Source organism: Microcystis wesenbergii FACHB-1317, from assembly GCF_014696875.1.
GTDB lineage: Bacteria > Cyanobacteriota > Cyanobacteriia > Cyanobacteriales > Microcystaceae > Microcystis > Microcystis wesenbergii_A.
The window spans coordinates 1-42,726 of record NZ_JACJQV010000204.1 but is presented as its reverse complement, the minus strand read 5'-3'; the positions used below and the strand labels follow the sequence as shown (position 1 = coordinate 42,726).

At 41.4% G+C, this 42,726-nt stretch carries 43 protein-coding genes and 8 pseudogenes; 25 read left to right on the top strand and 26 right to left on the bottom strand.

Annotated elements, in window-relative coordinates:
* Window positions 1-20 precede the first annotated feature (20 nt).
* Window positions 21-173, bottom strand: a complete 153-nt coding sequence (locus tag H6F92_RS21290) for a hypothetical protein (protein ID WP_190359387.1) — start codon at window positions 171-173, stop codon at window positions 21-23.
* On the opposite strand from H6F92_RS21290, the pseudogene H6F92_RS21285 reads away from it, so the two are divergent.
* Window positions 126-368 (top strand): annotated as a pseudogene (locus H6F92_RS21285) (IS1/IS1595 family N-terminal zinc-binding domain-containing protein); the annotation flags it as partial. The gene H6F92_RS21290 and the pseudogene H6F92_RS21285 sit on opposite strands and share 48 nt — an antisense overlap.
* A 2-nt stretch (window positions 369-370) precedes the next feature.
* Here H6F92_RS21285 and H6F92_RS26860 read toward each other — a convergent pair.
* Together H6F92_RS26860 and H6F92_RS21275 are read right to left on the bottom strand one after the other, a co-directional pair.
* Window positions 371-1,304, bottom strand: a pseudogene (locus H6F92_RS26860) (DUF4351 domain-containing protein); the annotation flags it as partial.
* Window positions 1,305-1,361: 57 nt separating this feature from the next.
* Window positions 1,362-2,228, bottom strand: a complete 867-nt coding sequence (locus tag H6F92_RS21275; protein ID WP_190359384.1) for a DUF4351 domain-containing protein — start codon at window positions 2,226-2,228, stop codon at window positions 1,362-1,364.
* A gap of 150 nt (window positions 2,229-2,378) precedes the next feature.
* On the opposite strand from H6F92_RS21275, the gene H6F92_RS21270 reads away from it, so the two are divergent.
* Both H6F92_RS21270 and H6F92_RS21265 read left to right on the top strand, forming a co-directional pair.
* Entirely contained in the window at window positions 2,379-4,085 is a 1,707-nt protein-coding gene (locus H6F92_RS21270) for a potassium channel family protein (RefSeq protein ID WP_190359383.1), read from the top strand.
* The gene (locus H6F92_RS21265) at window positions 4,082-4,336 is read left to right on the top strand and encodes a hypothetical protein (protein ID WP_190359382.1); all 255 of its coding nucleotides are present in this window, start codon (window positions 4,082-4,084) and stop codon (window positions 4,334-4,336) included. Before H6F92_RS21270 ends, H6F92_RS21265 begins: the two co-directional genes overlap by 4 nt.
* Window positions 4,337-4,443: 107 nt before the next feature.
* On the opposite strand, the pseudogene H6F92_RS21260 reads toward H6F92_RS21265, so the two are convergent.
* Window positions 4,444-4,533: pseudogene (locus tag H6F92_RS21260) on the bottom strand (IS200/IS605 family transposase); the annotation flags it as partial.
* A 129-nt stretch (window positions 4,534-4,662) separates the two neighbouring features.
* On the opposite strand from H6F92_RS21260, the pseudogene H6F92_RS26290 reads away from it, so the two are divergent.
* Window positions 4,663-5,247 (top strand): annotated as a pseudogene (locus tag H6F92_RS26290) (DUF4351 domain-containing protein); the annotation flags it as partial.
* 78 nt (window positions 5,248-5,325) lie between these two features.
* Window positions 5,326-5,523 (top strand): annotated as a pseudogene (locus H6F92_RS26285) (hypothetical protein); the annotation flags it as partial.
* A 55-nt stretch (window positions 5,524-5,578) separates the two neighbouring features.
* Here the strand turns inward: H6F92_RS26285 and H6F92_RS21250 are convergent.
* Window positions 5,579-7,630 (bottom strand): NAD(P)H-quinone oxidoreductase subunit 5, encoded by a 2,052-nt coding sequence (locus H6F92_RS21250; RefSeq protein ID WP_190359381.1) that lies wholly within the window; start codon window positions 7,628-7,630, stop codon window positions 5,579-5,581.
* 454 nt (window positions 7,631-8,084) lie between these two features.
* Here H6F92_RS21250 and H6F92_RS21245 point away from each other — a divergent pair, with 454 nt between their 5' ends.
* From H6F92_RS21245 to H6F92_RS21235, 4 genes are all read left to right on the top strand, one after another.
* On the top strand, window positions 8,085-8,987 hold the full coding sequence (locus H6F92_RS21245) for an AAA family ATPase (RefSeq protein ID WP_242030223.1): 903 nt from the start codon (window positions 8,085-8,087) through the stop codon (window positions 8,985-8,987).
* A gap of 14 nt (window positions 8,988-9,001) precedes the next feature.
* Entirely contained in the window at window positions 9,002-9,727 is a 726-nt protein-coding gene (locus H6F92_RS25480) for a hypothetical protein (RefSeq protein ID WP_199308286.1), read from the top strand.
* A 33-nt stretch (window positions 9,728-9,760) separates the two neighbouring features.
* Complete coding sequence (locus H6F92_RS21240; RefSeq protein ID WP_199308285.1) at window positions 9,761-11,494, top strand: S8 family peptidase; 1,734 nt, start codon at window positions 9,761-9,763, stop codon at window positions 11,492-11,494.
* Window positions 11,495-11,794: 300 nt separating this feature from the next.
* Window positions 11,795-12,004 (top strand): hypothetical protein, encoded by a 210-nt coding sequence (locus H6F92_RS21235; protein WP_002761322.1) that lies wholly within the window; start codon window positions 11,795-11,797, stop codon window positions 12,002-12,004.
* Between the two features lie 261 nt (window positions 12,005-12,265).
* Here H6F92_RS21235 and H6F92_RS21230 read toward each other — a convergent pair whose 3' ends face one another.
* The 3 genes from H6F92_RS21230 to gpmI form a co-directional block, all read right to left on the bottom strand.
* A complete protein-coding gene (locus H6F92_RS21230) occupies window positions 12,266-12,982 on the bottom strand; it encodes a peptidase (RefSeq protein WP_190359379.1) in 717 nt (238 codons plus the stop codon).
* Window positions 12,983-13,216: a preprotein translocase subunit SecG gene (secG, locus tag H6F92_RS21225; RefSeq protein WP_002736485.1), complete on the bottom strand. Its 234-nt coding sequence runs from the start codon at window positions 13,214-13,216 to the stop codon at window positions 12,983-12,985.
* A 285-nt stretch (window positions 13,217-13,501) separates the two neighbouring features.
* Complete coding sequence (gene gpmI / locus H6F92_RS21220; RefSeq protein WP_103112002.1) at window positions 13,502-15,100, bottom strand: 2,3-bisphosphoglycerate-independent phosphoglycerate mutase; 1,599 nt, start codon at window positions 15,098-15,100, stop codon at window positions 13,502-13,504.
* 106 nt (window positions 15,101-15,206) lie between these two features.
* Here gpmI and H6F92_RS21215 point away from each other — a divergent pair, with 106 nt between their 5' ends.
* From H6F92_RS21215 to H6F92_RS21190, 6 genes are all read left to right on the top strand, one after another.
* Window positions 15,207-16,184, top strand: a complete 978-nt coding sequence (locus H6F92_RS21215) for a phosphate ABC transporter substrate-binding protein (protein ID WP_190359378.1) — start codon at window positions 15,207-15,209, stop codon at window positions 16,182-16,184.
* 392 nt (window positions 16,185-16,576) lie between these two features.
* Complete coding sequence (locus H6F92_RS21210; RefSeq protein WP_190359377.1) at window positions 16,577-17,056, top strand: hypothetical protein; 480 nt, start codon at window positions 16,577-16,579, stop codon at window positions 17,054-17,056.
* Window positions 17,056-17,697 (top strand): GUN4 domain-containing protein, encoded by a 642-nt coding sequence (locus H6F92_RS21205; RefSeq protein ID WP_322874225.1) that lies wholly within the window; start codon window positions 17,056-17,058, stop codon window positions 17,695-17,697. Before H6F92_RS21210 ends, H6F92_RS21205 begins: the two co-directional genes overlap by 1 nt.
* 243 nt (window positions 17,698-17,940) lie before the next feature.
* Window positions 17,941-20,493: an SPFH domain-containing protein gene (locus H6F92_RS21200; protein WP_190359376.1), complete on the top strand. Its 2,553-nt coding sequence runs from the start codon at window positions 17,941-17,943 to the stop codon at window positions 20,491-20,493.
* 70 nt (window positions 20,494-20,563) lie between these two features.
* A complete protein-coding gene (locus H6F92_RS21195) occupies window positions 20,564-21,775 on the top strand; it encodes a DUF4407 domain-containing protein (RefSeq protein WP_190359375.1) in 1,212 nt (403 codons plus the stop codon).
* Between the two features lie 229 nt (window positions 21,776-22,004).
* Complete coding sequence (locus tag H6F92_RS21190; RefSeq protein ID WP_012266176.1) at window positions 22,005-22,223, top strand: hypothetical protein; 219 nt, start codon at window positions 22,005-22,007, stop codon at window positions 22,221-22,223.
* Window positions 22,224-22,504: 281 nt separating this feature from the next.
* On the opposite strand, the gene H6F92_RS21185 is transcribed toward H6F92_RS21190, so the two are convergent.
* Together H6F92_RS21185 and H6F92_RS21180 are read right to left on the bottom strand one after the other, a co-directional pair.
* Window positions 22,505-22,786 carry a BrnA antitoxin family protein gene (locus tag H6F92_RS21185; RefSeq protein WP_002798057.1) on the bottom strand — a complete coding sequence of 94 codons (282 nt, stop codon included), beginning with the start codon at window positions 22,784-22,786 and terminating at the stop codon, window positions 22,505-22,507.
* Window positions 22,773-23,060: a BrnT family toxin gene (locus H6F92_RS21180; protein WP_149986751.1), complete on the bottom strand. Its 288-nt coding sequence runs from the start codon at window positions 23,058-23,060 to the stop codon at window positions 22,773-22,775. Before H6F92_RS21180 ends, H6F92_RS21185 begins: the two co-directional genes overlap by 14 nt.
* Before the next feature lie 408 nt (window positions 23,061-23,468).
* Here H6F92_RS21180 and H6F92_RS21175 point away from each other — a divergent pair, with 408 nt between their 5' ends.
* Window positions 23,469-24,275: an MlaE family lipid ABC transporter permease subunit gene (locus tag H6F92_RS21175; protein ID WP_002798033.1), complete on the top strand. Its 807-nt coding sequence runs from the start codon at window positions 23,469-23,471 to the stop codon at window positions 24,273-24,275.
* 6 nt (window positions 24,276-24,281) lie between these two features.
* On the opposite strand, the pseudogene H6F92_RS21170 reads toward H6F92_RS21175, so the two are convergent.
* The 9 genes and pseudogenes from H6F92_RS21170 to H6F92_RS21130 form a co-directional block, all read right to left on the bottom strand.
* Window positions 24,282-24,536 (bottom strand): annotated as a pseudogene (locus H6F92_RS21170) (DUF4351 domain-containing protein); the annotation flags it as partial.
* A 33-nt stretch (window positions 24,537-24,569) separates the two neighbouring features.
* Window positions 24,570-24,911: a hypothetical protein gene (locus H6F92_RS21165; RefSeq protein WP_002748850.1), complete on the bottom strand. Its 342-nt coding sequence runs from the start codon at window positions 24,909-24,911 to the stop codon at window positions 24,570-24,572.
* Between the two features lie 49 nt (window positions 24,912-24,960).
* Window positions 24,961-25,776, bottom strand: a complete 816-nt coding sequence (locus H6F92_RS21160) for a DUF4351 domain-containing protein (protein WP_190359373.1) — start codon at window positions 25,774-25,776, stop codon at window positions 24,961-24,963.
* A gap of 16 nt (window positions 25,777-25,792) precedes the next feature.
* Complete coding sequence (locus H6F92_RS21155) at window positions 25,793-26,365, bottom strand: Uma2 family endonuclease (protein ID WP_190359372.1); 573 nt, start codon at window positions 26,363-26,365, stop codon at window positions 25,793-25,795.
* Window positions 26,366-26,498: 133 nt separating this feature from the next.
* Window positions 26,499-26,687: pseudogene (locus H6F92_RS21150) on the bottom strand (hypothetical protein); the annotation flags it as partial.
* A gap of 16 nt (window positions 26,688-26,703) precedes the next feature.
* Window positions 26,704-27,276 carry a Uma2 family endonuclease gene (locus H6F92_RS21145; protein WP_190359371.1) on the bottom strand — a complete coding sequence of 191 codons (573 nt, stop codon included), beginning with the start codon at window positions 27,274-27,276 and terminating at the stop codon, window positions 26,704-26,706.
* 166 nt (window positions 27,277-27,442) lie between these two features.
* Entirely contained in the window at window positions 27,443-28,456 is a 1,014-nt protein-coding gene (locus H6F92_RS21140) for a WD40 repeat domain-containing protein (RefSeq protein ID WP_190359370.1), read from the bottom strand.
* Window positions 28,457-28,492: 36 nt separating this feature from the next.
* Window positions 28,493-28,735, bottom strand: coding sequence for a DUF5678 domain-containing protein (locus tag H6F92_RS21135; protein WP_190359369.1), 243 nt, complete (start codon window positions 28,733-28,735; stop codon window positions 28,493-28,495).
* Between the two features lie 7 nt (window positions 28,736-28,742).
* Window positions 28,743-29,195, bottom strand: coding sequence for a DUF29 family protein (locus tag H6F92_RS21130; protein ID WP_190359385.1), 453 nt, complete (start codon window positions 29,193-29,195; stop codon window positions 28,743-28,745).
* Between the two features lie 237 nt (window positions 29,196-29,432).
* Here H6F92_RS21130 and H6F92_RS21125 point away from each other — a divergent pair, with 237 nt between their 5' ends.
* The 3 genes from H6F92_RS21125 to H6F92_RS21115 all read left to right on the top strand — a co-directional run bounded on the left by H6F92_RS21125 (window position 29,433) and on the right by H6F92_RS21115 (window position 30,883).
* Window positions 29,433-30,047: a choice-of-anchor C family PEP-CTERM protein gene (locus tag H6F92_RS21125; RefSeq protein WP_265795686.1), complete on the top strand. Its 615-nt coding sequence runs from the start codon at window positions 29,433-29,435 to the stop codon at window positions 30,045-30,047.
* 147 nt (window positions 30,048-30,194) lie between these two features.
* Window positions 30,195-30,527, top strand: coding sequence for a DUF433 domain-containing protein (locus H6F92_RS21120; protein ID WP_002750711.1), 333 nt, complete (start codon window positions 30,195-30,197; stop codon window positions 30,525-30,527).
* Window positions 30,524-30,883, top strand: coding sequence for a DUF5615 family PIN-like protein (locus H6F92_RS21115; protein WP_002763705.1), 360 nt, complete (start codon window positions 30,524-30,526; stop codon window positions 30,881-30,883). Before H6F92_RS21120 ends, H6F92_RS21115 begins: the two co-directional genes overlap by 4 nt.
* 27 nt (window positions 30,884-30,910) lie before the next feature.
* Here the strand turns inward: H6F92_RS21115 and H6F92_RS21110 are convergent, their stop codons facing one another.
* From H6F92_RS21110 to H6F92_RS21100, 3 genes are all read right to left on the bottom strand, one after another.
* Complete coding sequence (locus tag H6F92_RS21110) at window positions 30,911-32,302, bottom strand: MlaD family protein (RefSeq protein ID WP_190359367.1); 1,392 nt, start codon at window positions 32,300-32,302, stop codon at window positions 30,911-30,913.
* Between the two features lie 375 nt (window positions 32,303-32,677).
* Window positions 32,678-33,457, bottom strand: a complete 780-nt coding sequence (locus H6F92_RS21105; RefSeq protein WP_190359366.1) for an ABC transporter ATP-binding protein — start codon at window positions 33,455-33,457, stop codon at window positions 32,678-32,680.
* A gap of 27 nt (window positions 33,458-33,484) precedes the next feature.
* Window positions 33,485-34,117 carry a 2OG-Fe(II) oxygenase gene (locus H6F92_RS21100; RefSeq protein WP_052277982.1) on the bottom strand — a complete coding sequence of 211 codons (633 nt, stop codon included), beginning with the start codon at window positions 34,115-34,117 and terminating at the stop codon, window positions 33,485-33,487.
* A 191-nt stretch (window positions 34,118-34,308) separates the two neighbouring features.
* Between H6F92_RS21100 and H6F92_RS21095 the strand changes: the two genes are divergently transcribed.
* A complete protein-coding gene (locus tag H6F92_RS21095) occupies window positions 34,309-34,554 on the top strand; it encodes a helix-turn-helix domain-containing protein (protein ID WP_002749478.1) in 246 nt (81 codons plus the stop codon).
* Window positions 34,535-35,305, top strand: coding sequence for a hypothetical protein (locus H6F92_RS26280; protein ID WP_242030221.1), 771 nt, complete (start codon window positions 34,535-34,537; stop codon window positions 35,303-35,305). The genes H6F92_RS21095 and H6F92_RS26280 overlap by 20 nt, the downstream gene beginning before the upstream one ends.
* Here the strand turns inward: H6F92_RS26280 and H6F92_RS21085 are convergent.
* Window positions 35,297-36,637 carry a DNA cytosine methyltransferase gene (locus H6F92_RS21085; protein ID WP_190359365.1) on the bottom strand — a complete coding sequence of 447 codons (1,341 nt, stop codon included), beginning with the start codon at window positions 36,635-36,637 and terminating at the stop codon, window positions 35,297-35,299. The two genes, H6F92_RS26280 and H6F92_RS21085, sit on opposite strands and share 9 nt — an antisense overlap.
* Window positions 36,638-36,827: 190 nt before the next feature.
* Here H6F92_RS21085 and H6F92_RS21080 point away from each other — a divergent pair.
* A pseudogene (locus tag H6F92_RS21080) lies at window positions 36,828-37,067 on the top strand (phenylalanine--tRNA ligase beta subunit-related protein); the annotation flags it as partial.
* 70 nt (window positions 37,068-37,137) lie between these two features.
* On the opposite strand, the gene H6F92_RS21075 reads toward H6F92_RS21080, so the two are convergent.
* Together H6F92_RS21075 and H6F92_RS21070 are read right to left on the bottom strand one after the other, a co-directional pair.
* Complete coding sequence (locus H6F92_RS21075; RefSeq protein WP_190359363.1) at window positions 37,138-38,076, bottom strand: DNA-methyltransferase; 939 nt, start codon at window positions 38,074-38,076, stop codon at window positions 37,138-37,140.
* Window positions 38,073-38,639, bottom strand: a complete 567-nt coding sequence (locus H6F92_RS21070; RefSeq protein WP_190359362.1) for a restriction endonuclease — start codon at window positions 38,637-38,639, stop codon at window positions 38,073-38,075. Before H6F92_RS21070 ends, H6F92_RS21075 begins: the two co-directional genes overlap by 4 nt.
* Window positions 38,640-38,864: 225 nt before the next feature.
* Between H6F92_RS21070 and pheT the strand changes: the two genes are divergently transcribed.
* From pheT to H6F92_RS21055, 3 genes are all read left to right on the top strand, one after another.
* Window positions 38,865-41,300: a phenylalanine--tRNA ligase subunit beta gene (gene pheT / locus H6F92_RS21065; protein ID WP_190359361.1), complete on the top strand. Its 2,436-nt coding sequence runs from the start codon at window positions 38,865-38,867 to the stop codon at window positions 41,298-41,300.
* A 222-nt stretch (window positions 41,301-41,522) separates the two neighbouring features.
* Complete coding sequence (locus H6F92_RS21060) at window positions 41,523-41,864, top strand: type II toxin-antitoxin system RelE/ParE family toxin (protein WP_190359360.1); 342 nt, start codon at window positions 41,523-41,525, stop codon at window positions 41,862-41,864.
* A gap of 4 nt (window positions 41,865-41,868) precedes the next feature.
* Window positions 41,869-42,210, top strand: coding sequence for a helix-turn-helix domain-containing protein (locus H6F92_RS21055; RefSeq protein WP_052277985.1), 342 nt, complete (start codon window positions 41,869-41,871; stop codon window positions 42,208-42,210).
* An 11-nt stretch (window positions 42,211-42,221) separates the two neighbouring features.
* Here the strand turns inward: H6F92_RS21055 and H6F92_RS21050 are convergent, their stop codons facing one another.
* Window positions 42,222-42,374: a PIN domain-containing protein gene (locus H6F92_RS21050; protein ID WP_190359359.1), complete on the bottom strand. Its 153-nt coding sequence runs from the start codon at window positions 42,372-42,374 to the stop codon at window positions 42,222-42,224.
* Window positions 42,375-42,726 lie beyond the last annotated feature (352 nt).

Below are 42,726 nucleotides of genomic sequence, written 5' to 3'. Positions count from 1 at the left end.
GAATAGGCTTTTTCCATACCTCACATTTTAGCATATATTTCGTAAACGATGCTCATATTTAACGGTAAAGCCGTCGTAGAACGACGGGGTTTCAGACCCAAATTTTCGATGAAGGAAAAAAAACGATGAAATGTCCAGAATGTCAAAGTGACCACATCAATAAAAATGGTCATCGTGGTCAAAAACAAAACTATATATGTGTAAACTGTGGTCGTCAGTTAATCCACAGCTATGAAACAAAGGGCTATAGCGATGATGTTAAGCGTATCTGTCTGAAAATGTAGGTAAATGGCCTGGGATTTCGAGGCATTGAGAGAGTGACAGGAGTGTCACGAACAACCATTATGGATTGGGTCAAACAAGTGGGGGTCAGCCAATTGATTAAGTCAGCTTGAGTCTCAAAGTCTAGTAATGCTTCTCCTAAGTCTTCTAATTTTTCTACTGAGAGTTTTTGGATAGTTTCGGTGATATGCGGGGGAAGTTCACCAAAACGTCGCTTTAGTTGACGTAGCACTAACTTGGATGCTTCTTTTTGAAGTCCGATGGCTTCTCCTTGTTGAATCCCTTCGATTCTACCTTTTTGAAGTCCGATAGCTTCTCCTTTTTGAATCGCTGCTTCTCTATCTTGTTCGTATAAAGGGGCTAAACGCATAATAAATTTCCTTTCCTCCTGGGTTCTTTTGGGTAAGGTTTGCAAGTTCCTACTCAAATTGTATAATAATTTTAAGGAAGCTGATTTAAAGGGATGACTAGGAGACAAGGCCTCTAATTCATCAATTGCTCTGGTTCTGGTTCCTCCTCTACCTAATAATCTTAACCAAAGGGTTTTAGGGGTTTCAGGTAATTGATGCAGGACAATAATGGCTGTGGTTAATGCTGGAGGTAAAAAGTAAATTCCTTCTCCCCAATCTGGATGATTGAGAGCGGAAAAAGCAGTTATAATTCTTTGACTGGCCGTAGGAGTTAGTATCCATAGTCTAGGGATATTTTCTGCTAATAAGGGTTGTTGATGACGGTGAGCTTCTCTTTGTAATTGTTCCCGCACAGTCAACAGTTGAGATAAACAAGCGAGAATTCCCTCAATCGTGACAGGATTGCGATGGGGTTCCAATAGACAAGGGGTTTGAGCTAATCGGCCCAATAAACCTAATTCGGGCGGCATTTCTGGGGAAGTCGGTCGAAAATAGACATCGATTTCTTGAGTTTTTGCCGTCACAGCAAGGCTAGTTTTCACGTCACCGGAAGAAGAGAGAAAGGTTTCGAGGTAGTCTTTCACTAAATTTATCCCAAAGAAAGCGAGTCAAGACCTAAGTGATTAAATCAATGATGATGATTATTTTATCATCTTCAAAGCCTATTTATTAGGTCAGCCAATTAATTAAGTCAGCTTGAGTCTCAAAGTCTAGCAATGCTTCTCCTAAGTCTTCTAATTTTTCTACTGAGAGTTTTTGGATAGTTTCGGTAATATGCGGGGGAAGTTCACCAAAACGTCGCTTTAGTTGACGTAGCACTACCTTGGCTTCTCCTTGTTGAATCGCTGCTTCTCTATCTTGTTCGTATAAAGGGGCTAAACGCATAATAAATTTCCTCTCCTCCTGGGTTCTTTTGGGTAAGGCTTGCAAGTTCCTACTCAAATTGTATAATAATTTTAAGGAAGCTGATTTTAAGGGATTATGGGGAGATAATGCCTCTAATTCATCAATCGCTCTGGTTCTGGTTCCTCCTCTACCTAATAATCTTAACCAAAGGGTTTCAGGGGTTTCGGGTAATTGATGCAGTACAATAAGGGATGTGGTTAATGCTGGAGGTAAAAAATAAATTCCTTCTCCCCAATCTGGATGATTGAGAGCGGAAAAAGCAGTTATAATTCTTTGACTGGCCGTAGGAGTTAGTATCCATAGTCTAGGGATATTTTCTGCTAATAAGGGTTGTTGATGACGGTGAGCTTCTCTTTGTAATTGTTCCCGCACAGTCAACAGTTTAGATAAACAGGCAATAATGCCATCAATCGTGACCGGATTGCGATAGGGTTCCAATAGACAAGGGGTTTGAGCTAATCGGCCCAATAAACCTAATTCGGGCGGCATTTCTGGGGAAGTCGGTCGAAAATAGACATCAATTTCTTGAGTTTCTGCCGTCACATCAAGGCTAGTTTTCACGTCACCGGAAGAAGAGAGAAAGGTTTCGAGGTAATCTTTACTAAATTTATCCCAAAGAAAGCGAGTCAAGGCTTAAGTGATCAAATCAATGATGATGGTTATTTTATCATCTTCAAAGCCTGATTGGGAAAATTGGCAATATTGCAGCTTTAGTTACAGATTTTTCCTAGTTTTTGCGCTAGAAATGAAAGGTTAATCAGCAAAAAACGCGCTCGACGAATGAAACCGCAAATCATCGTCTGTGGATTAGGTCGCACGGGTTATAAAATCTTTTGTTTACTCAAACAACAATCTGCGGCAGTGGTAGCGATTAGCGATCGCCAAATGGTCTGTGAATACCAGTCTGATATTATTATCGGCGATCCCTGCTCTCCTAAAACTCTCCTGCAAGCTGGCCTTCCGGATGCAGAAACCCTAGTTTTGGCCATCGATAACGACGCACTCAATCTGGAAATTCTCACCCGCGCAAGAATAATTAACCCGAAAATTCGGATAGTTAACCGACTATTTAACGAAACTTTGGGAGAAAGACTTGATCAAACCCTCCCTGCTCACGTTAGCATGAGCGTTGCTTCCCTAGCAGCCCCGATCTTTTCCTTTGCTGCCCTTGGTAATAAAGCTATCGGTCAATTACAGCTATTCGATCGCCTTTGGCCGATTCAAGAGATAATTATCGATGAAAATCATCCTTGGTGGGGATTACCTCTCTACGAACTTTGGGACGATCCGGCCCGGATGTTAATCTATTATCTCCCCGCTCACGACGAAATCGATCTGGTTTCCGCAGTTCTTTTAGGCAAAAAACTCCAAACTGGCGATCATCTCATTATCGGCAATAAACCGACAATTAAGGCAAAACAGCGTTTTAAACTGCAAAAGTGGCTGAGAAATCTGCTCAATCTCCGTCCCTATCAGCACTATGTCCAACCGGTAATTCTTGTCACCCTTTCTCTCCTGGGGATGATTTCCCTTGCTACCATTACCTATCTCAGCGTTAATCAAAAAATTTCCCTCGTCGATTCCCTCTATTTCTCCGTCGGGATGATTACCGGCGCCGGAGGTAACGAAAAAGTGGCCGAATCTACCCCTGATAGTATCAAAATTTTTACCGTGGTCATGATGATTGTCGGTGCGGGGGTTATCGGTATCTGTTATGCTCTCCTCAACGATTTTATCCTCGGTAGTCGCTTTAAGCAGTTTTGGGATGCTACCCGCATTCCCGTCCGCAATCATCACATTATCTGTGGTTTAGGAGGTATCGGCACCCGGATCGTGCGACAATTACACGAGCAAGGCTGTGAAGTGGTGGTGATTGAATCAGACCACAATAATAGATTTTTGCATTCCGTGCGCTCCTGGGGAATCCCCGTTATTATCGAGGATGCGCGTCTAGTGGCTACCCTAGAAACGGCTAATATTAACAACGCTGAATCTTTGATCGTGGTGACTTACGAGGATATGATTAATGTGGAGATTGCCCTCACTGCTAAAGCGATCGCTCCTAAAATTAATCTAGTTTTACGCTGCTCTCAGGAACAATTCGGGCGATCGATTCAAGAGGTTTTTGATTTTGATACGGTATTATGTCCCCGGGATCTGGCTACCTATTCCTTCGCTGCGGCCGCTTTGGGCGGTAGAATTCTCGGTAATGGCATGACCGATGATCTCCTCTGGGTTGCTTTGGCTACATTAATCACACCTAATCATCCTTTTATGGGGCAAATTATCAAGGAAGCGGCGATGAATGCGGATTTTGTGCCACTTTACTTAGAAAAACAAGGTCAAACTATCCACGGTTGGCAATTACTGGAAATCACTCTCGATCAAGGTGATATTCTTTATCTAACTATGCCGGCTATGCGTTTACAACAGGTTTGGCAAAATACTTCCCTAACTATTCCGCAATCTTTCCCCGACTTAAAATGATTTCTGGTCTTAATTATCTGAGCAAAGCTAGTTATCGCTGTATCTTGAGTTTAGGCAGTGCTGGCAGTATTTTAAGTCTCGCTAGTGCCGGCAGCATTTTAAGTCTGGTTAGTATCGGCAGTATGCTCAGTATTGGCAGTGTCGGCAGTATGCTCAGTATTGGCAGTGTCGGCAGTATTCTTAGTATTGGCAGTGTCGGCAGTATCTTTGGCATCTTTCAATATCATTCTCTGCCTAACCATCCTGGATAGGTCTAATGAACTACTCCTCACCGCTTCTTTGTCGATGGCGGTTTTATAAGTTTAAACTGTGGAGCGATCGCTTTTTATCGAAAATTTGGGTTTAAAACCCCGTCGTTCTACGACGGCTTTTCTTGATCCCTAATAGAGCATCTGAGAACTTCCAAGGGCGCACCTCCCACAGAAGAAACAAAATAACTAGGAGACCATTCAGTTATCAGTTATCAGTTATCAGTGGGTAAGTTATCAGTGGGTAAGTTATCAGTTATCAGATGTGAGTTTTTAAGTGTGCAGTATTAAATAGAAGTTTCCTACTGTCTTTTGGCGTTGTCAGATGTAAAAATATTCCTAGACTATGGATACTAACTCCTACGGCCAGTCAAAGAATTATAACTGCTTTTTCCGCTCTCAATCATCCAGATTGGGGAGAAGGAATTTATTTTTTACCTCCAGCATTAACCACATCCCTTATTGTACTGCATCAATTACCCGAAACCCCTGAAACCCTTTGGTTAAGATTATTAGGTAGAGGAGGAACCAGAACCAGAGCGATTGATGAATTAGAGGCATTATCTCCCCATAATCCCTTAAAATCAGCTTCCTTAAAATTATTATACAATTTGAGTAGGAACTTGCAAGCCTTACCAAAAAGAACCCAAGAGGAGAGGAAATTTATTATGCGTTTAGCCCCTTTATACGAACAAGATAGAGAAAAAGCGATTCAACAAGGAGAAGCCATCGGACTTCAAAAAGGAGAAGCCAAGCTAGTGCTACGCTTGCTTAACCGACGTTTTGGTCAACTGCCCCCGAATATTACCGAAACTATCGAAAAACTAGCCGTTGAACAATTAGAAGACTGAGGAGAAGCATTACTAGACTTTGAGAGTCAAGCTGACTTAATCAATTGGCTTAATCAAGCCTAAAATCTTCGGGAAAGGCAATTTTAAACTCATCTGATTGTTTTCTTGCTCTCTCAGTAAATTGTAATTACTGGACTTCCACCTTTATCTAGAGAGGAGTTAAAAAATAACCTAGATTTATCTGCCAGTGATTTAATCAATGGTTTACAATCCTTGCAACAACGTTATTTAATTCAAAGGGAGCAAAACCTATTTCAATTATCATCTATTTTTAAAGAGTATATCAAAAGCTATCGCTTTTCCCAAACCCCTAAATTCCCCTTAAAAAGGGGTACTTAAAGCCGAAAAAAGGGGCTTTGCGCCCCTAAAAATCTTTAGTCAACGGCTTAAAAATCTACACCAGACTATAGACAATTACTAAAACCAAAACTGCGGCAAAGACAATTAAAGCGTAGAATTGGGCGCGACCATTTTCGAGGTATTTAAGACCTTCACCACTGACAAGAGTAGCTAAACCGGTTAAATTCACCGCCCCATCGATAACGCGATAATCCACTTCCATAATTTGCCGTGCGAGACGACGACAACCCTGGACAAAAACTCGATCATAGAGATTATCAATGTACCATTTGTTCAGGGAAAAACGATACAAAACGGGGAATTTTTCGGCAATAGTTGCGGGGTCAATTTTCTTCTGGAGATACATCAAAGAAGCGACAGTAATCCCGATTAAAGCAATCCCTACCGAATTACCCGCCATAATCAGAAACTCCGTCCAATCAAAAGCATGAACTTCTTCCACTACTTCGTTGGGAACATGAATAAAACCCTCGAAGAAATTCTGCCAAGGTTTACCCACCAAACCGATTAACAAAGAAGGAACCGCTAAAATCATGAGAGGTAAAGTCATAGTAATTGGCGATTCGTGGGGTTCATGGGCATGATGGCCGTGGTTGTCTTCTTCCTGCGCTTCCGAGTCCAATTGCTTAACATTCATTGCCCCCGGTCCAAAAGCCGGAATCGCGCCCGCGTTGGCTAACAGTCGGCGTTTAATCTCCTTATTAGTACCTCTAAACTCCCCTTCAAAGGTGTTAAAGTACATCCGGAACATATAAAAAGCTGTTAAACCCGCAGTCCCCCAACCGATTAACCATAAGGACGGGTTCGCCTCAAAAGCTAAACCGAGAATTTCATCCTTCGACCAGAAACCAGCGAAGGGAGGAATCCCACAGATGGCCAGAGTTCCCACCAGGAAAGTTAGGGCGGTAATGGGCATATACTTGCGTAAACCGCCCATCATCCGCATATCTTGCGCTAAAACCGGCTCATGACCGACCACATCCTCCATACCGTGGATGACCGAACCGGAACCGAGGAACAACATCGCTTTAAAATAAGCGTGGGTCATCAGGTGGAATAACCCCGCACTATAAGCGCCGATACCCATAGCCATAACCATATAACCCAATTGGGAGATGGTGGAATAGGCTAAACCCTTTTTGATATCATTCTGGGTGAGGGCGATACTTGCCCCTAGAAAGGCAGTAAAGGCCCCCGTCCAAGCAATTACCGTCATCGCCGTGGGAATTGGCTCAAAAACGGGATACATCCGAGCAATCAGGAAAACTCCGGCGGCCACCATCGTGGCGGCGTGAATCAGGGCCGAAATCGGGGTCGGACCTTCCATGGCATCCGGTAGCCAGACATGAAGGGGAAATTGGGCTGATTTGGCCACCGGTCCAAGGAAGACTAAAACGGCGAATAATGCCGCTAAACTGCCGGCAATGGCTCCAGAAGAGACTAATTCCTCTAGACGTTCACCCATGATATCAAACTCGAAGCTACCGGTGGCCCAGAAAAGCCCCAGCATTCCCAGTAATAAGCCAAAATCGCCGACGCGGTTGGTAACAAAGGCTTTTTGACAGGCCTCGGCAGCCGCCGGACGAGTGAACCAGAAACCTACTAGCAGATAGGAACACATCCCCACCAATTCCCAGAAAACGTAGATTTGGACGAGGTTGGGACTGATGACCAAACCGAGCATAGAACTGCTAAAAATGCTGAGATAGGCGTAAAAACGCACATAACCGGGGTCATGGGCCATGTAACCATCGGTATAAATCATCACCAAAAAGGCCACGGTGGTGACGATAACCGACATTAAAGCGCTGAGATGATCGATCGTATAACCCATTTTCAGGTGAAAGTTACCCGCCGATGCCCAATCGATCATTTGGTTGTAGGGAGCGTGTCCATTGATTTGACTCCACAGCAGCGCAAAAGACAGCACCATCGACGCACCGAGGGTAGAAATGATTAATACAGCATTCACCTGTCGCAGACGATTGGTGACTTCATTAAAGGAAATTAAGCCCGCACCGACTAGGGTAGCGCCTACCAAGGGTAGGACGGGAACTAGCCATGCGTACTGATAAAGCGGTTCCATTCAGTAATACCTAGTTTACAACTTCACACTATTTGGTTTATCTTCATCTATTGTGACATAGGTTAATTCTTAAGAAAGTGTTTATACCTAGTTTTGCTCAATAGGGCGGCGAAAGGTCAAAGGATCTTATCAATTTGGCAGTTTAGCGAGCGGGACGGTAATTTTTAGGGAGAAGCAGGAAAATTATCGAATAACCACGAAAGCAAGAGAAAGACCAAATACGGGTTTCCCCTAGCTAATACGACAATTTATTTAGTACAATTTAACTATACCGATCAAAATTAGTCCAAAAGGGAAATTATTCTTTGTATAGTGCCTGTCACAGTTAAAATCATTGAGTATGATGGGGAGTTTAACTTAACGAGGTATCATGTCCACCGCTCGCCATATCCTAGCACTTCTAAAAAGTCATCTAGAAGGAGAAGAGCAGCAATTTTATTCTGCTGCCCTACAGATGGCTGCACACGAAGCAAGACAAGGACATGGTAAGTTAGCCCAAGAAATTCGCGAATTAATTGACCAAGCAAAGGCTAGTAAATCGGTTATTGAAAAAAAATCTGATCCAATTCCTTTAGTACAACCAAAAGGAGATTTAGCCAATCTGGTTTCGGTCAGATATCCCGATACTCGATTATCGGATATGATTTTAACCTCTGACCTTGAATTTAGACTTAAACGAGTATTAACTGAACAAAGACAAGGAAAAAGACTCAGAGAACATAATCTTACGCCTCGTCGAAAGCTGTTGTTAGTAGGTCCACCGGGTTCTGGTAAAACAATGACGGCTGAAGCTTTAGCAGGAGAGCTTAAATTACCTTTGTTTACGACTTTATACGATAGTCTAATGGGCAAGTATATGGGAGAAACGGCTAGTCGTTTAAAAGTGATTTTTGAGGCAATGACAATAACAAAAGGGGTCTATTTTTTTGATGAATTTGATGCGATTGGGACTCAACGTCACAATTCTAACGACGTGGGAGAAATTCGTCGCATTCTCAATTCTTTTTTGATGTTTTTAGAACAAGAGCAAGGGGATAGTTTGATTTTGGCAGCAACTAATCATCCTCAGTTACTAGACAAAGCTCTTTTTAGGCGTTTTGATGATGTAATTGAATATCAGCTTCCTGATGCCGCAATTATTCGTGAATTGATTGAATCTCGTCTTATTTCTTTTGAAATTGACTGGAAAGATTGGTCAAACATTCTTAATCAAGCCAATGGACTCGCTCAAGCTGAAATTGTCAGAGCGACAGATGACGCAGCCAAGCAAGCTGTTTTGTCAAATAGTCAGAAGGTGAGCGAAGATTCTCTGATTTCAGCTATTATGGAACGTAAAGACCTAAACTTCAATGAATAAAACCTAATCCCATAATGTCGCAACGTTCTCGCCGTCTTCCTCACTTGTATCTACGGAATAACGATAAATTTCGTAAAAGCGCCGATTATACTTCACCGCGCTCAGTTAATGCTCCACCACCACCCGATCGGAACAGAATAGAACACGCTGCAAAATTAGAACTTGCTATTGGTGAAGCGATTACGAAAGCTCGTCAACAATTAGAATCCCGTTTATCGGCAATTGCCGTCGGACAACCCGGATTCTATTTAGAATTTCAGGTAACAAAAGATCAAGCGAATGCTTTTGAAAATTTAGGAGATAAACGCAAAAAAATTGAATTAGTTGCTGTTAAGCCTTCTCCTGAACAAGAAAATATAGTTAAGGCTACTGTTTTTGTACCAGAGTCAGCGACAGAATTTTTTGAGAACAAAGTAGAAGAATATCGTGATGAAGAAACAACAAAAGGAAACCCAAAAAATGCAGCCCTAATAACACGACTAGAAAACGTTGAAATTGGTACAGTTCAATCATTATTTACTGATGATCCTGCTTTATTTCCTCAGAATGGACAATCAATATGGTGGGAAGTATGGTTACGTCGTGGACAACTTGAAGACTTCCAAACCATTGCTCAAAGACTCGATATTATGACTAAATTTCATATACATTTTCCCGAAAGAACTGTTACTTTAGCTATGGCTAATGTAGAAAAAATACAGCAAGTTCTTCAAAATTCTGATACGGTTGCAGAATTTTGAATTGCTAAAGATACGCCTTCCTTTTTTCTTGATATGAAATTAATTGAAAAGGAGGAATGGGTCGAGGATTTATGGAATCGAACTTTACCTCCTAGAGATAATGCTGTTGCTGTCTGTCTTCTTGATTATGGAGTTAATAGACGACATAAACTGATTGAAAAAGGTCTTGATAGTAGTGATTTATATACTTGTGATCCTAATTGGGGAACTCATGATCCTCATAATACACATGGTACAGAAATGGCGGGTTTAATTCTTTATGATGATTTATATGAGGCTTTACAAACACAAGGATATATAACGCTTATTCACCGTTTAGAATCAGTTAAAATTCTCCCTCCTGTCGGACAAAATGATCCTGAACTTTATGGCGCAATTACAGAGCAAGCAGTCTCTCGTCCAGAAATACAAAATCCCAAGCGAAAACGTATTTTCTGTATGGCTGTAACTAGCGAGCAGCCATCACCAAATTATGGAACTCCCTCCTCATGGTCAGCAGCAATAGATCAACTATCTTTTGGTGAAGATAATTTTAAGCGATTAATCATTATTTCAGCAGGAAATATCAGAGAAGAAATATCTTTATCTGATTATTTAACCCGCAATGATGTGGCAACAATTGAAAACCCAGCACAAGCTTGGAATGCTCTTGTTGTGGGAGCTTACACTGAAAAAGTTAATATCAGTCATCCCGACTTTCACGGTTGGCAACCTGTAGCTCCTTGGGGTGATTTATCTCCTAAAAGTTGTACTTCTGTTTCTTGGGAAAATCAATGGCCAATTCGTCCTGATATTGTTTGTGAAGGGGGAAATTATGCCTCAGATGGGGAAAATTATGCACAAATGATTGACGATTTATGCTTATTAACAACTGCTCATAGTCATAACTATAAATTGTTTACTTATATGTGTGATACCAGTTGTGCAACTGCACTCGCTAGTTATATGGCTGCTCGAATTCTTTCAGAAAATCCCAAATATTGGCCAGAAACAATACGCGCTTTAATCGTTCATTCAGCCGAATGGACTGTTAGGATGATAGCTAATTTTCCAAAGAAATTGAAGCAGCAAGATAAAAAAAATTTGATTCGTCGCTATGGATATGGTGTTCCTGATTTAGACAGAGCTTTAAAAAGTTCAAATAGTGACTTAACAATGGTTATTGAAGATCAATTGACACCTTTTAAAAAAGATGGTAGTGTCATTAAAACAGACAAAATGAATCTTCATAGCTTACCCTGGCCAAAAGAAAAGCTAGAACAATTAGGAGAAGCCAAGGTAGAACTGAGAGTAACTTTATCGTATTTTATAGAACCTAATCCAGGGGAGCGAGGTTATAAAAGAAAACACCATTATGCCTCTTATGGACTCAGATTTCAAGTAAAAAAACCTTTAGAGACCCATGACCAATTTCGACATAGAATTAATAAAGCTACCAGAAAAGAAGAAAAAAATATTTCTGGCAGTAAAGAGGAAGATAACTGGTTTTTGGGTCCTCATTTAAGGAGTCAAGGTTCACTTCATTCTGATATATGGACAGGAACGGCCGTCGATTTAGCAAGTAGAGGAATGATAGGCGTTTATCCTGTTGGTGGATGGTGGAAAGAACAAACACAAGAGGAACGCCATGATCAACCTGTTCGCTATACATTAATTGTAACGATTCGAGTACCAGAAATTGAGTGTGATATTTACACCCCTGTATCTAATTTAATTTTAATCAGTCAAGATACACCCACTAACATACCAATAGAAACAGAGATTTAATCTTTACATCGAACTTCATCCATTAAATATATCTCAGGAATTGAGAAAATTGGTAACGATTCTCTGTCAGTTTCCCTACCAACTTTTTCACCTTCCCTCCCCAACAACCCAACTTAATCAGCGCGATTTAGACATGGCTAGAGGAAATAGAGGTTTAGATGAACTAAAGAGTTGGTCAATAATGGGTAAAATGTTTGTGCATAGGACATTTTGAAACCCGCGGATTTGCCTCCCGATGGCAAACCATTCCCACTTCCATGGCGCGTTACGTCCCATAAATTCCCAACTCATTTTTTCCCCATGACTAAACCCTTAGACTCCCTGAAACAGCCCAATCCCTCGGAAAAAACAGCCCCTAGAGATGATTGGTTAGATAGCGAACTATCTCGTTTAGAAGATTATGAACCTTACGATTGGGGAGAAATAGATCCCTTAATGTTAGGCAAACCCGTACAATATGTTTCTAGTATTGGCTTAGTTGTAGAGGGTGGCAAAGATTGGGGTTGCTGATTTGCAATAGGAATCTTCTTGTGTGGGGTTTTTAAAACCTAGAGCCAAACTAACTTTTGGATAGGATGCACAGTTGGCATTCATAGCTTGAGTCAGCAACACCCCTCCCCAACAACCCAAGTTAATCAGTGCGATTAAAACATGGCTAGAGGAAATAGAGGTTTAAGCGATGGTTAACCTTCTGGATCTTAGTCAGTTATACTAAGTATATCCATAACTTATACTTTTTAATAGCAGAACCGACTGAAGAGCAATATTTACCTATTCAGGCATTAGATACCCTAGCTGATCCATCTGCCAACCTAACTGAGTTGGCTGCTGATAAACCTTTTTTAAAGTGTTAATATCCCGGCTAGAAATCGGGGCAATATCTCTAGTTTGAGCGAAATACATTACATCCGTCTCTAGGGGACTATGACCCCAAATTCCCAAAGCGTGACCTAATTCGTGCCGCGCTGCCGCTAAGGCCGACCGATCGGCTAAATTAGGACTAATCTGGATACTCATCCGATGAGTTAGGCGATTTTCCTTGACAAAAATCTCGTATTGTGTTATGGCAGAACGCACCCGGGGCAGTTCTAACTTACCCGTTTCGGCATTAAAACGGACTCCCGACGGCGGTAACTCCCGTTTAATGAGGATATCGGCCAATTCTGCCCGATTTACCAACTCCATCGGCAAATACTGCCCCCATTCAGCGATCGCCTGTTGTACCAAACTCAGCCAAGAACTGCGATCGCTGTGAACATAAATCTTCACGGGAAATTGCGACCAAATCAACGCCCCCACGGGACTGATTTCCACGGCATCAAAATAATCCCCGGACTGGTTTTGCTCTTGCCATTGGGCTAAATTAGCGGGTAAAGGATGGGTTTTTAACTCCGGTAGCGATCGACTGTCGGCGATCAAAGAATAGGAAAACAGCAAAAAACTCGCCAAGGCTGCGAGTCCTAGAAAAGAGAACCGACCTCTTAGCATTTAGCGATTTAACCAGCCGGCGCTCAGTACAATAGTTAGGGTGATAAATACCGTCCCCAACGCCCAAGTCACCTGATTTAAGGTTTTTTCCGCCGTTTTTGCGCTGGTAAAAATCTGTGATTGGCCGCCAATACCGCCAATACCATCCCCTTTGGGACTGTGTAATAACACCAAAATCGCCAGAAAGGCCGCCGCCAGCGCCCAAATAATCTGTACTACCAGCACCACTGTCATGATTATTACTCTCTATTTTCCATTACAAAGTATAGCAGTTATCATCAGTTATCAGTTATCAGTTATCAGTTATCAGATGTAAGTTTTAAATTTTTATGGCTCTCTCGGAAATTGGCTGAAAAATGTTCATTATCTTACATTCAAAGATGCCCTACGCCCTTTCTTCGATAAGATTTGCTGATCACCATAACTACAAGAGAGCGGCTTTTATCGGTCATTTTTCTGCTAATTAGCCAATTTTTTAATTATTTCCACTGATTACTGATTACTGATTACTGATCACTGTTAAAGCGAGATGCGGACGGGAGTGCGACTGGCTTTAATTTCCACTTCGGCCGGTTTAATCAGCGATCGCCCAGTCATTTCCACCGGGACGGGAATAGAGAGAATTTCCAGGATAGTGGGGGCAATATCAGCTAAACGACCATCATCCCGCAGCTGCACATCGCCACCGTGGCCAGGTATTTTTCTTCCTTCCCCTTCAATTAAAATTAAAGGAACGGGATTAGTCGTGTGGGCCGTCCAAGGATTACCCGACTCATCCACCATCGTTTCCGCGTTACCGTGGTCGGCAGTGATTAACACTGTTCCCCCCAATTTATTGATGCTACTTAACAACTTAGCCAAGCATAGATCCACCGTTTCCACTGCTTTCATGGCCGCGTCTAAAATGCCCGTATGACCCACCATATCGGGGTTAGCGTAATTGACTACCACGAGACTATAGATCCCCTGTTCAATCGCCGCAGAGACCGCTGCTGTCACTGCGGCCGCCGACATAGCCGGTGCTTGGTCATAGGTGGCGACTTTCGGACTAGGAATTAATTCGCGCACTTCTCCCTCAAAGGGTTTTTCTAATCCCCCATTAAAAAAGTAGGTGACGTGGGGATACTTTTCGGTTTCCGCACAACGAAACTGTTTTAATCCCTGTTGAGCGATCACCTGTCCTAAAATATTATTTAAATTCTGGGGAGCAAAGGCCACATCTACCGGTAATTTCGGATCGTATTGGGTGAAAGTGACAAAACTGAGGGGAGAAATTAAATCTCGATCGAAATCTTCAAAATCGGGCATAGTCAGGGCATAACATAACTGTCTAGCTCGATCGGGACGGAAATTATAGAATATCACCCCATCGCCTGCTTCGATCGCCCCCGGTGCAATTCTGGTGGGGGGAATAAATTCATCGGTAATATTTTGATCATAAAATGCCTGTAATACTTCCGTGATCGATCGTCCGTCGATACCTTGATCACTGGTCATCACGTTATAGGCTTTTTCCACCCGATCCCAACGGCGATCCCGATCCATGGCATAATAACGGCCACTGAGAGTCACCAGGCGACCGAGTTTGATTTTATTAATATGTTCTTGAATCCGTTTAATAGCTGGCATTCCGTCGGTGACATTGGTATCGCGACCATCGGTGATGACATGAATGCAGACATCGCTAATCCCTTGCACTTTCGCTAAGTCTAATAATCCCAGTAAGTGATCGAGATGGGAATGGACTCCTCCCTCGGAACATAAACCAATCAGGTGTAATTTGCTTTTTTTAGGGCGAATCTCGGCGCAGAGTTTTAATAAAGCCTGATTTTGTTGAATCGAACCATCTTCGATCGCATCGGAAATCCGTACTAACTCCTGTGGTACGACTCGCCCCGCTCCGATATTTAGGTGGCCAACTTCCGAGTTGCCCATCTGTCCTTCCGGTAGTCCCACATCCTTAGCGGAGGTGCGGATTAGGGTGTGGGGATAAACTTCCCAGAGACTATCCATAATCGGGGTTTTCGCCATTGCGATCGCATTATCCGACCTTTGCGGGCGATAACCCCAACCATCAAGGATAACCAGCACGACTGGGGATATAGGTGCGTGGGTCATGATATACAGTCCTAAATTAAGAGTGGATTTCCATGCACTAAGATAATATCATCGAAACTTCCATTGATCACCGGTCTCCTGGCGATCAACCCCCTAATGTCAGCAAATGATGGGTATGTCTCAAAAAAACGAAACAACTGCTTTAATAATCGCTCTTTTAGCCACTGCGGGCATTTTAGGTGGAGGTTACTTCTGGCTGCAAAGTCAATGTGCTGCGGGTCAAGAATTCTTTCTCTGTGGCAGCGGTAAAAGTCCGCAAAAATCCCCCACATCGGGAAGTGCCTCCTCTCCCCTACCCCCTCCCCCTTCCCCCCAGGAAGTGGTTAGTTTTGCCCCACCGACTTCTATCCCCAGTGGCACGACAATTCGCATTAACGGCTCTACCAGTATGGTACAGATTAATCAAGCCTTAAAAGCCGCTTTAACTGCCAAATTTCAGGGGGTAGAGGTCTTGACAAATGCTCAAGGATCTGATAGGGGATTAGAGGAAGTGGCCCGGGGGGCGATCGATATTGCGGCGGTGTCACGACCTTTAACCGAGTCAGAACGCTCTCAGGGATTGGCTTCTAGTCCGATTGTTCGAGATGCGATCGCTATTGTGGTGGGGGTAAAAAATCCCTTTGCGGGGGGGTTAACCACTACCCAAGTTAAAGATATTTTTACCGGAAAAATCACCTCTTGGTCGGAGGTGGGCGGTTCTGCTGCTACTATTCAAGTGATTAATCGTCCCCCTATTAGTGGCACTTATCAAAGTTTTCGTGAGGAAGTGCTGCAAGGGGGAGAATTTGGTACAGGAACTAATTTTCAAATGATGGAGAGGGATGCCACTACCCCGATTTTGCGAGTTTTGGGACTGAATGGCATTAGTTACGCAACCTATAGCCAAATCGTCAACCAAAAAACCGTCAGAGCGCTCGCTATTGAGGGAATTTTACCCAGTGAACCTAATTATCCCTGGCAGCGTACCCTTTACTACGTTTACAAAGAACCTGCTAGTGAAGCAGTCAAAGCTTTTATGGGTTTTGTGGCCTCTAGTGATGGTCAAGAAGCGATTTTTCGGGCTAATGAAGAACTACAAAAGTAGTTAGCGAGAATATCTGAAAATCTGGGAAATTTTACCTAAAATGTCGGATGAATGCCCCCGCTACATTTTTCGACTGTATAAAGACTAGACACCTCCAATTCTAATTAGCTAGAATTGCCCCAAGGCCCGCTAATTGTTATTGTGAGATTATGACTGGGAGACAAAAAAACCCTACTTATACTCTTTGGGACACAGAGAGTCTGCCTCGGTGATAGGAAACTATTACGCCAGTTAGTGCCTTCTTTAGGGAAGAGCAAAACCTGCGGAGGCTGAGTAAGACCAAAGCTAAGGAACCACTTGGCGGAGGCATTGGCCGATGAAAGAGGAAGCCCTCGCTTTTAGCGACGAGTATGTCACTATTACCAGACTAATTGAAGGTGAAGAATTAAGCTATGAACAAAAATCGTCTGAATGAGATTGAATCCCATCTTGAACTGCTTTACGAACAAAGAAGGGAGAAAGAAGAGGCTATTATTGTGGCTGCAAGAGGTGATAAAACAATCCTAAAACAGCAACTTCGGCTTGAAATTCTTAAACCCATTCGAGATTATGAACAGGAATATTGGCAAATTATCGCTGGTCAGTCTAATTTAGTTCAAATCTCAGAAGCAGACGCAGAAGTTGTTATCGCCGAATTTGTGGAAGGAGTCGGACAACTTCGGGAAGAAAATGCAGAAGTTATAGAATATTTGCAAAAAATCCTCGCTAAAGTCGAAGAACCCGGTCCAACAGCCGCCGCTAAACTTAAAGCGGTTGTTTCTTCGATTCCCCCTTTTGTGGGAATTTCCTACGAGGCTGAGTTGGACACGGAAAACTTCTTAAGTCGCCATTTTCCTACTTTGATGAAGGCGGTGCAACGCCTAAAAAAGTAATAGGGCAGGATGTCTCATCAGCCCAACAAAAAGAAACTCCTCAAAATATTTCATCAAAAACAATTCTGGTATTAGCGTCTAGTCCAGCGGATGAAGCAAGATTACGGCTAGATCAAGAGGACAGACCTGAACCACAAGAAGGTTACGAACAGCTTTCAATTTATTTAGATAAAGAAAACTGGAAAGAAGCGGACAAAGAAACAATGCAGATTCTGCTTCGTATTGCCGACACAACTGAAAGAAGAGGAAGGCCAAAACCAACTCAAAAAGGTTGGCTAACAGACGAAAACGTTAAAAAAATTCCAATTGAAAGCCTACAAAAAATAAATAATTTGTGGTTGGCGGCAAGTGATGGTAAATTCGGTTACAGTGTACAAAAGAAAATCTGGCTGGACGTTACTCAGGTTGAATCCATTGACCATTCACAAGTCAGCTATAATATATTATTTGGTGATTTTGCCGATAAAGTTGGTTGGCAGGTAGAGGGGCATTGGCTATTGAGTTATGATAGCTTTGATTTTTCCAGACGTGCGCCCGATGGACATTTACCGACTTTTTGGTTTCCTGGTAGTAGCTGTGATCTGGACACACAAAGAAGGATATTCAAGTTTTTTCTTTCTTATCAAAAATTTCCTGAATAGGGAGGTGAAAAATGTCTTTTGATATAATTGAAATTCCGTCGGGTAAAATTGGTCTAGTCGAAGCAAAAAAAAGAAAAAGCCACTTCTGAGATTATTGAGTGGTGTGAGCGTTATCACATCAATATCGAAAAAAATAAAGAATTAATGAGCTTATTTTTCTTTAGAGACACAGAGGAGATGTGAGTTCTTTTAAAATCAGAAACCTTAGACTTTTAAAAAATACAACAAAAGGAGACAAAATCAATGGTTTTTATTAATATCAAAGAAGATGAAGTAGGCATTGTTTATAAACGATTTGGTCGTCCCTTGCCTGCGGGTCGTCGAGTTGCTCTCAATGGAGAAAGTGGTTTACAAGCCGATGTGCTTACCCCTGGACGGCATTTGAGTTTGCCTAATGTGGAAATTCGCATTGCTAAGGCAATTGTGATTGCTTCTGATCAGGTGGGATTAGTGGATGCAAAAGACGGGGCAAGCTTACCTCCAGGAGAAAACTTTGGAAAAGTTGTCGAGTGTAACGATTTTCAAGATGCTAGGGCATTTATTGACAATGGTGGACAAAAAGGAAAACAACGAGCTATTTTGACTAATGGTACTTATTATATTAATACTGAGCTATTCTCTGTTGAGATTGTTAATTTTATTCGTATCCGTGAAGACGAAGTAGGACTCGTGGAAGCTAGAGATGGTAAACCTCTACCGCCAGGTCAAGCCTTTGCCAAGTTTGTAGAATGCAATAATTTTCAAAATGCCCAAGCTTTTTGGGACAATGGTGGTCAAAGTGGTAAACAACTGACAATTTTAACCGCCAATACCTATCAGATTAATACCAATATCTTTAAAGTAAAAAATGTAAAATGTATTCGCATTGCGGAGGATCAAGTAGGATTGGTTCGGGCTACCTTTGGCAAGCCGTTGCCTCCAAATCGAACTTTTGGTAAGGTTGTTGAATGCAATAATTTTCAAGATGCTCAAGCTTTTATCAATAGTGGCGGAGAAAGTGGTAAACAATTAGCCTTTTTAACACCTAGCACCTATCAAATTAATACTGATTTGTTTGAAATTAAAATTGATTCAGTCACTAAAATTCCCCAAGGAGAAATTGGTTTAGTTGTGGCTACCGATGGGTCAACCCGTCCCGAAGATAGGAATTTAGGTAAAGTTGTTGAATGCCAAAATTTTGAAGATGCTGAAGCTTTTATTAAAAATGGTGGTGAAAGTGGCAAACAGTTGGCAGTTCTACCTGCGAGGACTTATCAGATCAACACTGACTTGTTGACTGTTATTACTTCTGCTAATGCCACTCAGTACAATGTAAACCCTGAAGAATTAAAGGTTTATACTGTGGCCAAAGACAAAATCGGTATTGTTACTACACTTGAAGGAAAAACTCTTCCTGAAGGTGTAATTGCTGGGGATACAATTAAAGGTCATGATAATTTTCAGAAACCCCAAAAGTTTATCGAAGCTGGGGGCTATAAAGGCTTACAGGAAGAATTTTTACAGGAAGGTTCCTGGATTCTCAATCCCTGGTTTGTTTGTGTTGAGCAAGTACCATTGATTGAAATTCTTGCCGAGCAAGTCGGGGTGATTATTTCTTATGTCGGCAAAGATAACGAGTCAGAAAATGATGATCGGCTTTCAAAAGAAGGAGAAAAAGGCGTACAGCGCAAGCCCCTTCTACCAAGTAAGTATCCGATAAACAGAAGAATTCAAAGTGTTCATGTTGTTCCGACAAACGAGATTATCCTAGAGTGGTCTAAAGCGGAAGGAAAAGATGCGGATAATTATGATAAAATCCTTGAGCCATTACAACTTCGATCAAAAGATGGTTTTGTTTTTCAGTTGCAATTAACTCAGACTATCTGCATAGCAGCAAAAGATGCTCCACAAATGATTCTCAAAGTCGGTACTCAAGCAATTGATCCTTTGAGCCTAGAGTATTCTAATGCTCTTGATAATATTACTGATAAGAAATCTGTTAAATCTCCTGCTATCAGAAATTTAGTCGGTAGAGTTTTAGCCCCTTTAGTGAATTCTTATTTTCAGAATGCCGCTCAGTATTTTGAGGCTCTTGATTTTTTTAGTAAGCGAAGCGCTATTCAAAAGCATGCAGCAGATTTTATTAAAAAGGCACTTAATGATTATGGCGTACAGTCAATCCAGACATTGATTACAGACATTGATTTGCCTGATGAATTGGAGGAGCTATTAAGAGAACGTCAAATTCTACAACAACAAGCCGAAAACTATAAACAACAAGAGTTAACTGAACAAGCCCGTCAGTCTCTCATCAAACAGCAAGAGGAAAACAAAGCTCAAATCAAAATAGTTGAGGCTCAAAGTAATTTAGAGGTAGCAACTCTTAATGCTAAAGCTAAACTTGAGGAATCAAAAGCAGATGCACAAATTCAACAAGAAAAAGATGAGCTTGAGTTAAAGCGGATGCGGGCAGAATCTGACATGAAAACCGAAGACGAGAAAATTGAGTCTGGTATTCGTATGGAAGAGTTTCGTCAAAGAGTTCAGGTTCTTAGTCCTGCGATTTATGCTCAGTTAGAATCAGAAGGGAAATGGGCTGAGGCATACGCCAACACCCAAATTAAACTTCCAGAAGTGTTTATTGGTGCTAGTAGCGGTGGTGGTAATACTTCTGGTGGTGGAGGGATTGTTGAAGCCAGTGCTATGCAGATGGCGTTCCTAGAAATCTTAAGAGACTCCCTGAAATCAAAAAGACAAAATGAGCAAATTAATATGTCACGAGAATATGAGATTCTCCCCCCTTCTGAAAATGATTAAATTCAGAGAGCGTTAATTCCTTTATTTTTGCTCTGAATTAAGAAGTATAACCATTAACTAAGGTAATCAAGTGCTAACTAAAACACGACTCAATTCTCTACAAAAACTTTTAATCTGGTCTGCTGGTGCAGATCAAGAAATTTTGTCTCAAGAAAGCTGCCGCACAGAAAGGTATAAATATGAGTCTATCGGCACCACCGTTATTCTCACGGCAATAATGGCTTTTTGTTCAGGAGGCTATGCACTTTTTACGGTTTTTGGCTCTTTAACAATTTCAATTTCTTTGGGTTTTATTTGGGGTAGCATAATTTTTAACTTAGATCGCTTTTTTATACTTACAGCTAGTCAAAATAAGTCTTCATCAAAACTACAATTTTGGGTAGGAGCCGCCACTCGCTTAAGCATAGCGATTCTTTTAGGTTTTATCGTTGCTAAACCTCTAGAGTTAAGATTGTTTGAGAGTGAAATCAATCAAAAAATTAGCCAACAAAGAAGAGAAAGAGAAAGAGAAGAAAGCAGAAAAGATCAAGATACTCCAGATGTCAAAAGAATCAATAAAATCAATGAAGAGATTGACAATCTCACAAGAGAAAAAAATCAAGCTTCAGACGCTTTACAAAAAGCTCGTATAGATGCGATAGAAGAAATAGAAGGTAAAGGTGTGACAGGTAAACCCGGTGTCGGTACTATTGCAAAAGAAAGACAAAAAAATGTAGAAACAATAGAAAAAAGTGTTACTTTTTTGGATAGTAGAATCCAAGATTTACTCAAGGAAAAAAATAGTTTAATCAAAAAACAACAATCAAGTTTGAGTATCAAGACACCGCAGAAAAAGGAATGGCAAGAAGGAAGTCTTTTAGATCGTATCTCAGCCCTAGAAGCATTATCGAAAGATGATCCTGCTATTGCTATTACAAATAAATTAATTACTCTGTTATTAATTATTATTGAAATTGCTCCAGTTTTGGTAAAAATCTTGTCGAAAGAAGGTCTTTATGAAAAACTGCTTGAGAAAGAAACTATCGATAGAATGAATCAAGAAAATCTTGGCAAAATGGCAGAAAAAGAACTCTCAAAAATGAAAGAACTAAAAAATTTTCAGCTAAATATTGAAGCTTTAATGATTGAATATATCCGACTTAGAGAAAGAAATAAAGAAAAAATCGAAGATATACAAATGAATAAAGCAAAAAATATTTATCAGCAACATGATGAAGAAACTGCTAACTTTATTAAGTTATGTAGAGAGCGAGTAAATAATTATGAAGATTTAGTAGATTAAACTTTATCTTAAGATAAAGATAATGAGATTTTTAAAGATCAATAATAATCTCTAGAATTGCTATCTCCTATGATTTTGAAATAGTGATTGCATTTTTTTATAACTACCAATTAATCAGCGATCGCAGTTTTAGCTCCTGCGATTGATTTTAACACTCGTACTATCAAGGTAGTGGGTTAGCAGTCAAGCTATAGTTAGCCAACGAACACAAAACAGCCAAAAAACGATGATGCAATACAAAGGCTATGAAGCTGTGATTGAATACGACGAGAGCGATCGCTTATTTTTTGGTCGTGTCATCAACATAGAAGATATTATCGTTTTTGATGGTCTTTCCGTTGATGAACTAGAACAGGCTTTTAAAACTGTTATTGAACAATACTTAGCGGATTGTCAAACCCTTAATAAAAACCCTAATCAACCGACTTATCCCTTATCTTCTCATTAGTTAGGAGGCGATTGCGTTTTGTGGTGAGTGATTAGGCGATCGCCTATAATAATTAGGATTATTGTCAAGTTCAGCCGCTATGACCACCACAAACAATCAAGAAAGAAGAAACCGGTTGATGACGAAAGAAATCATTCCTTTCCATTAACGACTAAATTCTAGATTAAATAAACAAAAAATTACCATATTACAAGTTAATTTAGGCAAACGCTGCAATTGAGCTTGTAATCATTGCCATTTATAACCGCTTCTTCGAGGTTCTTTACTCGGCAGATAATCGGCTATTGGGATTGATGTTTGACGTAGGTTAGTAATACATCATTAATCAGGTCGTGATAGCTCTTTTCTTGAGCATGATTCCTAAACCACTCAAGGATTTCTGAATCCAACCTGATACTAATTTGCTCTGTTTGTGGATTTGGTTTGACCAGTTTAGCATTCTTGAAAAATTCATCATCTAGGGGAGGAATATCTGAATAATCAATATTCTCATCGGACATTTGCATAAATTTCTCTTGTCGCTCTTTAAGAGGCATATCAAGGGAAAATTCAGGGTTGCTCATAGCGTTTTCTCTCCCGTTCATTGGCTTTTCTGGCTGATATGAGACGAATGCTTTGATTTCTTTGAGTATGAATAACTACGATGATCGCTTTCTTTTCTTGGGTTGTAAGCGTTATTTGCCCTATTGAAACAAATCTCGTTTCCCCATAGTTGCATCGGGTATCCTCAAAGGTCAGGATAGAAGGATCAGCGAATATAGCGATCGCTTCCTCGAAACTGATACCGTGTTTGATGAGATTGCTTTGGTTTTTATTGTTGTCCCAGTCGAAGACCATATCATCAATATATACATTTTTGTGCGTACAAGATCAAAGCATCTGATCAATCGCTTTTTCTGGGAATGAAAAGTAATTCATTGATCTATTCGGCTCTTCTGGTTTCTGTGTGGAAAGGAGGTCTATACTAGAGTTCTTCCATAATTAATTTTTGAGAGGGCAAAAATGAGAAAAATAGGCATAAAATTGCCTAAAATCACTAAATAGAGCATTTAATTGATTAATGCTCATTCTTAATTTTCCTGACTCCGAGACTACTGGCTCCTTACTCCTCACCTAACGGAAGATTTTTGATTTTTGCCAGAGGTCTAGTACAAAAATTCTGCACTATCCATAGCATGGTAGGGAATGGGAGTTAGAAGACAAAACAGGATAGACTTTTCTCTAGTCCGATCGATTTTGAGGGCCATGAAGGATTTATTGGCAATTTTTAGCAAGGAATTAAGCTCCTGGTTTCGGCGCTGTTGGTTAGCGGTACTATTAACCGGCAGGGTTTTTTACTTCCTATTCACGCGCCAACCCGATTGGCGCGTCACCCAAGAACAAATGGTAGCAGCCGGGCCCGCCTCGCTGATTATCGCCATGATCACGGCTGCGGTGATCGGGATGATTTTTACGATCCAAGTGGCGCGGGAGTTCCAAGCTTTGGGTGCTGGCAGTATGGTGGGGGGAATTTTGGCCCTTGCTCTCGGTCGGGAACTCTGTCCCATTATGATGGCGATCGTGGTAGCCGGTCGGGTAGGATCGGCTTTTGCGGCGGAAATCGGCACCATGAAGGTGACAGAGCAGATCGACGCACTCTATATGCTCAAAACCGATCCTGTAGAATATCTGGTGCTGCCCCGTTTAATTGCCTGTTGTCTGATGGTTCCCGCTTTGAGTGTTATGGCGTTGCTGATCGGTTTAGGTAGCGGTTTGCTAGTCGGCCAAAGTTTATACGGGATTGCTAATTCAGTTTTTCTCGACTCGGTTCGCGGTTTTCTGGGTGTGGGAGATGTGCTGAGTGGACCGGTTAAAGGGGTGGTTTTTGGGGCTTTAATCGCGATTATCGGCTGTAATTGGGGTTTAACGACCGATGGCGGTGCTAAAGGAGTCGGCCAAGCTACTACCGCAGCCGTAGTCACTATGCTCTTAGCGATTTTTGTATCTAATCTGCTGATGACCTGGATCTTGTTCCAAGGATCTGGCAATAGTTCGGTTTTATTTGGACAGTAATTTTAGTTAAAAACTCTCATTTTCTAGCCATTGTTCTAAATCATCTACTGACTGAAAATCTAATAAAGCTTCTCCTAAGTTTTCTAAATTTTCTAGAGAAAGACTTTGGATATTGGTGGATAATTCGGCAGAAATGCCACCTATACGCCGATTTAATTGACGTAGAAGCAAGTTGACAGCTCCTTCTTGTCTTCCTTCCTCTTTAATTTCCTGATAGATAACAGATTCTTTCATAATGTCCTTCCTCAACAATTGTTGAATATTGATTATCCCTAGGTTGAGATTAAATTATCTCTAATATCCACCGGGGAAATATTGAGCAAGACAAGCGGAACAAATTGCTGCTTTGCTAAAATTATCTCCATCGTCTTGTACGTTAGCTGATGCTTGACCACAGTAGGAACAAATTTGAAATATCGTTGCTATCGTTCTCTGTTCTTCCACATCATCAAAATCATAAAAACACTCATTACTGAGAATTTCACCGATATTGACATCGCAACGGAATGATTCTTTAATTATGTCCAAAACTATCGACTGTTGTTCTTCAAAACTTAGGGACTGAAACGCCTTATTTTTCAAATACAATCGACCTAACATTGCATTGACGGCATAACTAGCTTGATGATCTGACATAATGATAATAGAGGGAATTAATAGAATAAAAATAACCGCAGTAAATTAGTTAAAAACGCTCATTTTCTAGCCATTGTTCTAAATCCTCTACTGACTGGAAATCTAATAAAGCTTCTCCTAAGTTTTCTAAATTTTCTAGAGAAAGACTTTGGATATTGGCGGATAATTCGGCAGAAATGCCACCTATACGCCGATTTAATAGACGTAGAAGCAAATTGATGGCTTCTTCTTGTCTTCCTTCCCCTTTAATTTCCTGATAGATGACAGATTCTTTCATAATATCCTTCCTCAACAATTGTTGAATGATGTCTTTGTTTAATACTAATCCGGCGAGAATTGCGGTGGAGGCAGCCAGATTGCTTTGTTCTCGACTGTCGCTGATTTGTTCGATTTTTTGGGCGATTTGCCGCAGTAAATTCTCTTGCTCCTCAGCTTGACCTAGTATAGCAAAGGGCAATAGTCCAGGTGCTTGCAATAAGGGTTGATAGGGTTGTTCCCATAGTCTAATCACCTCAAATTGATGATAAGTTTTTCCCTGTTGATAGTCATTCTGTCTGACTAGGGGTAAGGTACTTTTCCTTAGATAAATCACTACCTGATAGATAGGTTGGCCTTGATAGCGTCGATAGAGTCTTGTGGCATAATCGAGCATTCTATAGGGAATATCCTCTTTAGGGTCGGTTTGGAACTCAATATGTAAGATTAATTCTTCTGACTCCAAAAAGATTAAACCATCGGCTCTTATCGGCTCTAACGACAACTCTGAGGGTTTAATTTCGGTTAAATCCAAAGGTTTACCTGATAACCAAGTGGCTAAATCTCTCGAATATTCCAGGGCGATAAATTTACAAGTGGAATCATACATCAGTCTTGACTATATTTTACTCAAAAATAGAGATAAATAGACTAAAGCCGGGTAAGACATCCTCTCCGCTTAAATTAGCCGGTAGTTCTATAATTTCTACGGGTTGCTGAGGACGATAAATTTCCACCTGTTGTTGTTGAGGATTAACTAGCCAACCTAATCGCAAACCACTGTGGAGATATTCCTGCATTTTAGCCTGAATTTCTGGGAGGGAATCGCTACGGGAGCGCAGTTCAATAACGAAATCGGGACAAATAGGCGGAAATTTCTCCTGTTCTTCTCGACTCAGAGCTTGCCAACGAGTTAAACTCACCCAAGCGGCATCGGGAGCGCGATCTCCGCCATTCGGTAAACGAAAAATCGTCGCCGAACTAAAGACTTTACCCAATCGGGTTTGACGATTCCAGATACCTAAGTCAATGATAAAATCGGCCTCTCGGTTGCCGCTAATTCCCCCAACAGGTGGCATGACAATTAATTCTCCTTGAACGTTTCTTTCCAGTTGCCAATCTGGGTTAACTTGACAGAGACGGTAAAACTGCTCATCGCTGAGATTGACTGTATCTAAGTTTAAAATCACTGCTGCCATAGCTATATTTCACCCTAGAAAACACTCTAGTCTTAATTATAGTTAATTAGATTCCCCGCCACAGTGCGATCGCACCGTCCCGATCTCCAGTGACTAACCAACGACCATCTCGACTGGCAACCATTCTTAAGATGTCGGTTTGGAACTCAATATGTAAGATTAATTCTTCTGACTCCAAAAAGATTAAACCATCGGCTCTTATCGGCTCTAACGACAACTCTGAGGGTTTAATTTCGGTTAAATCCAAAGGTTTACCTGATAACCAAGTGGCTAAATCTCTCGAATATTCCAGGGCGATAAATTTACAAGTGGAATCATACATCAGTCTTGACTATATTTTACTCAAAAATAGAGATAAATAGACTAAAGCCGGGTAAGACATCCTCTCCGCTTAAATTAGCCGGTAGTTCTATAATTTCTACGGGTTGCTGAGGACGATAAATTTCCACCTGTTGTTGTTGAGGATTAACTAGCCAACCTAATCGCAAACCACTGTGGAGATATTCCTGCATTTTAGCCTGAATTTCTGGGAGGGAATCGCTACGGGAGCGCAGTTCAATAACGAAATCGGGACAAATAGGCGGAAATTTCTCCTGTTCTTCTCGACTCAGAGCTTGCCAACGAGTTAAACTCACCCAAGCGGCATCGGGAGCGCGATCTCCGCCATTCGGTAAACGAAAAATCGTCGCCGAACTAAAGACTTTACCCAATCGGGTTTGATGATTCCACAACCAAAGTAAACTAATAAAATCGGCCTCTCGGTTGCCGCTAATTCCCCCAACAGGTGGCATGACAATTAATTCTCCTTGAACGTTTCTTTCCAGTTGCCAATCTGGGTTAACTTGACAGAGACAGTAAAACTGCTCATCGCTGAGATTGACTGTATCTAAGTTTAAAATCACTGCTGCCATAGCTATATTTCGCCCTAGAAAACACTCTAAGTAGGGAGGCACAATTATTTGTAGGATGGGTTAGCGGTAGCGTAACCTGAGCGGGCGTTGGGTTTCATGCTTCAACCCAACCTACGTTCATCTTATATTTAATTCCACCCACTCACTTAGTCTTAATTATAGTTAATTAGATTCCCCGCCACAGTGCGATCGCACCGTCCCGATCTCCAGTGACTAACCAACGACCATCTCGACTGGCAACCATTCTTAAGATGACGTTTCCCTTCAGGGTATTCAAATGCTGACGGGTATTAACATCCCAAAATTTCACAGTTCCATCCCCGGAAGTGCTGGCCAAAACTTTACCCCCATCCAGCAAGGCCATATCGGTAACAGCGTCGTTATGGGCGAGAATAGTAGTGGTGCCGATGCCGCTTTTCACTTGCCAACCGCGGATCGAACCGTCTTGACTAGCAGTACCGGCGGTATTACCATCCTTGGAAAAAAGCACCCGATAAACCGGGAATAAATTACCCGCATAGGCACGAATAAAGCGACCGGTACTCACTTTCCACAGTTTAACGAAGCCATCGTAATCGGCGCTAACAATTCCTTTACCATCGGGACTAAATGCGATCGCCTGAATCGGATGATTATGACCGCGCAGGGTTTTTAACAGTGTACCCGTCTGAAAATCCCAGAGTTTAACAGTACGATCCCAGCTACCCGTGGCCAAAATTTTGCCATCGGGAGAAATAGCGGCATCGGTAACGAGAAAAGCATGGCCAGGATAGGTCATTTCTAATTTTCCCGTGCGCGTATTCCAGCGTTGCACTTTTCCCCCCGCATCGGCAGTTACGAAACTCTCACCGTCGGGACTAAATTGGATAGCGTTAACAGTATCACCTAGTTGCCAAGTCCTGAGAGGTTTTTGAGTTTTTAGGTCCCATTCCCTAACCGTGCCGTCAAAACTACCACTCAGCAGCAGGGAGTTATCGGGACTAATAGCTAAAGCATAGATGGGATCCTGATCGGCTTTTAAAATAGTAACCCGTTCGACGGTCTGCCAAGGAACGATTTCTGCTAGGGGAGGCGCCGGCGGAGTGGTGGTTTTCCCTTTTTCCTGATTGACTGCACAACCACCGGATAGCAAGAGCAGCAATAATAAAGATAATGTCGGTTGATAAAGGGTTATTTTCATAGAATTTTGCCGTTGTCAAAATCATCCTAAACTACTTTAAACTTGAACGGCTAGAATTTGCATAGAATAACGACAACGAGGAACAAGACAAATGACAAATTCTTGATTGGTTGTCCTGGCTTCTTCCAGAACATTCTGTAAATTTTCACCGTGAGCAATCACCCCTTTTTCATTATAGGCAATGTACTGATTTTTATACAAATCAATCACGGTGTCACGATTTTTGTTTAACCAACGTAACATTTCTTGGGCTTGTTCTTGAGAGATTGAGTTTATCATAATCTTTCTAGGGAGAGACGTTTTTGATGAGAAGGAAAGCATCACTAATCAGTTTATTTTTGTCAATTATAGCTTCTAGTTTCTCCGATTGATAACGACCTGATTCGACTTCTAAAGAAGCGGCATCTGAAGCATTAGGATAAGCATCATTTAAAGTGTCTGTTAATTCCTCATCACTTAGATAATATCCTGCCGCTTTTCGGCGTTTATTTTGGCGTTGGATTTCTCTAACACTATTGCGAATGGAGACATCCCGGGAACGAGTGGTTCGGTTTTCTGCCTGTTGTTTAATTAAATGAAGTAATAAGATAACAGCATAACCACGAATGGTGCTAATAATCCCATTTTTGCTCGTATCTTCAAGGTCTTCTACAATCGCCGGTGAACCTTTGGTATCACCTTTTGGGAGTAAAGCCTTTGATTCTAGAAGTTCTTCCGTGGTCCAGTTTCTTCCCCAAATACCCCTTGGTTATATCTTGCCACAAGTTTCTCTATCCCGAAGCTCGTTTGGGGCCATCTTGAGCAAAAAATTAATCATTTTTTCATCTAGTTTGAGGTTTTCTGTGCTATGCTGTGGTTGTTTATCTAAAAATGGAGTTTTTAATTATGACTCAAAAATTAGCAAAACTGATTGATTTGCGGGGGGGGGGGTAAGCATAGCTTATTAAAACTCTCAATTGCTTCCTCTGTCTTGGCGGTGAGTGCTTTGATAGTCACCCCTGTACAAGCAGCAAATTTGATTCAAAATGGCAGTTTTGAGACGGCTACCGTCAACCCTAACCCTGGTGATTTTGTGGGACTTGATGCTGGTTCCACAGCAATTACAGGATGGACGGTCAGCCAAGGAACAATTGATTATATAGGAACTTATTGGCAAGCTTCTGAGGGTAGTAGAAATCTGGATCTATCTGGAGCGAATGCCGGTGGAATTCAGCAAACCTTTAACACAACTGTCGGTGAGACTTATCGGGTGACTTTTGATCTGGCGGGTAATACAGACTACAGTCCTACTATTAAAGAGATGAGAGTGAGTGCAGGAGGAAATTCTGCTGACTTTTCTTTCGACATAACAGGAAAAAGCCGTTCAAACATGGGATGGGTATCAAAATCTTGGGGTTTTACTGCCACTGGAACAACAACTACCCTTAGTTTTCTAAATTTAGTCGATACACCTTATGGTCCTGCGTTGGATAATGTCTCAGTGATAGCTCTTTCCTCTCCTCCTCCTTCTATTCCCGAACCTTCATCAGTGCTAGGATTATTGAGTTTAGGAGTATTAGGAATTGGTTCTGCTTTAAAACGTCAATCTTAATCTCTTTTTATCTTTTTAACCCATCTAAAGTAGGTGGGTTAAATTGAATATTCAGATAGGCTTAAAATCGGTGAATAATTTTGAATTTTGCGGCACATTTTTAATAATATGCTAGGATAGTATTGATGTTTTAGGAGGTAACAACCTATGCAGTTAGAAGATTATTTTGAATTTGTAGCAGTAGATAATATTCAATTAAAAGGACATCGTATTGGCATTGAGGACGTACTGAAATACTATCGACAAGGTTATAGTCCTCAAGAAATTCTCCAAGAATTACCAACTCTAAATTTAGAAAAAATTTATGCCACTTTGACCTATTATTATCACAATCAAGCACAAATCGATCTCTATCTTGTCAAGCTAGAAAGACAACGGGAACAACATTATCAACAGTGGCTAGAAACATCATCTCCTTTAATTGATCGTTTAAGAAAAGCAAAAATTAAAAAGGAGCAGGAGTATTTACAAAAAGCATGAAAATTCGGTTTTTGCTGGATGAAAATTTATCTCCTAAGCTAAAAATAGCGGTTCAACGTATCAATTCTACTATAGATATTTTGCGAGTTGGTGATGCGGATGCACCTCTTTTAGGGACACTTGATCCTAATTTATTGCAATATTTAGAATTATCCCAGAGACTGTTAATCACTGACAATAGAAGTACCATGCCCAATCATTTAAAAGATCATTGGAACACGGGAGGTCACACTTGGGGAATTATTTGGTTACGCCCTAGCGGTACAATTAGTCAATGGGCTGAATCAATGATTTTAATCTGGGAATTAACAGAAGCTGAAGAATGGATTGATCGCTTAGATTGGATTCCTTTATGAGGAACTAAGGTGATTTTTCAAACACATTTAATCATTTATTTCGGGGCTTTTTCTGGGTTTCTTAGCGTCTTTTTCTGGGGTATTAGCGGCGGGATTTGGGGCTATTGTCGCAATTTGGGCGGCCATTCTTGTCATTGCTTGACCTTGGGCGAATTCCTGCTGTAGTTGTTCGCTAGAAGAAACCAAACGACTTAAACCCTGGATTAAGCGGATAATTTCCTGTCGCAGTTGCGGATTACCAGTAATTTCATCCACATCCGAGGTGATTTTCTGAAGATTGGCAAAAGCAGCGCGAGAGGAGTCGAGGAGTTGCTGTAGGGTGACAACAGTGGCAGGATCGGAGAGATAAGCAGTAAAGTTGCCCAAATTTTCGCTTAATTTAACAGCATTTGCCGAAATAGTGTTTAAATTCTCGATAATTTGGCTTTTCTGCACTTGCGTCAGGATCGGATCCAAAGCAGCGAGGGTAGTTTGTAGGCGATCGCTAGTAGTTTTGATACTATCGAGAGTAGCAATTAAACGATTTTGATTAGCTGCCAAAAAAACCCGCAGTTCTTCGGTGGTTTGTCCCACCAAAAGCAGCGTTTTTCGGGCCTCCACTAGGGTAGCGTCTAAATTTTTCAGACCGCCACTTCCCTGTAAACTTCTCAGTAAAGTAGTCGCTTCCTGACTCAATCCCCCGACACCGGAAAGATCACTGGAAAGGCGATCGAGGGAACCGGATACTTGCGGTAAGGATTCTAGGGATCTCATCCCCGAATTAAGTTTACCCAGAGTACCGCTGCGACGTACTTCGCTTAAAGCGGTGGTTGCCTCACCACTAAAGCGATCGAGTCCCCCCAAGGCATTGGCAGCGCGCTGGGTAAAGGAACGAAATCCAGCCACCATATCGGGATCGCTAACTAGATTAGAAATTCTCAGTAAAGATCTGATCAAGGTATTGACATTTAGCGCCGATTGCCCTTGTAAACGGGAACCGTTACAGATAATCACCTCCCCATTACAGTTAGGACTCAAGGGGGGTTCTTTGACACCACCGACGGGTAAAGCTTGCAGGGGAGTAATATCGATCGTGGTTTCACCTACTAAACCGGATTGAATGGCTTCGATGAGGGAATTACTGGGAATTAGGCGATCTGCTGGCGAAATCTCCACTTCTACGGCGACTCCCTCCGGTTCTGGGGTAATTGCCGTCACTTGCCCGATTCTCACTCCCCGATAACCGACGCGGGTTCCCACCATCATGCCCCCCACATTAGGAAAAAGGAAGCTGGCTCGATAACTGCGCCCCCCGAAGCTAAAATTACTTAACCAGGCGATTAACCAGATTAATATTCCCCCCGATGTCAGTAACATTAAACCGATACCACTTTGCCGCAGAGTTGGGGAAATCCCCCGTTGTGAACCGCCAGCTTCCATAAATAATTACTCCTCATCACTATACAGTATCTTACAGGAGAAATCGGAGGATTTCAGTGATCAGCTTCTGAAGGCAAGAGTCAAGGAGTCAGTATTCAGGAGTCAGTATTCAGTATTCAGTATTCAGGAGTCAGGTTTTAGGGTTTTAGGGTTTTAGGGTTTTAGGGTTTTAGGGTTTTAGGGTTTTAGGGTTTTAGGGTTTTAGGGTTTTAGTTCAATTTCCCCACTTCCCCATCACCCCACTTCCCCATCACCCCACACCCCATCACCCCACACCCCACTTCCCCATCACCCCACACCCCACTTCCCCATCACCCCACACCCCATCACCCCACACCCCACTTCCCCATCACCCCACTTCCCTCAATTGACTGATCACTGAATTGGTCCGTGGATACTGCCGGTAAAAAATTGCTTGAGTACGGGGATTTCGGAGTGATAAGCCTCTTGAGTCGGTCCAACCCATTGAAATTGACCTTTATAGAGAAAAACGATGCGATCGGTGGTATTTTCGATGGTGCTGTGGACGTGGGTGACAATGAGATGGGCCCCACAGGCTTTTTTTAGCTTGAGAAGTTCCATAATTACCGTCTGGATGCGGGTAGAAGCGACGGGATCGAGTCCAGCAGTGGGTTCATCGTAAAGGAGAATGTTCGGTCGATCGGCGGCGATCGAGGGATCGCTGATAATTGCTCTGGCTAAACTGACGCGTTTTCGCATCCCTCCGGATATTTCAGATGGATAGAGGTCGTAGGAACCAGACATTCCCACTAAATCTAGTTTTTCTTCCACTAAATCGCGGATTTCGGCTGGTTTTAGCTTTGAGTAGCGATAGAGAGCAAAACCGACATTTTCCCCGACGGTGAGGGAGTCAAAAAGGGCCGATTGTTGGAAAACTAGACCGACACCGAGGGGATCTTCCCCCTGTTCTACGGTTCTCTGACGTTTTGTGCCGTAGATGTACACTTCTCCTCGATCGGGTGCCAGTAATCCGGCGACTAACCGCAAAATCGTCGATTTTCCCGTCCCCGATGGACCGATCACGCCGATCGCTTCCCCTTCGTACACTTTCAGATCGACGTTATTTAAGATTACTTTCTTGCCGAAAGCTTTAGTCACTCCCCTTAATTCGACGATCGGTTCGCGCATCACCATCTAGAATATCTTTACAAAAATCCCCTTTTATTGTAGGGCAACGACCCGATCTTTCTTTTTTTTCTTTTCTGGTTTTATGGTTCGCGATTCTATCTGCATTTCGGGAATCTCTCGCAATTCTTCGGCATCTAAACGATATTGTTCGCAGACAAGACTCAGACGAATACCAGAACAGCTAACGGGATTAACTGAATGGGTGAGATCTCCTTGAAAGAGGATCAGGGTGTTAGCACAAGGACGAATCTGGGCCACGGAACGATTACGGTTTGCTAGTACCAGTTCCCCCCCTTGAATATCCCTAGGAACCTGCACATAAAGGACGCTAACTAGGAGCGGGGGATCGATTGTTTTACAATAGGAGCGCAGGGAGCGATCGATATGGGGATCGACGCGTGAACCGGTTTGTAGGAGTAAGGGATTAAGATAAAAAGCGTTGCAGTCAGCTTGTAAACTGCGATCAAGATAGGGTTTAAAATAGGGAAACATTCGTTCGACTTCGCTGATTTGTGTGCGTCGAAAAGCGATAGAAAAGCCTTTGGTTTTAACGAAATCTCGATTTAAATTGTTAACTGTGAAGTGGGGACAAGCGAGGATCTGTCCTTGTAGTTCGCTCAGATAACTGGGAGTAAAAGCGTCGGGATATTGGGAATAGTAAGGCACGGATAGAATCGCAACGGTATGGCAATCTTTAGGATACATTTTTAGTCAAACACAAAATCAGAGTTTTTGCCGCTCCCGAATACAGGTTTATTCAGAATCAGCTTTTGTGACTTATAGTCCGTAGATTAATAGTCATCATAGAAGGAAAATGGACTGTAGAGAATTTCAATATCTTCTTTGGTAGTTTATATATGGCAGGAAAGCTAGTCACTGCTGTTGCTGTGACTGTAAGAAAATTGCGGAAGAAACGTAATCTGAGTCAAGAAGCTTTAGGGTATAGAGCTAATCTTGACAGAACCTACATATCTGGAGTTGAAAGGGGAGTAAGAAACATTACTTTGGACTCCTTAGAACAAATTATTTCAGCTCTGGATATGGATATTGTTACTTTTGTCAATACTGTTGCGGAAGAAATTAATGAGTTATATCATAAATAAACATTCTGATACCAGCTTTTTCTCAAAACAGGGTCAGAAAATAACTATCGATAAAGTCATATTTGAGCATTCATTAGTTGAATGTCATTCTGTTGTTAAAAAAATAGTCCAAGATATACCAGTAGATATATTTAGAATTCTAGGTATGAGAAATCTTTCTGCATTTATTGGTGAGCTATTTGCCATAGAATTTGCCAATAAATCCCAGGGATTATTTATCAACAATCCGCATCAAGACGGCTATCCAGATTTGCTGTTAATGGATAAAAATGGCAAAGTTTTTTTTGAACAACTTTCCCAAGAAAGACGAATGCGAGATAAGTCTCCATTTAGTCCATTTGCTAATGGGGGAGTAGAGGTTAAAGCCACTTGTGGCAGTGTTCCTACACCAAGAGAATTAAAGAAGACTGGAAAAGAAAAACCCGATATGGGAGACACAAGAATCGAGGTAATGAAAAGCTATGATTGGAAGGCTCACCATAGAGAAACTAACAATCTTATTGGCATTCTCTGGGATTTTGAGAATACTATACCTCAAATAGTTGCTGTATTTTTTGGCAACAACTTAACTGACAATGATTGGGGGAAAATTGTTCAGCCAAAAGAAGGCGGTGGAAGAACAACTAGCGTCTCAATTATGTCACGACAAGGCGTTAAGAAAATGTATAAAAACTGGATTATGATCAAGAATGACGATAGATATATTAATTTTGTCAACAAATATAACAAAGACAATTTAATTTCAAAATAGACAGAGCTGCTGATATTTTTCCTTGATTTGCTCCTCAAGAGAACAATCATCATTGAGGATGGATACTAAATGATCAAATATTTTTTGTAATCCAGCAGGTGGGATACTTTCGCCAATTAACTCTCTAATTAGTTTATCACTAACTCTTTTGTCATCTGCCCGTTTCCATGAAAATGGGTATTCGGTAATTGTATGAAGAATCATTGCTTCATACAGAGATAATACTCTATTTTGAATAGGATGTAGTTTATTGTCACTACAAGCATAGGAGAGATTTCGTGTAATTGTACTGGCTGGTGCGTCCCAACTCATTCTTTTATAGGCACTGGTATAACCTTTCATCAACCTGTATTTTCCATCTTCTTTAACCCATGGACGAGGAAGAATGTGTCCACATTTAAGGCAGTAAAGGGGGGTTTCTGTACTAGCTCTATTAATTCCTTCATTATTTTTGCGTGCGCTGTGTGTTGGATTACCATTATATCTACAAACAGGATTAATACATTGATTATCAAATGAACTTTTTTCTTCTGGTGTATTACTGATCCAAAAATATTTTTCTTCATCTAATAGGGGTACATAGTGATATGGTATATCATCGGATTTAGCAGTTTCTGTTCGTTGAGAGTCAAGTGGTGGTAAATGATATATTGCGTCTCGAACAGTTTTCCATCTAGGAAGTTCTAATCCTTCTTTACTATGAGTTGGTTTAGGAAAAAGAGAATTGTTCTTTTTTAAATAATTCTTCAGTTTCTCATTTTTAGTAAATATTGAAATAAGTCGTTGACGATTCTGCGGGACTCCATAATCAGCAAAATCTATAATGCTAATCGAACTCAAAAATTTATCACCAATACGCTGTTTTATATAACATAAAATATTTACTAAATAATCGTCTTTCTCGGTCAAGGGTATATAAGTATTTTGCATTTCTGGCACATTTTCCATGACCAGTGTTTCTGCTCCACTAGCCAGAAAAACTTCTAGGGTGGGAATGATTAATAAATTTCTCTGGTCGATTTCATTTTTTGAGCCTTTACGAATAGAATTAAGCAGCTTACCTCTGCCATTTCTAGACATACCTTGGCAGGGAGGAGTCGCAAAAACAATGTCTAAATTTTGTCCAGAGAGTCGCTGCTTTGTTTCTGCAACTATCTCATTTTTTTTATCCCATATATCCCCAATAATCATTAATGATTCTGGGTGGTTAAATTTAAATACTTCTGCACGATCTTTCAATAATTCATTCGCCACTACAACTTCAAATCCCCCAGAGCGAAGAGCCATATCTCCAATTCCACCACAGGCAAATAGACTGATTGCTTTCCTCATCGATTTTCTTACTCCATGTAACTTATAGTCTATAATAACAATTGGCTGAAGGCAACTTTTAAAAATGAGTATCCCCAGCAAACCTGAAAGCGAGCTTTCCTGCCAACCCGGTCGCGGTGACAACCCACGGTTTACAATAGTTAAGAACCAACGGCAAGCAAGAATTAACGATGGGGATTTCGAGCAACTGGGGGGAGGATTAAGCCTACCAAAAGTGAAATTACGGGAATTTTCCCCTAAAAAAGATTTATCTCTGGAAATATCAGAAAATAAAGCTTGTCCTGCTTATATTGGTACGGTGATCGAGGGGGTAAAAATTCGCCCATCTCCGCTATGGTTGCAACAGCGTTTACAGGCTGCCAGATTGCGATCGCTCAATAATCTGGTCGATATTACTAATTATGTCCTCAGCTTGACTAACTCTCCTTAATTCTCCGAGGGATTTATTGTTGAGCCGATTTTCTACCCTAGCGGTTATTATTGTTAACTTTTTAGATTGACTAATCAAATACCTCAAATTCCTGTCCGATCTTGCCAAAATATTCCCCCAAACGTTGTTGAATGATATTAATATACTGAGCTTCAATTTCAATACCAATAGTCTGATAACCTAATTCTAGAGCGGCAATTAAAGTTGTACCCGTTCCAGCAAAAGGATCGAGAACTATATGACTGTTATCCTGTGGTAGAAATAACTCGAGCAGTTTTCTAATCAATGATAAAGGTTTAATCGTACAATGCTCATCAAAATTTTCATCCCGTCCTTTAGAAAAGCCCTCTAAAATATTGGATTGAAAAGAGCCGTCACTTAGTATAGCTTTAAAGGGACCTAATCCAGTCATTTGTATAGTTTCAATATAATTGTTTTTTAGAGGCTTCTGCACAATAACTATAGCTTCCCATTCATTTCTCAAGCAAGTATGCCAACCTTGCCATTGTTTGGCATTAGTATCACCAATTTTGTCAAGTTTTTTCTCAATATTTAATCCTTTAGGAATGCCTGAATGTCGTCTATAAACCAGCACATCTCTAGCATAAAAACCGGCATTTTCAAGAGCAATCTGAATATGAGCCAGTGTTCTTGTGCTACTAAAAACAGCGACAACAGCCCCGCTTTTACAAACACGCATTAGTTCCTTTGACCAATCTGTTGCCCATTCAATATAATTGACCACATTTTCGCGATTGCGTTGATACCAACGCTCATTGCGAACCCCACCAGCTAACCCACTTCCATAGGGAATATTTTTTACCAGTGTGGAACTGTTTTGAATGCGTTCTCTGCGTCTTTGGATTTCATCATGATCCCAATTTCTGCCAATGAACTCATAATTATAGGGTGGATCTGTGATCACACAAGATATACTAGATTCTTCTAGTAAAGTGAGAAGTTCTCTACAATCACCGTGCAGAAGTTGCCATCTTTTTGAGATATTCATCGGGCAATATAAAACTCCTGTGTTTCAGAAAATTTATCAAAAGTTTTCAGCAAATCGAACCCACTGCGCTCAAGTATATAATCAAAACTTTGTTGGCCCTGCAAAACAGTCCAGCCACCCAGATGACAAGCTTTAATCGCTGCTGGTAAGTTATCCTCTCGCACAATCAGTAAAATAGGTCTAAGTCCTCTTTCCTGTAATAGTTTTCCATACTGTTTAAACTTTTTAAGTGTGCCAGAATCTCCCGAACCAATTCTATATTTAGTATCGGTGGCATCTCTACCTAAAATGCAGTCACAAGGTTGATCATCTGCAATCTTTAAAGCTGGTTGATAATCTAAACAATTAGCCTTAAAAACTTCTGTCACCAGACGTTGCCAACACATTCCTAGTTCCCTGCCCCAATACTGACGATTTTCCCTTTTTAAACTAGGAGTAATTCCAAATACCCTCATAAGCGAATCATAATCATCATTTTCTTCTCCATAGATTTTGTCACTAAAAGAACTTTGGTATTGTCTCAAAATTCCCTTGAGGAGGTTTTCTATTTGATCGGGTGGCATCAATAATCCTTTTTGATATAGATAGCTAACTACTGATTATCTCCCCAAATTATCGGTAATCTGTTCAAAGATAATATCACTCCTGGCCAAGGAAAATGAGCGGTTATTTACACAGTTCTTCCATCCTCCCCCTAACATTTTAACAGCCGATCGGCCCTAATCTCTAAATCATTGACTACCCACGGTTTACAATAGTTAAGAACCAACGGCAAGCAAGAATTAACGATGCGGATTTCGATCAACTGGTTACGAGAATTAGTCAAAGTCGCCCAATCTCCCCAAGAATTAGCCGAATTATTGACAATTGCGGGAATAGAAGTGGAAGAGATCGAGGATCGCCGAGAATGGGCAAAGGGTGTGGTTATTGGTAAAATTATCGATCGCCAACCCCATCCCAATGCGGATAAATTAAGTGTCTGTCAGGTGGATATCGGTCAGGAAAATCTTAGTACAATTGTCTGTGGTGCGCCCAATGCTAGGGCTGATATTCTAGTTCCTGTGGCTACTTTGGGAACTTATTTACCCAAAATCAATTTAACGATTAAACCGGCTAAATTGCGCGGGGTAAAATCGGAAGGGATGATCTGTTCCCTCGCAGAATTAGGATTAACTAAGGATTCTGAAGGAATCCACATTTTTAGTCAGGAAAATCTCCCTTTAGGTACAGATGTTCGTCCCCTTTTAGGACTCGATGAGGTGATTTTAGATATTTCTCCCACCGCTAACCGTGCCGATGCTTTGAGTATGATCGGAGTCGCGCGAGAAGTGGCGGCTTTGACAGGAGGAGAATTAAGCCTACCAAAAGTGAAATTAGGGGAATTTTCCCCTAAAAAAGATTTATCTCTGGAAATATCAGAAAATAAAGCCTGTCCTGCTTATATTGGTACGGTGATCGAGGGGGTAAAAATTGGCCCATCTCCGCTATGGTTGCAACAGCGTTTACAGGCTGCCGGATTGCGATCGATCAATAATGTGGTCGATATTACTAATTATGTACTTTTGGAGTGGGGACAACCCTTACACGCTTTCGATCGCGATCGTTTACAGAGTTTTGCCGGAGGTAAATCCGTTACTATTGGGGTCCGTTTTGCCGAGGAAGGGGAAAAAATTATTACTCTTGATGGTCAGGAAAGAAGCTTAAAAGAGTTTAATTTGTTAATTACTGCCAATAATAAGCCGGTAGCTTTAGCAGGAGTGATGGGAGGTCAAGATACGGAAGTTAACGAGGAAACCGTTAATCTTGTGCTAGAGTCGGCTTTATTCGATCCGATCGCCATCCGTCGTTCCTCAAAAGCGCAGGGTTTACGCAGCGAATCTTCCGGACGCTATGAACGCGGTGTTAATCCCGCCGCTTTGGAATATGCTTGTCAAAGGGCGATCGATTTGATTCTAGAGTTAGCTGGGGGAACTGTCAGCAGTCAGGTTAAAGCTGATTATCGCGCCGATCAGTCCAGTGGTTCGATCGAATTGCGTTTACAACGTTTGCAGCAGCTACTGGGTCAAGTTACCCTAGATAATGGTGCGATCGGTGAAATTATCGCCGAAGATGTGGAACGGATTTTAGGCAATTTAGGCTGTGAATTACAGTTAACCTCAAAAAATCCTGTTCTGTGGACCGTGACAGTGCCAGACTACCGTTATCGGGATTTAGAACGAGAAATTGACTTAATTGAAGAAGTGGCGCGACTGTACGGATACGATCGCTTTGTCGATACTTTGCCGGCAAAAACCGCAGCCGGAGGATTATCCTTTGAGGAAACTATACAGCGTCGGCTGCGGGAAGCTTTTCGCGCAGTGGGTTTGACGGAATTAGTCCAGTATTCCCTAGTTAAACCGGAATTAGCGGAAGTTGTCCTCGCTAATCCCCTTTTTGTCGAGTATTCTGCTTTGCGGACTAATCTCCTAGACGGTTTAATCGAAGCGTTTGAGTATAATCAGTCTCAGGGTAACGGGGCCTTAAATGGCTTCGAGATCGGGCGAGTTTTCCGCTTAGAATCGGATAATATCAAGGAATACGATGCAATTGCCGGTATTTTTGGCGGTGATTTCTTCCCTGCTGGACGTTGGCTGCGATCGGGTAAAGAGGTAGCCATGACTTGGTACGAAGCAAAAGGGATTTTAGAAGCAGTATTCGATCGCCTTTCGCTGACAGTAAGCTACGAAAAATATGCCGAAGATGCGCGTTTTCACCCCGGACGAACAGCATCTTTATGGATTGGCAAACAACGCCTAGGTATATTCGGTCAACTACACCCGCAATTGCGTCAGCAAAAGGGATTAATTGAGACAGTTTATGCCTTTGAAATCCAGTTCCCGATCCTGTTAGCAACTCTTAGCGATAGTGCCAAAATTACCCCACGTTTACAGGTCTATTCTACCTATCCGGGGGCAGCGCGAGATATCGCCTTCTTTGTTTCTACAGATATACCCGTAGATAGATTGACAAAAACTATCAAAAATGCTGGAGGTAATCTCTTAGAAAAAGTCGAATTATTCGATCGCTATCAGGGGCAGAATGTGCCAGAAAATCATTGTAGTTTGGCCTTTAGTTTAGTCTATCGTGCCAGCGATCGAACTTTAACCGATGAAGAGGTGGAACCCTTAATGACAAAAGTGCGAGAAGCTTTAGTTAAACAGTTCCAAGTTTCTTTAAGAAGTTAAATTCAGCGATCAATTATCAGTTATCAGACATCGACCTTATATTATCTCAAGAATAATCTCACACATCGCTATCAATATCGCCTCTAATGATTACCAATCAGTTTGAGAGTTGCTCAAAGTAGGTTCACTGTTCATATTTTATCGCTCCGCCACCTTTGAATTGTTAGATAGTAGTGAGGCGATTGCCATATTTTAGTACATCAGATATGATATAAACACATCATGGCTGATCAAAGCAAACCTTTAGCTTGGCTGCATGGTGAGATCAAGACCCCACCTTTCAGTTTAGAAGCACGGATCGAAGCAGGTGTCTTACTCAGGCAACTACAGGAAGGCGAACCCCTTGGTTTGCCACATTCGCGTCCTATGCCAAGTGTAGGCTATCATTGTCATGAGCTACGCATTAGAGACGTCGATAAAAATTGGAGGATTATTTATCGAATTGATGAAGATGCAATCTTGATTATTGAGGTGTTTAATAAGACAACAAGAGCAACACCCAAAAGTGTAATTGAGGTTTGTAAGAAACGCTTGAGTAAATACGATACTGATCAGCAGGAATAAGAGGATGGAAGAGACTAAAAAAGGGCTTTTGGAATCAAAAGGCTGGAAAATCGGAACCGTTTCCGACTTTTTAGAGTTAACGCCCGAAGAGATTATCCTTGTTGAAATCAAACTAGCTCTTAGCAAAAGTTTGAAAATTCAGCGGCAGAAGATAATGACTCAAAGTGAACTGGCCAATAAAATCGGCTCTAGTCAACCTCGGATTGCCAAAGCTGAAAATGGCGATCCGTCAGTTTCACTGGAATTGCTTATCCCATCGCTGTTGGCAACAGGTGCCACTCCTCAAGACATCGGACAAATCATTGCCAGTGTCAAAGGCGTTGCTGAATCAAGACCTGAATGCTAATTTTGTGCATTCTATCCACTAATGTTAGTTATTGTCGTTGATGCGATAAATCCCTGAATTTCCCCAGCATCAATACGCTCAAATAATCTTGCTGCTTTTTCCACAAATAGCTCTCGTTCTTGTAGAAAATCAAGAATGACATTGGTATCAATCAGAACTCCCATTACTGATGCTTCTCGATCAGATAGGTTACATAATCGGTTGGGGCGTTAGTTTCCCCTGTAGCTGCCGAAATCTCAGAAACACCTCGCAAGCGCAACAGATTTCCCCGCTTTTGCAATTGAATTTATTAGACTATAGCTTAAGTTAGCAATTTATATGAATTACCTTTTACAGATAACCACGCAATAACGGCTCTTCGGTTTGTGTTATGCAATGGACGGGGATTATAAGGGATGGAACCCAGAAACGTTGAATCCTGTAATAAAACTTTACATTGACAAGCATAATACCCCTATAACATCAAATTTTAAATTGAATAGACAATCCTCCGGAACCAGTGTACATAGCTAATAT

Excerpts from the sequence above, each read along its gene's own strand:
- H6F92_RS21290 (WP_190359387.1), bottom strand. The coding sequence starts at position 173 with ATGACCATTTTTATTGATGTGGTCACTTTGACATTCTGGACATTTCAT.
- H6F92_RS21270 (WP_190359383.1), top strand. The coding sequence starts at position 2,379 with ATGAAACCGCAAATCATCGTCTGTGGATTAGGTCGCACGGGTTATAAA.
- H6F92_RS21265 (WP_190359382.1), top strand. The coding sequence starts at position 4,082 with ATGATTTCTGGTCTTAATTATCTGAGCAAAGCTAGTTATCGCTGTATC.
- H6F92_RS21250 (WP_190359381.1), bottom strand. The coding sequence starts at position 7,630 with ATGGAACCGCTTTATCAGTACGCATGGCTAGTTCCCGTCCTACCCTTG.
- H6F92_RS21245 (WP_242030223.1), top strand. The coding sequence starts at position 8,085 with ATGGCTGCACACGAAGCAAGACAAGGACATGGTAAGTTAGCCCAAGAA.
- H6F92_RS25480 (WP_199308286.1), top strand. The coding sequence starts at position 9,002 with ATGTCGCAACGTTCTCGCCGTCTTCCTCACTTGTATCTACGGAATAAC.
- H6F92_RS21240 (WP_199308285.1), top strand. The coding sequence starts at position 9,761 with ATGAAATTAATTGAAAAGGAGGAATGGGTCGAGGATTTATGGAATCGA.
- H6F92_RS21235 (WP_002761322.1), top strand. The coding sequence starts at position 11,795 with ATGACTAAACCCTTAGACTCCCTGAAACAGCCCAATCCCTCGGAAAAA.
- H6F92_RS21230 (WP_190359379.1), bottom strand. The coding sequence starts at position 12,982 with ATGCTAAGAGGTCGGTTCTCTTTTCTAGGACTCGCAGCCTTGGCGAGT.
- secG (WP_002736485.1), bottom strand. The coding sequence starts at position 13,216 with ATGACAGTGGTGCTGGTAGTACAGATTATTTGGGCGCTGGCGGCGGCC.
- gpmI (WP_103112002.1), bottom strand. The coding sequence starts at position 15,100 with ATGACCCACGCACCTATATCCCCAGTCGTGCTGGTTATCCTTGATGGT.
- H6F92_RS21215 (WP_190359378.1), top strand. The coding sequence starts at position 15,207 with ATGATGGGTATGTCTCAAAAAAACGAAACAACTGCTTTAATAATCGCT.
- H6F92_RS21210 (WP_190359377.1), top strand. The coding sequence starts at position 16,577 with ATGAACAAAAATCGTCTGAATGAGATTGAATCCCATCTTGAACTGCTT.
- H6F92_RS21200 (WP_190359376.1), top strand. The coding sequence starts at position 17,941 with ATGGTTTTTATTAATATCAAAGAAGATGAAGTAGGCATTGTTTATAAA.
- H6F92_RS21190 (WP_012266176.1), top strand. The coding sequence starts at position 22,005 with ATGCAATACAAAGGCTATGAAGCTGTGATTGAATACGACGAGAGCGAT.
- H6F92_RS21185 (WP_002798057.1), bottom strand. The coding sequence starts at position 22,786 with ATGAGCAACCCTGAATTTTCCCTTGATATGCCTCTTAAAGAGCGACAA.
- H6F92_RS21180 (WP_149986751.1), bottom strand. The coding sequence starts at position 23,060 with ATGGTCTTCGACTGGGACAACAATAAAAACCAAAGCAATCTCATCAAA.
- H6F92_RS21175 (WP_002798033.1), top strand. The coding sequence starts at position 23,469 with ATGAAGGATTTATTGGCAATTTTTAGCAAGGAATTAAGCTCCTGGTTT.
- H6F92_RS21165 (WP_002748850.1), bottom strand. The coding sequence starts at position 24,911 with ATGTCAGATCATCAAGCTAGTTATGCCGTCAATGCAATGTTAGGTCGA.
- H6F92_RS21160 (WP_190359373.1), bottom strand. The coding sequence starts at position 25,776 with ATGTATGATTCCACTTGTAAATTTATCGCCCTGGAATATTCGAGAGAT.
- H6F92_RS21155 (WP_190359372.1), bottom strand. The coding sequence starts at position 26,365 with ATGGCAGCAGTGATTTTAAACTTAGATACAGTCAATCTCAGCGATGAG.
- H6F92_RS21145 (WP_190359371.1), bottom strand. The coding sequence starts at position 27,276 with ATGGCAGCAGTGATTTTAAACTTAGATACAGTCAATCTCAGCGATGAG.
- H6F92_RS21140 (WP_190359370.1), bottom strand. The coding sequence starts at position 28,456 with ATGAAAATAACCCTTTATCAACCGACATTATCTTTATTATTGCTGCTC.
- H6F92_RS21135 (WP_190359369.1), bottom strand. The coding sequence starts at position 28,735 with ATGATAAACTCAATCTCTCAAGAACAAGCCCAAGAAATGTTACGTTGG.
- H6F92_RS21120 (WP_002750711.1), top strand. The coding sequence starts at position 30,195 with ATGCAGTTAGAAGATTATTTTGAATTTGTAGCAGTAGATAATATTCAA.
- H6F92_RS21115 (WP_002763705.1), top strand. The coding sequence starts at position 30,524 with ATGAAAATTCGGTTTTTGCTGGATGAAAATTTATCTCCTAAGCTAAAA.
- H6F92_RS21110 (WP_190359367.1), bottom strand. The coding sequence starts at position 32,302 with ATGGAAGCTGGCGGTTCACAACGGGGGATTTCCCCAACTCTGCGGCAA.
- H6F92_RS21105 (WP_190359366.1), bottom strand. The coding sequence starts at position 33,457 with ATGGTGATGCGCGAACCGATCGTCGAATTAAGGGGAGTGACTAAAGCT.
- H6F92_RS21095 (WP_002749478.1), top strand. The coding sequence starts at position 34,309 with ATGGCAGGAAAGCTAGTCACTGCTGTTGCTGTGACTGTAAGAAAATTG.
- H6F92_RS26280 (WP_242030221.1), top strand. The coding sequence starts at position 34,535 with ATGAGTTATATCATAAATAAACATTCTGATACCAGCTTTTTCTCAAAA.
- H6F92_RS21085 (WP_190359365.1), bottom strand. The coding sequence starts at position 36,637 with ATGAGGAAAGCAATCAGTCTATTTGCCTGTGGTGGAATTGGAGATATG.
- H6F92_RS21075 (WP_190359363.1), bottom strand. The coding sequence starts at position 38,076 with ATGAATATCTCAAAAAGATGGCAACTTCTGCACGGTGATTGTAGAGAA.
- H6F92_RS21070 (WP_190359362.1), bottom strand. The coding sequence starts at position 38,639 with ATGCCACCCGATCAAATAGAAAACCTCCTCAAGGGAATTTTGAGACAA.
- pheT (WP_190359361.1), top strand. The coding sequence starts at position 38,865 with ATGCGGATTTCGATCAACTGGTTACGAGAATTAGTCAAAGTCGCCCAA.
- H6F92_RS21060 (WP_190359360.1), top strand. The coding sequence starts at position 41,523 with ATGGCTGATCAAAGCAAACCTTTAGCTTGGCTGCATGGTGAGATCAAG.
- H6F92_RS21055 (WP_052277985.1), top strand. The coding sequence starts at position 41,869 with ATGGAAGAGACTAAAAAAGGGCTTTTGGAATCAAAAGGCTGGAAAATC.
- H6F92_RS21050 (WP_190359359.1), bottom strand. The coding sequence starts at position 42,374 with ATGGGAGTTCTGATTGATACCAATGTCATTCTTGATTTTCTACAAGAA.